The sequence below is a fragment of the Peribacillus alkalitolerans genome (genome assembly GCF_010882125.1).
GTDB classification, from domain to species: Bacteria; Bacillota; Bacilli; order Bacillales; family DSM-1321; genus Bacillus_BN; species Bacillus_BN alkalitolerans.
Map to the genome: position 1 here is coordinate 1 of NZ_JAAGVZ010000019.1, position 57671 is coordinate 57671.

The following is a 57671-nucleotide window of genomic DNA, read 5'->3' on the forward strand; positions in this document are numbered from 1 at the left end:
TTGTCTTTAGTAATTACATAAACTTTCGAACCGCCGTATACCGAACGGTACGTACGGTGGTGTGAGAGGTCGGCACGGTAACGTGCCTCCTACTCGATTTGAAATCATTTTTGAACAAACGGGGCAGTCTAGTTTAACAAGAATTATAAAAATTTAATCGCATAAGGTGAACTGTTAATTTATGTTAAAATTACTTACTGAAAAGTTATTAATATCTTATATAAAACAGAAGGGGTAATACAATGACAAACTTTATGTACATATTCTGCTTAATTGTATGGGGTCTTAATTTTATTGCTGTGAAAATTCAAGGAACACCGGTCAGTTTGGAAATTTCATTAACCTACCGTTTAGTTATGACAGCTTTTCTATTTTTTGTTCTTGTTTGTTTCCTAAAACCAAAGGGGAGACCACAAAGAAAAGATATCCCCTATATCTTTGTGTTTGGTGTTTGTAACTTTGCATTAAGTTATTTATGCCTTTATTACGCCACCATTTTGAGCTCTGCTGCAATTGTAACATTGATTTTTTCTTTAAAAGTGATAATGACTCCTATTGCTCTCCGTGTTTTTTTAAAAGAAAAATTACATTCTCGCATTTTACTTGGGGGAATTCTAGGAGTATTTGGTGTATGTGTCCTTATCTATCCCACCCTTAATAATTCCCAAGGACTTACTGATTTAAAAGGAATTATGATCGCTCTGTTAGGGACGATACTTACAGCCATTGGAGATGCCAGTTCTGCAAGGAATGCTAATCGAAAGGTTGACCCTATCTATGCAAATTCCATTGGTTTTACTGTTGGCAGTGTTTTAATGGGGGCAATTGTACTGTTCCAAGGACAAAAAATGATACTACCAACATCCATTACCTATTTATCTGCTTTGCTATATTTAACTTTGATCGCATCTTTTATGGCATGGCTATTTTATTTAAAACTTGTTGAAAAAATTGGAGGAGCAAAAAGTGGTTATATGGTAGCTCTTTTCCCGGCAATTGGGGGAATTGCTTCTGTATTAATTGGTGAATCAGATCCATCCATTTATTTGCTAGTAGGTTGCCTATCAAGCTGTATAGGAGCTGCAATTGCTTTAGGGTTTGGTATTCGAAGTAAGAATAATAAATTGCCTATAAGTACTAATAAAAATGAAGTTATTCATTAAGGTTGATTAAGCTAACGGGGACGGTGATCAAAAAGGATTATCGTTCTATTTTATTGAATTCAAATAACGTTCTTCTATCGTAGTAAAGGGGCAGGTGGAAAAAGGACTTTGAACTTGAAATGAAGAATTGTAACCATCTAGAGGTGAGTTTATGAAGTTTCATCTTTTAGGTGAGGAAACAAAAGCGTCGAAATCGACTTATTATATCGAAATTATCCAGACTGCTTAGATTATTGGGAGGATAATTGGGTAAAGTCGATAAACAAAATGAAGCAAATGTTAAAAGAAAACAGGCGGAGGGATAAGATTGGAAAAAGGTAAACAAATAAATAACAGTATGTTGAAGTTACTGAAAATCCCTAGTGGAGACGATATCATTGTTGGACGAATGTATCTTGCAGAAGGGGAAGGACCTCATGGAACCGTTGTTCTATTACATGGATTTCCTGGGGGGATGATGAATCTCGATCTAGCTTCTGAACTTCAACAGGAAGGTTGGAATGTACTTGTCATAAATTATCGCGGAGCATGGGGTAGTCAAGGTTCGTTTTCATTTAGCCATTCAATCGAAGACGTACGCTCAGCCCTTCAGTATCTCAAAGAAAGTGATGTGGCAAAGGAAAATCACATTGATCCAAACCGTATTGGATTAATCGGACATAGCTTTGGTGGCTTTTTAGCCCTGAAAGTTGCATCTATGGAACCATCCATTCTTGCAGTTGCTTCTCTTTCAGGAGCCAATTTCGGTTTATTTGCGCAAATGGTGGAACAAGATCCTTCATTTGAGGCGCAAATAAGAGAGGTGCTAAAAGAAGGTGCGTTTTTCTTGAACGGAGCTTCGGTCGAATCAATCATGGAAGAAGTACGTTTCAATCAAAACGAGTGGAATACGTTCTTATTCGCACCTCTACTTCTCGAACGAAAAATCCTCCTTACAGCGGCAGATTTGGATGAAGAACTACCTAAAGTATTTTTTCACGACCCGCTTGTCGAAATTCTTAAACAGGCAGGAGCAAATCATCTTCAATCGAAAGTGTTTGAAACTGACCACCACTATCTCAATCATCGGAAAGAACTTGCTCAAACGCTACACAACTGGCTACTTGAAGTCCTTTAAACGTACAATTGTCAGATGATAAAATGAAAAAAGCAAAGAAGGACCAAAACATTGGTTAATTTATTACACTAACTGATACTTGATTTTTAACTGGCTGCCACCCATTGGCGGCTTTTCTTATTGGACGAACGGTGCAGATTAATTAATAATCTGTACACATTGATAGAGGTTTTTTCCTAGGGAGTAGAGAAGAATTACAATATGTACCAAGCTAAAACTTTATTAATAGAAAAGGATGGTTAAATGGAAAGAGATTATAAAAAAATCCCATATTTTCTAGAGGGACAAGAACCTATAAAACATATTACAAGCAGATTACAGTTTAAGAAGGTAACTAAAGATTTAGAGGAAGAATTTAAAGAAAATATCGGAAAGATTATAATAGGATCTTTAGATTCTATGGATCAAAGATTGCTTGATAAACAAGCAACAATTGAAGAATTAGTAGATGAATATTGGTCAGTGGATGAGAACCACTTCGTATATAAGAAGGATTGGTGGAAGATAGCATACTTGGAAGGTACCGTGGTCGGAATTACTCAACCAGTAGTCTATAAAGGTAGCGAAAGAGATGGATTGGTGGAAGGGACAATCCACTACATTGGAGTATTGCCTGAACATAGAGGTCAAGGATATATAATTGACCTTCTACAAGAAGCGACTGAAACTCTAAAATCTATTGGTGTGTGGCGAATATTTTCTGATACAGATATTAACAACTTACCAATGAGGAATGCTTTTGAAAAGGTCGGATATTCCATTTGGAGAAAAATTTAATTCGTAAAATATTCTAATTATCGCCTCAGAAAACATGATTAATAATACATACTTTGCGAACGAATGTTCTTGAGTTAACGGGGGCATGAGTTAATGAAGGTGATCGCTGCAGCGGTCTTTTTGTTTATTTGACTAAAGGGGCAGTATTGTTAAATAAGGATTATCATTACTCATATGGGATAATTTTCTAAATTATTTATAAAGGAGAGAAGAAAATGGATTTTCTAGGAATCTTTCCTCCACTGTTACTTTTCGGAGGTATTGTTTTTTTGGTTTACTATCTCCCTTTTTTAGCAAAAGATTCAAAGAAGATTACAGATTCAACAGAAGAAATAAAGAATAGCTTAAAAATAATTACAAAGCAAAATGACGAAATCATTAATCTTTTAAAGTATAAAAATAATGAAGACTAATAAAAAAAGAACTTATATCTTTCTGTTTCATACTGATTATTATTAACAGTTACTTTGTATAAAGGATCTGTGGAGGAAATATGCAAGGAAAGAAACTGAGCGGATAATTAAAGGTAGTCTTAATTTTGGTTGATATAATATTTTTTTTCTATCTAATTTCAATCAATATGATGCTGCATCTTGTTTGGGTTGTAAATTTATTCATATCCGATTATCCAGAGGAAGATATCTTTCTTGATTTAAAGTATTTTTTTATCATAGCTATAGTTATAGGGAGTATTGTTTATTTATACATTAGATTCTTATATGGAAATTTGATTTACCTAAAGATAAAAATTGTTATCCTAATGACAGTTTTTTTTACTTCATCGGTTTTTTATGTATCCTGGATTACATTACATTTTATTACTGAAAAGACATTTTCAATTAATTTATTTATACAAATCTCAATTTTTATAATTACTTTAGTGTTTTTCCTTTATTTAAATATGAAAAGAAAAAAAGTATTCGCCTAAATAGGGAAGGAATAATGGAGGATCATATTCTAAACTTTGTGGAAGGGAGGTATGTAAATAAATGAAGAAGAACTATACAGTAATGTTTCTAATGTTTTTTGTCGCATCAATTACGGGTGGTTTAGCATTAAAGAATATTTTTGACTATTCAATGATAGTAGGGTTTGGTTTAGGAACAGTCTTCCTTCTATGTTCTGTATTTTATGTTGGAAGAAACCAAAAGGATTCAAAGGCACAGTAAATATATTGGCTGTGTCTTTTTCTTTGTTAAGATTCTTTTCCAAAGTTTGATTTTGGAAAATTAATTAATCATAGTTCACCGAACAGGTTTCAGATTCACACTGTCATTTAAGCTTTTTTTCTACTACCGGGGAAGGATAGTCCAATAAAAAAATGTTGTAACAGATAATGGAGAGAAATTCGTTTTAAAGCAACAGTTGCATGAAATTCGTTTCAATTTATTACTATAGGGGGGAGGTTAGTAAGGATATTCATTGCTGGAAGAGATTGAAAGGGTGAAAGAAGGGAATTATTTTTTACATAAAAAGGAAAATTTTTAATTCTTTGGAACTTTTTAAAATATTCTCCGTATTAGAAAATATAGGGGTGATATTTTGAAAAAATTTATAGTATGTATTGTTACACTAATAATAATTGTTTTGATTAATTATCTCGCGACATTTGTAGGATTAAAATTTATTGATTCTTCATTTATTACTGGCCTAATTACAACTGTTATTATTCACTTTTTTTCCTCTTCAGGTGGATTTACATCTAACCAAATACGTTTACAAGTACAAGCACAAACAGGTATTAAAATTGATGAAGAAAAATCTACATTTAATCCTTCTTTTGCATTCTACACAGCAATCATATATACAATAGTTTCATTGATAGCTACATTTTTTTACTATAAGGAATATTTTATATAGTTAATGAAGTTTGCGTTTCTTGGATATGAGAATCGCTTATTCTTTTTGAGCTAAAGGGTCAGGTTCAAGGAATGAATAGAAAATATGGAGAAGAGGGTATAAATGTCTATATCAGAAATTAAACACGAGGCAAAGGTTGCTTTAAGTGGTAAATGGGGTCTAGCCATACTACCGGAACTTTACTTGTTTTTGCTAAATTTTATTCCAACAAAGATTTTTGAAATCTATTATACTGGAGGCTTTTCAAAGTGGGTGGATCATGAGGGTGTCCCACTGCCTACAACAATATTTGGTATGGCGTTATCTTTTTTATTAGTTCCAGTAACCGTTTCTACGTCTTGGTTGTATCTAGGTATCAGTAGGTATGAAAAACCAAGAATACTAGAAATCTTTCTAATTTACAAAGAAATAAAGATCGCGATAAAATTTATCTTTACTTCTATAGTCATTACAGTTTTCACCTTACTTTGGTCAATATTACTTATCATTCCAGGAATCATTAGAGCATTGTCATATTCCCAAACGTTCTTCCTATTAAAAGATCATCCAGAATATAGCGTACTTGAAGCGATAAATGAGAGTAAGATTCGTATGAAGGGATTTAAGACTAAATTATTTTTGTTGAACTTGAGTTTCATAGGCTGGGGGATTCTATGTATATTTACACTAGGAATTGGAATTCTATGGCTTGCACCTTATATTTCTACATCTCTAGCGACCTTTTATAATGAATTGATTTACCCTCAATCAAGAAATCACGATGATATGAAAGAACAAACCATTTAACAAGTCAATTAACTAACACAGTAAAGAGTTTATGTTTTAGGATTACTTCGGTAATCCCTTTTATTCTTTAAGTAACGGGCAGTATGTTAGTAGTATGCAATCACCTGGAAATCTTGTTGGAATGAAATGAGGTAATAATAAATGAACGAAGTACTGGTAATCTCAATTGTTGTACTTGTATTTTTAACATACAAATTTGTTCAAGTTTTTAAAAATAAAGAAGTGCCAAAAGGTAACAAGAGAATTGCTTGGTCACTATATGGAATTTCAATTATAGGCCTAATAACAGTGAATTTATTGTTTTCTTGAATTGATCTAATTCAACTATCACATGCGGTGATCCAGAAGGATTATCGCTTTTTATATTGAATTATGATTTAAGTGTCTATGGTAGAAAAAGTGCAGGTTAGTTGAAGAAGAATTATTCAATCTTGTTGCAGAATTGTTTAATATACCCTCTCAAACAGTTCGAATTAATACCGATGTCGTGTGTAGTGTTCTTTTAGCTACAAACCTCTTGGGGCAAACAATAAAATTGAAATAATGAAATTCTTCTTTGTTCGATTATAAATGTGTAGTCTTAAGGAGGTAGAACTTATGGAGAAAACCAGTATTATTTTCTTCGAAAGAAAATTTCCAAGTGCTAACATGATTCTTATTAAGGATCAGCTACCGATTCTTATTGATTCTGGTTTTGGAAGTGATGCGAAAGATACAGATCAATTAATTAAAGATGTAGGCGTTTCACCAGAAGAATTACACCTTATAGTAAACACGCACTATCATAGTGACCATGTAGGAGGCAATTTTCATCTTCAAAAAAGTTATGGGGTTAAGGTTGCAGCCCATAAATGGGAAGCCGATTTAATTAATTCATGCGACCCTGAAACCTGTAGTGCAGAATGGTTAGATCAGCCTGTAGAACCTTATCGAGTCGATACAAAGCTTTCAGATAACGATGAGATTCATACAGGAACTAGAACCTTGAAAGTTATCCACACACCGGGGCATACGTTAGGGCATATTTCCTTATATGAGCCAGAAGATATGATATTAATCTGCGGGGATCTTTTTCACAAAAATGATATCGGATGGTTAAATATCTTCCGAGAGGGTATTTCATCTATTCAACGATCTATAGAAAGTTTGGATCGGTTGTCCATACTTCGGATTCAAAAGGCATATTCTGGACATGGACCTCAAATAGAGGATCCCTTAGCTGCCATTGATGCAGCAAGGCAACGGTTTGAAAAGTGGCTTAGGATGCCAGAAAAAGTTTCATGGCATGCATGCAAGAGGATTTTTTCATTCACATTAATCATTAAAAACGGATTAGCAAAAGAAGAAATCGATAACTACTTATTAAAGTGTGGCTGGTTCCAAGATTTTGCACGCTACTCTTTCCAGCTTCAGCCAGAAGAATTTATTCAAATCCTTCTCAATGAAATGATTCGATCCGGAGCAGCAAGCTGGCACAATAATCATTTAATCGCCACCTTCCCATACCAATCACCACAAAAGAAATGGATGAATAAGAACATAAAGCCGAAAGATTGGAAACCTCAAGATTTTCTCTCATAAATAAAAGGGATATAGACTATATCTAATTCTGCAATATTATACTATAAGTCATTTAAGAAGTATTAGATAGTATAAGTGAAGGATAAAAACGGAAGAGTTATAGTGTTGTAACTATATTTAGTAATCGGTGGCATAAAGGATTAATGCTTTTTTAGTTATGTTATTAATAAACAAACGGGGCAAGTTAGTGAAAGTATTAGAATGAATAGAAATTTAGGATATTTAAGCCTTTCGTCCAATTTAGTTATCCACTTTAATTGGGGAAAGGCTCCTTATTACAGAATTAATAATATGTATCTTGTATGTTAATAGTTATAGGCAGGTTCCGCTATCTTCTTTTTTTTTCAGCGATGTTGATCTACAAGAATTTGATTCCCATCTGGATCTTCAATGACAAAATGTGCTGGTCCATTAGTTGCTTCATCTGCTTCAGAGAGCATTTTTATTCCTTCTGCCTTAAGTTGTTTTTGAATTTCCCGAATATCTGTAAATGATTCGAGATTTCCGGCATTCTCATTCCATCCTGGATTAAAGGTTAGAATGTTCTTTTCAAACATTCCTTGGAATAACCCAATTATACAATTTTCATTCTTCATAATAAGCCAATTTTGAGTTATGTCACCACCAAAAGCTTGAAATCCTAGTTTTTCGTAGAATGACTTGGAAATATTAATGTCTTTTACGTTTAAACTTACAGAAAATGCACCTAGTTTCATTTGTTCTTCTCCTTTTAAATAAAAATTAGGGTAATAAACTTTATTTAATTTAACTATAAATGAGTGTTTAGGAATTAACAACATTTCCCATGATAAGAGGGGGATTAGCTTTTGAAACAGAAGATTTTAGTCATGTTTTCTATCATCATTTTATGTTATATAGTAGTTGCTCCATTTGTATCTGCATTCTCACCGTTTGTTATAGGTGAAAGAAAAGCAGTAGGTTATCAATACACTGTAATAAAAGAACAAAACACATTTACATGGAAAATTGGGTATCAAGATAACATATCTACTATCGCAGAGAATAAGGATAACATCAAAGCGTTGGAGCTTTTTAGGAATGCGGTTGAGGAAATTAACATGAAAATATTAAAAATAATTATAGCTGCATCATATTTATTAATCGTTGGTTTAATAACCATCATACTCTACAAAAAGAATAAACAAGTTCTTAAAGGGAGTAGTGCAATAATTGCTATATTTGCAGGGATTGCATTTTACTATACAATAGAAAATTCAATTGAGTTAAATGCTGCATTTCAAAATGTGAAGTTTTATTATTCTATACTAACTAATTAATTATTTGTATTAAGCAAACGGAGGCGGTGATCCAGTAGGATTATCGTTTTTTTTATTGAAATAGGAATAAGTTAGTAATGAAAAACAAACGAAAAAAATTTTAGAACTCCTATAAAAATAAGTAGACCAACTGGACAGGAAGTACTCATATTAGTAATTGTCATTTTTAACAAACGAGGCAGTTTTCTTAAAGAAGGAATATAAATGCGAAAAGGCATGGATTTACCATGCAAATTGTTGAATATTGACATCCTTTAACCCCAATATTGTCGATACTGTTGAACATATTGAGTCTGTGGGTATTGTTGAATATATTGTGGCTGAAGATTTATGTTTTGATGAGGTATGTTTTCCATTTCTCTGTTGCAATCCTTGTATGGACCTATATATGTTGAGGGTTTAACAGGTTCAATTGCTTGTTTCCATTGATGTTCGTCAATGCAATAGGTATGAGACATGATTTTTGAAGGCGTAAATTTCAAAATGTCCGATCCTAAAATTACTTCTGGAGTTGGTGCGTTAAAAATCGCTAGAAGATGAGTGTTATCCATTAAAGCTACTTCGTAATGCCACCAACCCTGTGGAACATTAGCCACTTGCCCAGGAGTAATCGTGTAATTGAGTATTTGTTTTGTAAATGGATTCAACATCGATACAGTTGCAGAACCAGAAATACAATATACAAGTTCTGCTGCATTTTGGTGATAGTGTGGTTCTACAACATTATTTGTACTTAGGAAAATATCTAGCAGGGAAACATTTTCAAGTGTATTTAACTGTTTTACACCTAATAGGTTAATAAAGTTGTTGTTATCTTTTATGAACAAAGGATTTTTATTTACGTCAAAAGTGTATTGAACTGATGGAGATGTATAATCCATATAAGAAACCATATATTTTTTCACCTCTTATATATTAACTTGAGCATATAGGCATGATATGCACTTGAATTAAGTTCGGTGTAAAGGTTTTTGAAGAGCTTATGTTACAGATCCATATATGCAGTAGTACTTTATTATTTAAAATCACAGCTAAGAAACGAGAAGGAAAGAAATAGTTTAAGTGCGGTTGAATCATTTAGTTGGAGAAGGTGATAATATGGAGATTTTTTGTATGGAGTACACGTTAGTAAACATTTATGTAGATGTTTCCTCTGGGATTCTATATTTTGTCCCAAATTGTGATACTGAACGGGGAATTGTGGAAATGGACACATTTATCGAATTGAAGCCACCGTATTCGAATAAGGAACTTGAGAAAATCGCATTGTCAGCTTTAATAATGTGTCATAAAGAAGAACCATCCATTAATAAAAAGACAGTATTACAGCGTCACCTAAAAATAAATAGTTATAAAAAGTTTACAGAAAACAAAAAATTTATCAGCTATGGGTGGAGTTTAGTAAATGGAGGATTTACGGTTACTCCATTTGAAAGAGAGCGTCAAGGTAACGGCTATAGTGGATTAGATACTATTTCTTTAGGAAATAAACTTCAATCAGGTCAATTAGCAGAGGCATTAACAAAAGCGATACAAATAGCAAGAATTTAACGCTCGTTCGGTTATTGAACTATTGGGGCAGTTAGTTCTAAAAGGAAATCAACTTCACACCTTTATCAGTATGGGTGAATATAACTCTTCCTAATTTAATTATATCATGTAAAAAATGGTAAATATAGACTTTTTATTCTCATTTACTACTGCTAAAATCAATAGAACCTTAATGGTTAGGAGAGATGTAGAATGAGTTCTTTGGTTCTCGGTTTTCAGGAAATGGAAAAAAAGCAGCTTATGCTCGTTGGCGGAAAAGGGTTAAATTTAGGGGAATTATCAAAAATAGAAGGAATGCAAGTACCAGAAGGTTTTTGTGTTACTACAGTGGGATATCAAAAAGTCATCGAACAAAACGAAACTTATCATGCTTTGTTGGATCGATTAACCATGCTAAAAATAGAAGATCGAGATCAAATTGCTGAAATCAGCAGGAAAATTCGACAAATCATTATGGAAGTAGAAATTCCTTCCGATGTTGTGAAAGCAGTTACTCACTATCTCTCCCAGCTTGGTGATGAACATGCTTATGCAGTGCGTTCTAGTGCGACTGCTGAAGATTTACCACATGCCTCTTTTGCTGGCCAACAAGACACCTATTTAAATATCATCGGAAAAGAAGCCATCTTGCAGCATATCAGCAAATGCTGGGCTTCCCTATTTACGAATCGCGCGGTAATCTACCGTATGCAAAACGGATTTGACCACAGCCAAGTGTATCTATCCGTTATCATTCAACGGATGGTTTTCCCAAAGGCATCAGGGATTTTATTTACCGCGGATCCGATTACTTCTAGCCGAAAGCTACTATCCATCGATGCCAGTTTTGGACTTGGAGAAGCACTGGTCTCAGGCTTGGTCTCTGCCGATTGTTATAAAGTACAGGAAGATAAAATCGTCGATAAGATGATAGCAACCAAGAAATTGGCTATCTATGGACTCAAAGAAGGCGGAACAGAGACAAAACGGATCGATCCTAATCATCAAAAGGCACAAACACTTAATGATCAACAGATTTTAGAACTAGCACGCATCGGAAGACAGATCGAAGCTTATTTTGGTTGCCCACAAGATATCGAATGGTGTTTGGTTGATGATACATTTTATATCGTCCAGAGTCGTCCAATCACGACTTTATACCCCATCCCTGAAGCGAATGATCAAGAAAACCACGTCTATGTATCTGTCGGTCATCAACAAATGATGACCGACCCCTTGAAACCATTGGGAATGTCTTTATTCCAGTTAACATCTTTTGGACCCAGGTTTAAAGCTGGTGGAAGGCTGTTTGTTGATGTTACTCATAGGCTGGCTTCACCTGACAACAGAAAAATGTTATTAGAAGCCATGGGACAACACGATCCGCTCATAAAAGAAGCACTCATTACCATTATAGAGCGAGGAGATTTCATAAATTCTTTACCAAATGATAAGCAAGAACAGAGTTCCGATAAAAGCAAAAAAAGTGTGTCGTCTGCGGATTCTCAAGTACAAATCGAAAACGAACCGACAATCGTTTCAGATTTGATTAAGAGGAGTCAAACATCGATAGAAGAGTTAAAACAAAACATCCAAACTAAATCAGGATCAGATTTATTTGATTTTATTCTAGAAGATATCCAGCAATTAAAGAAGATTTTATTTGACCCACAAAGTTCAGCTGTATTTATGGCTGCTATAGATGCTTCATCATGGATCAATGAAAAAATAAACGAGTGGTTAGGTGAAAAAAACGTAGCAGACACGCTATCTCAATCTGTACCAAACAATATTACTTCGGAAATGGGTCTGGAGCTAATGGATGTCGCAGATGTGATTCGTCCTTATCCAGAAGTAATTGATTATTTACAACACGTAAAAGATGATAACTTTTTGGATGAACTGGTTAAATTTGATGGTGGGCAGGAAACCTATGACACTATCTACGCTTATCTTAACAAATACGGAATGAGATGTGTCGGAGAAATCGATATTACTAAAACTCGTTGGAGCGAAAAACCAACTACACTTATCCCCATGATTCTGGGTAACATCAAAAACTTTGAGCCTAATGCTGGCAATCGGAAGTTTGAGCAAGGGCGACAGGAAGCTTTGAAAAAAGAACAAGAGTTAGTAGATCGATTGAAGCAATTACCGGATGGTGAACAAAAAGCCAAAGAAACAAAACGAATGATTGACTTAATCCGGAATTTCATCGGTTATCGTGAATATCCAAAATACGGCATGATTAATCGCTACTTCGTTTATAAACAGGCTTTACTGAAAGAAACCGACCAACTCCTACAAGCCAACGTTATATATGAAAAAGAAGATATATACTATCTCACTTTTGAAGAACTTCACGAAGTCGTACGCACAAATGAACTGGATTACCAGATCATCAGCAAACGAAAAGACGAGTACAAATTTTATAAAAAACTAACTCCCCCACGTGTTATCACATCTGATGGTGAAATCATTGCAGGTGAGTACAAACGAGAAAATCTCCCAGCCGAAGCTATTGTAGGTCTACCTGTTTCTTCCGGAGTTATAGAGGGAAGAGCACGTGTCATCTTAAACATGGAAGATGCTGATTTAGAAGATGGAGATATATTAGTCACCACCTTTACTGACCCCAGCTGGACACCATTGTTTGTATCCATAAAAGGCCTAGTCACCGAAGTTGGTGGACTAATGACCCATGGAGCCGTTATCGCACGTGAATATGGCTTACCAGCAGTTGTAGGAGTGGAAAATGCCACCAAACTGATAAAAGATGGGCAGCGGATCCGCGTGCATGGAACAGAAGGGTACATCGAAATATTGTAATTGCTGAATACGTCAGATTTAATTAGTAGCACCTCTCCAGTGGATACCAGAGCGATGTCTCACAATCTTTCCATTGGGACAAAAGTTGAATCCAACTTTTTCGATGGTGCATACTTAAAAATGATAGTTACTGATCCAATTCCACTCAATACATCAATATGGCCGACTTTCTAAATGTGGAGATCGGCTTTTTTAAAAATCAATGTGTGAAGGTGTTGCATAGCCGTTAATATGAGTATCGAAATATTTTTAAGAAAAACAGTTGACACCACTACTACTCAGTGATACGATATACTTGTAATAAGCAATACTTAATAGCGTGATATCCAAAAGCTATTAAGTAAAAATTTTCTTTAGTACTAAGTTATACTGAATATAAGTCAGACAAAGTAAAGGAGGCTCTGAACATGGAAAATTTAACTGAAATGCTAAAGGGTTCGCTGGAAGGCTGCGTGCTGGAAATCATCAGCCGCCATGAAACCTATGGCTACGAGATTACCCGCCGCCTGAACGAGCTTGGGTTTACCGAAGTCGTGGAAGGGACGGTCTACACCATCCTCGTGCGATTAGAAAAGAAAGAACTTGTGAACATAGAAAAGAAACCGTCAGATATGGGACCGCCCCGCAAGTTTTACACACTTAATGACGCTGGGCGCCAGGAACTTGAATTGTTTTGGAAAAAATGGAATTTTGTATCATCAAAAATCAACGTCTTAAAATCAATCTAGCTTCATAAGATAATCTATCGGATATTTTGGGAGTGTCTTGATTAGCTTTATAAAAAAGGAGGACAAATAACATGTTGGAAATGTTCAAAAAAATGATTGGTGATAAAAAAGAGTATAAGATGATGATGTCACGGGTTGAAGCCTTGCCAGAGGACTACCAGTTTGTATTTAAGAAAATTCAAAACTACATGTGGAATTTCACTGCGGGCAACGGGATGGATATGCTGCACATTCAGTATGAATTAATCGAGTTGTTCGAAGCCGGAGCAGCGGAAGGCAGACAAGTGCTGGAAATCACTGGGGCCGACGTGGCGACCTTTGCCGACGAACTTGTAGCAAACGCTAAAACTTATGTTGCCAAGTATCGTGAAGATTTGAATCAGAGTATCATGAAGCGATTGGAAAAAAATAATTTCAAGGGATAATACCGACTGAATAGCAGGTTACAAATGTGAATTGCCACCTTCGCTATTCAGTTATTTTTTCAACCTGGTAGTAAGTTATACAGATTATCAGTTAGACTAAGTAGTAGAGTATAGGCAATCTAGCTCCGCAAGGCGCTTTTAATAAGGAGGAAAAAAGTATGAGCAATGCAGCGATTTCTGTAAAGGGGTTAAAAAAATCCTTTAAAGACAAGGAAGTCTTAAAGGGGGTGGATTTTGAAGTGCGGCGTGGTGAAATTTTCGCACTGCTGGGCTCAAATGGAGCGGGCAAGACGACGACGGTCAACATCCTCTCGACACTTATGAAGGCCGATGGCGGCGAAATAGGTATTTGCGGCTTTGACGTCAAGCGTCAATCGGATCATGTTCGCCAGAGCATCAGCCTGACAGGGCAGTTCGCAGCTTTAGACGGTATGCTCACCGGGCGGGAAAACCTGATGATGATCGCCAAGTTGCGGGGAGTTTCCAATCCCGCTCAAGTCGCCGACAATCTGCTCGCAAGATTCAGCCTGACCGATGCGGCCAACCGCCGGGCGGACAAATATTCGGGCGGGATGAAGCGCCGGCTTGACATCGCCATGAGCCTGATCGGGACGCCAGCAGTCATTTTTCTCGACGAACCGACGTCAGGGCTAGACCCCGAAGCGCGGATTGAAGTCTGGGATACCGTCAAGGAGCTTGCCGGAGGCGGCACGACCATACTGCTGACGACCCAGTACCTGGAGGAAGCCGAACAACTGGCGGACCGTATCGCCATCCTGCATGGCGGAAAAATCATCACGACCGGTACCCTTACCGAACTCAAAGAGATGTTCCCGCCAGCGAAAGTGGAGTATATCGAGAAGCAGCCGACATTGGAGGAAATATTCCTCGCGATCATCGGCAAAAAGGAGGAGATGTAAATGAAAAGCAAAACTGGGGTACTACTAGGGCGTTTAATGCGCAACATCATGCGTAGCCCGGATACGATTATCACCGTGGCGATTACGCCGATTATGATGATGCTACTTTTTGTCTACGTATTTGGTGGCGCCATAAAGACAGGCACGGACAACTACGTCAATTATTTATTACCGGGAATCTTGCTGATGGCTATTGCATCCGGCGTCGCTTACACTTCTGTGCGGCTGTTTACGGATGTGAAGAGTGGGCTGATGGCGCGTTTCATTACCATGCCCATCAAGCGCTCGTCGGTATTGTGGGCTCACGTATTGACCTCGCTTGTTTCCAATGCGCTTACTCTCGTGGTGGTTATCCTAGTCGCGCTCTTGATGGGCTTCCGTTCCAGCGCTGGTATTCTGGATTGGCTTGCGGTAGCTGGGATACTTGGGTTGTTTACGCTGGCGCTGACATGGCTGGCGGTCATTCCCGGATTGACAGCGGGGTCTATGGAAGGTGCGACAGCCTACTCGTATCCGCTGATTTTCCTGCCGTTTATCAGTTCGGCATTTGTCCCCACTGAAACCATGCCTAAAATTGTCCGTGCGTTCGCAGAGAACCAGCCCGTGACTTCAATCGTGAATGCGATTCGTGCCCTCTTGTATGATGGGTCTGTTGGCAACGGTATCTGGATCGCGCTTGCCTGGTGCGTCGGAATCATGGTCATAGCTTACTTCTTTGCCAATAAAGCATTTAAAAGCCAGTTAGGGTAAGTACACCATTAACTGTTTTGGTAATCAATGTCATTAACTTAAGGAACTATGGATTACATTTCAGTTGGAATGTGATTCATAGTTTTTTCGATTGAAGGAAAAAATTTTTACGGCAGCATGAAAAGAGAGAATTTTTTTTTCTCCTTTAAATCGGATTCTAGGTTGTTTTATTCAATCTTATCCATTAAAAGGCTTCCCTTTTGTTTGTATGAAGCCTTTATTTCGAACTCGTTGCCCATTTGACTGTAATATCCTCACGATGTTTTTATCAATTTGATCCATAAAATATCCAGCTTTTTTTTATAAAAAAGATTAACCTAAATTCTTAATTTATCAAAGCTAAACAACCAAAAATCCTTTTTAAACTTATTTATGAGCCTTCTATTTTTTTATAATATAAGGTATCAGGAGGCGATTTAAGATATGAAAAAGATATTATTATTATTAGCTGACGGATTTGAAGCAGTAGAAGCTAGTGTATTTACAGATGTGCTAGGTTGGAATAAATGGGAGGGAGATGGATCAACTGAGGTGGTAACAGTCGGTCTTCGAAATAAATTAACTTGTACATGGAATTTTACTGTCATACCTGAAAAAACGGTCAATGATATTCAACTAGATGAGTTTGATGCACTAGCTATTCCAGGAGGATTTGAAGAAGCTGGCTTTTACGAGGATGCTTTCAGTACTCCATTTTTAAATGTTATTCAACATTTTTATGCCAATCAGAAGCCTATTGCTAGTATCTGTGTTGCATCATTAGCACTTGGCAAAAGCGGAATTCTTATAGATAAAAAAGCCACCACATACAATCATTCAACGAGTAAACGAAAAGAGCAGTTAAAGAAGTTCGGTGCAGTTGTACAAAGTGATTTAATTGTTCAGGATGGAAATATTATCACATCTTCAAATCCAGGTACAGCTTTTGATGTTGCATTTTTATTACTCGAAAAACTAACATCTAAAGAGAACGCAGAACATGTAAAGGATCTTATGGGATTTTAGGCATTGATCTTCAACAATCGGGCGATTTTCTTGAATAAGAAGGCGTCTTTTTGTATTGTACCGGATTCTGGAACAACACTTAGTTAATCGAGTTATATTAAGGTGCAAAAGAGACGGTGAATGATTTCACTTAAACAAACAAATGGGGGCTTTGGTTGAACAATGTGCCGATTCTCTCTGCGATAAATTATATAAAGACTCGCCATTTCGGCGAGTCTTTATGTTTTTATATACCAAATTATTAGTCATACTGTGTTTCATTTTGAATTATAATTTCAGAAAAACTACTTAAGAGGGATCCCTTTACAAGCAAAAATAGTCTTCATTTTTATAATGCCTTTCTTTCAATTATGTATAATTCACCAAAGTAAGCTTCAAAAGTAAATTTAACTTGCAGAAATATACATAAGTGGAGTTCATTCAAAAGGTATCTTATATTGCGATGGTTGCCCATCATACCAGTAATAGATTCGTGTGGAAAGAAAATAGGCATCTGTTTAGTTCACGCTATATCACCAGTACGTATACATACATTAGCGGACATGAAAGACCAGGAATGAACCTCAAAGACCAATGAAAGAGTGGGATGAAAAAACTAGGAGGATTTAAAACTGCTGGGATCAATCGGCTAACGTTTAATCACAGATATATTCGAAGGAAACCAAGTTCGAGTAAAACAATAAAAATGTGATCAATGGAATATCCTTAAGGATTTAATCTCCGAAAGTCTAATTTTAAAATAAAAAGGGAGGTTATTGGAAATATGACTAAGAAAAAGGTAACAGTGGTCATGCCTGTATATAATAGAGAAAAATACATTGAAAAAGCAATCACCAGCGTTTTTAACCAAACATTAAAAGACTGGAAAATGATGATTATAAATGATGGCTCAACGGACTCAACTGCTGATATTATAGAGAAATTCACATCTGACGCAAGAATTCAACACGTAAGACTTCCAAAAAATCAAGGAACGGGAAATGCCTTACAAACGGCATTAAGTATGATCGATACCCCTTATTTTGTCATTGTGGACTCCGATGATTGGATCGAACCACAAACATTAGAAGTGCTCTTAAATGAAATGGAGAAACAACCAAATGAGACTTCTCTGGTTTATTCAAACACAAATTGGTGGCATGACAAAAATGGAGTGTTAAAACGAGGACATATTGAAAGACACCATTCATTTCAGGATAAATATGATTTTTTAATGTATAGACCAATGGTGTATCCTCGCTTTTTTCGTACAGAAACAGTTCGTAAAGTAGGTGGATTCAAATCTGATGATCCTTATAAAGGACGTTATGCGGAGGACAGGGTTCTTCTGCTCCGGTTGATTGCCATTAGTAATTTCCATTGGGTTGATGAAAATCTTTATAATCTAAGAATCCATGACAATAATATAACTCAAAGTAAAAATCGAATATACTTTGCAGATGTCTTACGTTATGTGTATACGAAAGTGTTAAAAGAATGGGGAGACCAATATCAACCAGTATTTGAAGTCGATCAACATGGTTGGTTATTTATAAAAGAGCTAAAACCTATTGAATCCACAATAACATGTTTAACTCCTGTGCATGCAGTAATTGAAGAAATTCCTAACGACAAAGTAACGGTAGTCATGCCTGTATATAATAGAGAAAAATATATTGAAAAAGCAATCACAAGTGTTTTAAACCAAACGTTCAAAGAATGGAAAATGATGATTGTAAATGACGGCTCAACGGACTCAACAGCTGATATTATAGAGAAATTTACATCCGACAAAAGAGTTCAACATGTAAGACTTCCAAAAAATCAAGGAACGGGAAAAGTCTTACAAACGGCATTAAGTATGATCGATACCCCTTATTTTGTTATTGTAGACTCCGATGATTGGATCGAATCACAAACATTAGAAGTGCTTTTAAAAGAAATGGAGGAACAACCAAAGGAGACTTCATTGATTTATTCAAACACAGTTAATTGGAGAGAAAGAGATGGAGAATTGAAAAAAATATTTGTCCAAAAACACCGTTCATTTCAGGATAAATACGATTACCTTATGTACGGACCAATGGTATATCCTCGTTTTTTCCGTACGGAAGCCGTCCGTCAGGTAGGTGGATTTGAAAACGATGATCCTTATCAGGGGCGATTTGAACAAGATCGATATCTTCTTCTTAAATTGATAGGGATTAGTAATTTTCACTGTGTTGACGAAGATCTATACAATTGTCGATCACATGGTGATAACTCTACACAACCCAAAAATCGAAAATACTATGCAGATGTTAAACGTTACATCTTTAACAAAGTACTGAATGAATGGGGTGATTATTATCCAGTATTTGAAATAGCTAGTGATGGTTGGTTATATATAAAAGAATTAAAAAATAAGCGTTAGTCGTTTCTCACGGATCCATATGATATAAAAAAATCCACATTCCTAAGTCGATTTCCAAACACGGAAGTCGGCTTTTTTGATTCATTTTAAGTAACGGTGTTAAACTTTTGACTTTCACAATTCTTTGAAGTATTTGCAATTAAATATACTTTAACAGTAAGAAAAAAACTTGTTGCTTTTTTAGTTGCAATTACAATATATCCCACATATACTGTTAATAACACTATACTGTTATTAACAGTGTGATGTTAATAACAGTACACGTTTAAAGGTTATTATGTGAAAAGCTATTTTACATTTAATTTAGGAGGTTAGATATTTATGAAACATACAGGAAGGCATACAGGTGCATTTCTTTTACTGTTTTTAACAGAGGGAGATAGCTATGGAGGGAAACTTTTGCAGAAATGTGAGGAAGAGCTTCCGATCAATCCAATTGATAGTTCCATATTATATCGCACTCTAAAACAATTAGAGAAAGAAGGGGCTGTTGAGTCTTATTTGGATACATCTGTTCAAGATAAGCCGATAAAGATGTACAAAATTACTGAAGTTGGAAAAAGAAAATTAGAAGAATTTCAAATAAATATTGAAACAAAACTTAAGAATTTATCATTTTTCTTAAACAAATATAAAGTATGGAAGGAGTCTAATCATGATTAATGGTGCTATCCTTTACACCATAGCTATTATTCTTACCAGTATTTCTTTTATAAAGGATAGAAATAAAACAAAAGATGCTCTATTAAAGTCATGGAAAATGTTTCGTAATATATTACCTGATATTTTATTAGTTATGCTTTTCGTTGGAATTTCATTATCTTTACTAACACCATCCTTTATTTCTTCAATAATTGGAGAAGAATCTGGATTGATGGGTATTGTATATTCTACAATAATTGGATCTGTTGCACTAATTCCAAGCTTTGTTGTATTTCCTCTTGGAGATACGTTAGTCCAAAATGGTGCCGGCCTCCCACAAGTAGCTGCATTAATGTCTACCATGATGTCAGTCGGAATAGTAACTTTACCTATGGAACAAAAATTATTTGGTCGAAGTTTTGCTTATTCTCGCAATGCAGCTGGAATATTAATGTCTCTAATTTTTGCATATATTATTTGGGTGGTGATGATATGAATGAAATAAGAAAATATCGTTTCTTTTTCATATTATTATTTGGGCTCATTATACTTACTTTTATTAATCAAACGCTGGGATGGAAGGCATTTCAATTAACTGGAAACAGTATCTTAAATATGCTATTTCTACTGCCTCCTGTCTTAATATTCGTAAGTTTGCTTGATAAATGGGTGGAGAAAGAAACACTAATTCGATATATGGGAGAAAAATCTGGCATCTATGGCATCTTGTTCTCCCTATTATTAGGTGTAATTGCAGCTGGTCCCCTCTATGTAGCTTTTCCAATTGCAGTACTTTTGTTAAAAAAAGGAGCAGGAATACGTTACATTGTATTTTTTTTAGGAGTTTGGACAACTGCAAAATTACCAGTTGTTGTATATGAATTTTCTTCTTTTGGATTTCAGTTTACACTCATTCATATTTGTTTTGGTCTAATATTTTACTATCTAATGGGGATTATTTTTGAGAAGTTCTATGACCGACGACAATTGATAAAATATGATATAAATTCAGATATATCGATTTAGATGAATAAGTTTTTATGCTGAAAGGTGCTCTAATTAATTAAAACAGCCATTTCCTTAGTGAAATGGCTGTTATGTTAGGAAGCAAGATTTTTCAATGTAAATACAAAAATTCATTTGAAATACAGGAAGTACATAATGTATGAATTTGGATTCTTAGGGATATTGATGGAGATGAAATAAAGAGTTTAGCTTCAGAAAAATGTTTAGAAAAAGAGTACCGTTCTCAAATAGTGATAGATCCAAAATATGATGATGACTTTTATGCAGATATCATTGATTTATGGAATTACTTTTGTGGTCTCTCTAAGGAATCAGGCACTTTATATAATTTATCAACGAATCATCTGGAAAACAGAAATTGAGAATGCTTGTTTTTGAGCTTTTTCATCAAGTTAAAACATTGTATGATAAAGAAAATATGCTTAAATGTTAATAGGCAGTCGGTACGTTTATAAAGGGAGGAAAAGCAAAACGATGGATTTCGAAATGGTTATGCAGGAACTGGAAGCGCTCGGCAAGGAACGAATTAAAAAGACTTACATAAGCAATGGGGCACAAGAGCCGCTATTTGGGGTAGCTACAGGGGCAATGAAGCCGATCGCAAAGAAAATCAAGAAAAATCAGCCTTTAGCAGATCAGCTATACGCCACTGGGAACTATGATGCCATGTATTTTGCCGGCATCATTGCTGACCCAATGACAATGACTGAGGCAGATTTTGAGCGGTGGATAGATGCGGCGTATTTTTATATGCTGTCAGATTATGTGGTTGCAGTAACTTTAGCAGAAACCGAATTTGCGCAAGGTGTTGCAGATCGATGGATCGCAAGCGATGAAGAACTTAGAATGTCGGCAGGTTGGAGCTGTTACTGCTGGCTTTTGGGCAATCGCCCTGACGCTGAATTTAGCGATATCAAGATTGCCAGTATGCTTGATCAGGTGAAAAATAAGATACATAATTCTCCTGATCGAACAAAATCCGCTATGAATAATTTTATGTACACAGTCGGAATTTCATATATACCCCTCCATGAAAAGGTGGTTGAAACCGCTAAGGCTGTAGGACCAGTCGAAATCAGGAGGGACAAGAAAAAAAGCAGCATCCTGCTCGCATCGGAGAATATTCAAAAGGAGATAGATAGAGGGAAGCTTGGTTTCAAGCGGAAATATGTAAGGTGTTAGCAAAATTTGTATTGTACATACTCTAACAGGGATAGAGAGAGCTTTTACATCATTCCAAGTCCGCTTACAAGTAAGGTTTGGTGGTAAATCAACAATCAGGTGCGAATCTTTAATAAAATGCTTTTTCTTGGTTAACTAAGGGGCTTACCTAAATAAGGGTAAATCCCTTTTTTCTTTTGCCACTAAAGGGGCAGTTTAATTGAACAAGGATATTTTCTATTTTTAACGAATAAAGAGTTATAAATAAACTTACAAAGTATAAAAAGTGGTGAGATAAATAGGAAAACAAATGAATTTATTTTTGGATTACAAAACGGAAAAATGTATAATCAACAGGCTTCGGAGGGCCGGTTGTGTTTTCGCAGAAGATGAGGCCCGGTTACTTATCTCAGAGGCACGGTCTCCAGAAGACCTCAAGAAAATGGTGGAAATGCGTGCCTATGGTTTGCCTCTTGAATACGTCGTCGGAGCCACAGAGTTCTGTGGTCTGCGGATAGAAGTGGATCGGGGAGTTTTCGTGCCTCGGCAACGCACCGAGTTTCTTGTTCGCCAAGCAGAAGCACTATCACATTCTAGTGATATCGTTGTTGACCTATGTTGCGGGTCAGGCGCTGTGGGTGCGGCACTGGCAGCAGCTTTGGGACGGATTTTGTTATACTCAGTTGACATTGACCCTGTAGCAGTACGATGTGCTGGCCGCAACGTAAATGACTACGGTGGTCACGTTTTTGAAGGTGACTTGTATAAGGCTTTGCCACCCTCACTTAAAGGCCATGTGAACATCCTAGTTGCGAACGTACCATACGTGCCTACTGAGGCAATCAAGCTGCTTCCCCAGGAGGCACGCCTACATGAACCAAAGGTAGCGCTTGATGGAGGAGAGGATGGACTTGACATTCAGCGTAGAGTAGCAGAAGAAGCCCCTCTCTGGCTAGCACCGGGAGGTCACCTTTTGGTAGAAACGAGTGAAATGCAGGCACCTCAAACCCTTGAAATCTTTACTACTGTTGGACTGACCACAACAGTGGCTAGAGACGATGAATTGGACGCAACTATCGTTATCGGAACCAATTCTGGTTTTAGTAAGTACACAGAAAGTCCATACCACAAATGAAATGATAATTTCTTTGCACTAAGCAATAGCGTGTAAGTATTATTTGAGATTAATAGACCATTTAAACCTTGAGAAAGTTCATCTACTTGCTATTTTTGCTAGCGGTCCTAGAGGGATTTATTTTGCTTCTAAATATCCCGAAAGGGTTAATTCACTCACGTTGCAATCTGCAGTAACGAAATTTTGAGTTGCTTTTCCGAGGTTATAACTTTTACAGTTTAAAATGACCTAGTATACATTCAAAATAACGATCTGTTTGAATGTGTGCCAGCTCATGTTATAATGAGAAACTTAGGTAATTACGACTTTTGCTCATAATTGAACGGATGCCAAGAAAGCCTCCGTCTAGCGATAAAATATGGAGGTGTAAGAGATTGAATAAACGATGGACAATCGGTAAAATTAAAGAATTTGTTGAGAACAATTCGGAAAGTAAGTTGCTAACGACGGAATATCACGGTTTTTCTCAAAAGTTACTATTTAAATGTGCATGTGGTAGCAATTTTGAAAAAACTTTTACGAAATTTAAAAATAATAACCAACGAAAATGTGAAGTGTGCCAACCACCAAAAGAGTCTCGCTAAATATATCGAATAAACGAAGTGCCGATTTCAATTAAAATAGAAGTTGGCGCTATTTTTATTTTATAAGAGAATTTGATGAAGGATTGCCTTAGACATTCCGAAGTAATGGATTTCAAGAAGATGTTAAACAAGAGATGTGAATAAAAAAGGACGGGTTGGAACCCGTCACTATTGATTGTTTTAGTTTAGTTATTTAATGCTCTCTAGTGCTTTCTTAACGTTTGTAAAAGTAGTAATTCCGGACATATCAATTCCGCTATTTACAACGGTTTGTGCTAATTCCGGTCTTAAACCTGTTGTAAGGGTTTGTACCCCTAACAAATCAAACATTTGTCCAATTTGATAAAGATGACGTGCTATCTCTATATCAATTTTTAAAATACCCGAGAAGTCAGCAATCACATAGTTTATCTGCAGTTCAGCAATTTTTGGTACGACTTTTTCCATAATGTAATTTGCTCTGTATGAATCGATAATGCCAATCAAGGGGAGAACTGCAATACCTTCTTTAACCAATACAATAGGTGCTGAAAGTTCAGCTAGTTGTCTTTGTGTCTCTTCCTTATATTTGTCGGATAAGCGTTCAAAAGCAAAAGCAGTTTCATTTAGGCTTACGTCCAATATAGTGTTTATCCTCTTAATAATGGAAGAATGTTCTTGTAATGACAGCCCAAACTCAATGCTAATATTCGTAATTATGTCTGTGAAAACCTCTCTGGTTGGTGGATAACGAACCAAGATCTCTGAAATTTTTCCTTGTGAAGATACCTGTCTAGCTGCGTTCCGTTTACTCCATTCAATGAGTGTTTGTGGCACTCCATCTTTCTCTATTAAAAGAGAATCACCAAGGAAATTTATCAATTCAATATACATTATTATTGCCTGTTCTATTTCCCATTGAGGAATATCTAATTTCATACTTTGCTGAACACCTTCAACAATTTCTACAGCTAGAGATTCAGCATTATCGATTAAGTGATTTGCAACATTCAAACCTAAGGTCATATTTGTCCACCACCCTCCTTAAGCTAATTAACTCTTGTAGTAATAATAATCATTTGCATCATAGATAGTCAAAGATAGCGCTTAATAGGGGCCATTATATTTCTGTAGGTTATATAAATCATGAGATTGATGATATTGTCAATATTTGGTACAATTTACCTATGTGTTCATTGGACGGTGAAAATGATGATAATAACAAAACACTTTTTCTTTACTTTGTCTTTGTTACTCGTACTATTAATCCTTGGTTTAATTTGGTATGAAAGAAAAAAGAATTTACAAACAGCTAAGTGGTTATTTATCTTATATTCTATTACTACTTTATTAATCTGCTTACAATCATCTTATCAACCTACTCCTTATTTTCACTTTGATTTAAGAATGGTTCCGGTTGTAATTGGTAGTCTGTATCTAGGAATTGGACCCATTCTAGCTGTGCTCACTATTTTGATCCGTGGGATGCATGGATTGGATATAGGATTTTATTTGAATTTTATTTTGTACGGTACCCTTGCCGTTTTCTTTTGGCGTTTTCATCCAAGATTTTTGAAACAAAGTCCAAAAAAAAGAATATACAGTTCGGTTATTATTGCAGTAACAATTAGCATTTTGACAGCAGCAATGTTAATACCTGTTATATCGATTAGAGAAATGTTTGATGCGGTTTTTGCCTATTTAGTCGTACCTCCAATAGGTATATGGCTTATTTCATATTTCATTGAATTCGTTATTAGGAACCAAAGTATGCATAAGCAGTTAATAAGAGCAGAAAAATTACAAGCCATTGAGCAAATGGGAGCAGCGATATCGCATGAAATCAGAAATCCACTGACAGCCGCACTAGGATTTGTTCAACTATTGTTGGAGGATCACCATGGGAAAGCTAAAAAAAACGAATATCTTAGAATAGTTAAGGAAGAATTAGAATCAGCAGAAAGTGTCATTCAAGACTATTTATCATTTTCTAAACCTTCATTAGAGCGTCTTGAAAACATTAATATCAAAACAGAAATAAAAAAAATAATTAGTGTCCTGCAACCAATGGCAAATCAATATTCAATAGAGATTTCTCTTAACTCCTCCATAATAGGTACTATTGCTGGAGATAGACAAAAATTTCACCAATGTTTCTTAAATATCATTAAGAATGCTATAGAATCTATGCCGGATGGAGGAAAACTTCTTATAACAACTGAATATCACCATACACACAATACAATTAGAGTCGAAGATACAGGATATGGGATGAGCAAGGATCAAATGCAGAGGTTGGGTGAGCCTTATTACACCACAAAAGGATCTAAAGGAACTGGCCTTGGTATGATGGTAGCCTATGGAATTATCAGGGCAATGAATGGAACTATTCATGTGGAAAGTGAGATTGGGAAAGGAACAGTATTTTTAGTTGAATTTCCCCGTGGTATGGGATGATTTCCAAGAAAAAAATCGAAATATTTTGTGTTTATTATATCTAAAATCATAGTTATATAAATGGTAGAGAATGATGAATATTGTAGAGTATTTTGGCAAAACGTAATAGAAGTAATCTTTTTTGTGGCCTTGGAAGCTCAGTTGGTAGAGCAACCGGTAAATACTTACTGTGTGATTCAGGAGTTCGATTCTCCTCAAGGCCAATAATTTAATTTGTTAATTAAACAGTACATTTAAACAAAAAGCGAAGTAGATCATAAGAAAAACCCTTGCTACCGCAAGGGTTAGAGAATAGAGCATTATTTGATTAAACTTATTTGTTCACTTTTTCACGGCATAATTTTAATACGGCGTTAAGCAAAACGTTAGCCCCTTTAGCGCAGTCTTCATAAGAAGTTAATTCATCTTCACGATGACTGTACCCATTTACACTTGGTACGAAAATCATTGCTGAAGGGATATAAGAAGCGATGAATTGAGCATCATGTCCAGCACCGCTAAACATCCGATTTTCTTTATACCCTAATTCTTTGCATGAATATTCCACAGCATTTACTACTTCTTCATCGAAGTGAACTGTATCTCTATCCCATAAACGTGTTGACTTTATTGAACAGTCACTTAAGATTCCTGGCAAACCCTCCACCATTCGTGAAACTTCTGCAATGACCCCGGGATTCTGATGTCGGGCCTCTAAAGTAAACGTTACCTGTGAAGGAATGACTGTATGAATATTAGGATAAGCATTTATACGGCCGATTGTGTAAACGAGTTCCGAATCCATTCTCTGTAGTTGCTTTTGCATATCTGCAATTATATTAGCGGCGGTGAACATTGGATCTTTGCGCATGCCAATTGGTGTCGTACCTGCATGATTGGATTCACCATACACAGAGATTTCATAGCATACCATTCCTAGTACACCTACTACAACCCCGATATCTAATTTTTTCCGTTCCAGTACAGGCCCTTGTTCAATATGTAATTCAATATAAGCGCTCGCTTCTTGTAAACGATTTGTTTCTGGACCTTCGAAACCGCTTTCATTTAATGCTTTAGCAAATGAAATTCCATTTTTATCAGTTGAAGCCATCATTTTTGTTTTATCAAATTTGCCGGACAGCACACCAGAAGACATAAGGGATGGCTCAAATCGAGCTCCTTCTTCATTAGTAAAATTGACTATCGTAATAGGGTAGTCTAACTCGATGTTTTCGTCTTTTATTGTATTGACAGCCTCTAAAGCAGTTAGGACACCTAGCACACCATCGAAACGCCCGCCTTTGATTACGGAGTCCAAATGAGAACCTATTACGATCGGCGGCAAGTTTTGCTTCCCCGGTAATGTTGCATACATATTCCCCATATCGTCGTAATTTACTGTCAATTCCATTTCTTCACATAACTCTTGGAATTTCTTCCGTGCTGCTATATCCTCGGCAGATAATGAAAGTCTAGTTACTCCGTTGTTTTCCGTTTTGCCATACTCACTAAATAACTCAATTAATTTTTGAAGCCGATTAGCATTACACTGTTTCATAAGAAGACCTCCCTTAATGATTAGGCAATTTCTTCTGTTACCTGAGAATTTTCTCTTTCAATCAAAGCGTTTGTTATTAAACTTACACTCACTCCGATGAAAATATTAATCCCAATTGCTATAAAACCAATGTTGATATCATTAATTGCACTTGGAATATTTGGGAAAATATTTACTAATTTAAATGAAGTTATTGCGTTAAATAATACTATGGAAACCCCTGTTAAAATACCAGCAATAGCACCGTACTTATTCATTAGCTTTGTTTTAAAGAAACCGAAAATCAGTGCTGGCACTAATTGTGTAATTAAACCATATGACATGATGTTTAAAATAGCCAGTGCATTTCCACCTGTAATAGTGAAAACATATGCTACTAAAATAATTAATAAAACAAATATTTTAGAAACTGTCAGCTGCTGACGGTCGCTTGAGTTTGGCTTAATTAACTTATAAAAACCTGTCATTAACCCTACTGCTCCGGACATAACCATAACGGATACCGGTACCAACGCAGTCAGTAGGCCAGCCCCGCCAACTATTCCTACAAACCAAGGATCAAAGGTTTTCATAGTGAGTCGTAACAGCGAAAGATCACCTTCAGGCCCTTGTAATCCCGGCACTTGAATAATTGCTGCAAATCCAATAAAGAAGGCAAATAAAATTAATATCGTATACAGAGGCAAAGTGATTGCATTTTTCTTTAATGCACGTTCACTTTTAGCTGCTAATACTACAGTAAAAGATTGAGGCAAAAGGTAAAAACCAAATGCATTTAAAACGATTGTAGATATAAACCATGGCATACTATAACCTTCAGATGCGAATGTTAAAGCTTCTGGTTTAACTGATTGAACGGCTTCGAATAAAGGCTGGATGCCGCCAAAATAGTGATAAGGGATATATACACCTAAGAATACGATTACAAATAAAATCATGATATCCTTTAATACCGCATTCCAAGCGGATCCATGGATACCTGAGATAGTAACATAAATCGTTACAATAGCTGCACCAATCGTGGAAGCAATTAATGGCGAAATTGCTCCATAAGAAGCTTCTGATACGATAATCCCTAATCCTTTTAATTGGATTACAATATATGGTACAAGTGCGATTAAACCAATGAAAGCTACAACGACACCTAAAGCCTTACTGTTATAATTTTTCATAAAGTATTGAGGCTGGGAAATTACGTTATGCTTTTTTGCGAAACGCCAAATTTTCGGGACGGTCCAATAGGAAAGAACATAAGCCAAGCAAATATAGGCAGGAACATAGTAAGCTGCCGAACCATTAGAATATGCCCATCCACTGCCGCCTAAAAAAGTAAAGGTGGTGTAAACCTCACCTGCAATTAATAAGAATACGAATAGTGTGCCGAATCCTTTATTCCCAACCGCGAACTCATTTACGTTCATTTCTTTTCCGCGAGTTGCACGAATCCCTAAGTATAAAGCAATAGCAGCAGTGAAAAAGATAATTACTAAGGCAATGTTCATACCACTTCACTTCCTTCATTTTCAGGATCTAATTTATAAACTATGAGTAGAGTGACAGATGATAATACCATCCATAATGCAACCCAAAATAGTAAGAATGGCACTCCTAAAATATAGGGCTCAATTCGGTTAGCTAATGGTAGCAGGACACACAGTCCTATGAAAGGAATAATTAGTAATAATTTTGCATACTTTCTCACTTACTTCACTCTCCATTCATTAATTCTTTTGCATAAACTATTTCACCATCTAGAATTGTTAAATCCACTTCTACTTGGGTTATCTCTTCTATTGGACAGTTTAAAAGGGAAGTATTTAAAATGATCAAATCTGCCAATTTCCCTTCTTCAATGCTTCCTTTAGCAGCTTCATCAAAGCTTGCATAGGCCGCGTTATACGTGTACATTCGAAGTGCATCCATTAAAGATACTTTTTGTTCTTGTCCAAAAGCGGTATTTTGTCGAGTTAAACGAGTAACAGCTGTGTAAATGCCCACAAAAGGGTTAATTGTAGTTATAGGCGCATCTGAACCAGCTGCAGTAATTATGCCTTTGCTCAGTAAATCGTTTGCTGCATACATATAATGGATTCGCTCACCATAGTTGCGAATATAACTTTCACCGAATTCATACGGGAATGAAGGATTCAGTATTGGTATGACATTTAGCGCCTTGGCTTTTTCTTGCAAGTCTGGTGGACATACTCCTAAATGCTCTACACGATGACGATGGTCATCGCGTGGATATTCATCTAATAAACGTTCAATGACATTCAAATATTGCTCAATCGCTTTATCTCCTTGGGCATGCACGGTAATCTGATAGCCATTTCGATGGGCTTTGGAGAAGATGGAATAAAGTTCTTCTTCTGTATACTGTAAGTAACCGTAATTATTGCTATCGCTTGTATAAGGTTCCCGAGTGGCAATCGTTGGTCCAGTACTGCTTCCATCCGTGAATAATTTAGCAGGTCCAATTTTGAAATAGTCATTGCCGGTATGTGTCATTACCCCAGCCTTTATCATGTTTCTAGTGAAGTTCTCGCAATCATTCAGACTGCCAATCATTGCATAAGTCCGGACTTTCAATTGCTTCTTATTTGAAGCAATTTGCATGATCCTAAAACTATTTTCATCAAATCCTCCTGCATCGTGGACACTTGTAATTCCGTTTGCAAATAATTGTTCCTGCGCTTTTGTCAGCGCATTATATAATTCTTCATCACTATAAGTCACATACTGATTGAATAGTAAAAAGGCATTCTCGATAAGGCGTCCAGTCAATTTACCGTTGCTGTCTTTTTCAATAGTTCCGCCTTGTGGATCAGGAGTTTCTGCATCCATTTTGGCTAACTTTAAGGCTAATGAATTTACAACACCGATATGACCGCAAGTACGGGTAATGACTATCGGGTGCTCTTGTGTAAGTTTATCGAGTTCCTGTATGGTGGGATAACGTTGTTCCTTTACCATTAACTCATTGAAACCAAATACGCGTATAATTTGTCCATTTTTAGTCTTTTGAACAATTGCAGCTAATTTTTCTAATAGCTCTTCAATCGAGTTAATCGCTGGATTTTTACAGTTGAGGTGCATTAATGAATTGCCGTATAAAAAAAGATGCATATGAGCATCAATAAGACCTGGTAAAACCGATCTTCCGTGCAAATCAATGACTTTTGTTGAGGCTGTAATATGTTTTTTTATTTCTTCTGTCGTTCCAACTGCTGCAATCTTATTCTCTTCTATCAAACATGCTTCAAAGACTTCGTTTTTACTATTCACTGTAATCACTTCGCCATTTAATAAAGCTGTCTGACTCATTAGCTCAACCTCCTTGTCTAAAAATTAAGAATATACAAAAAATATAACATAGCTATTTAACAGCTCGATATGAACATTATGTAAAGAAGTTCCCTTTGCCGTTTTACATTATGTTATATTTTTCTGTATAAAGTATTGTTAAACCTTTTTTCTAGGGGAGGTAAAATATGTCTTATTCTCTGACGGTTCAAGATTTATTTGATAAAAACCATTTCCAAAAAGCAGAAATTCTAGCAGGTCATGACGGGGTTTTGAATACGATTAAGTGGGTTCATATACTAGAATCGAAAGAGATAGGTACTTTCATTAAAGGAAACGAATTAATATTAACTACAGGAATTCAACTAATTCAAGAGAAGACACTTTTTGAATTCGTAGAACAATTGATAAAAAAAGAAGCTGCCGCATTATGTATTGAATTTGGTGAACATATTCAATATGTACCTAATAATGTGATCGAGCTGGCCAATCTGCATAATTTCCCAATTCTTGTGTTCAAAGTAATAGTTCCATTTATTGAAATAACACAAGAAATACATAGTATGTTAATTAATCAACAGTATGAAATGATCAAACGGTTGGAAAATTATTCACAAGAAATCAATAAATTAACATTGAAAATAACTCACTATGAACATATTTTAATGAGGCTTAATAAATATTTAAACATTAACGTTGCATACATAATTAATGGTCAGCAACCTATGTTTATACCAAATGAAAAACCCCACATATATAAGCACTTAAAGGAACAATACGAAATAAAGGGGAGTACAAAGCATTTTGCAAAATGTGAAGTAAACATTTTAGAGGAAAGTTATGGGGAAGTATGTATTTTCACAGAGAACCGTACAATAAATGAGTTTGAATTATTAGTATTAGACAGAACGGTTACTGCCTTGTCACAATATTTGTTACGTAGTCTATATATAGAAGAAAAACAAAATATTCACTCCCGCTTATTATTAGAATCTTGGTTAGATGGAACAGTTGAAGATTCTGTGATTACTTCCTTCCTACAGGAACAGAGTTTTCATAATTTATTAAATTGCTCTTATTTTGTATTAATCGATCACATAAAGAATTCAAAAAAACAATATGATTTAAATTATTATAAATTATACTCCCGAAATATTTTTGAAAATAAAGGATTTGTTTTATTTTTATTTGAAGAAAAACAAAGGCTGATATATGTTATTGCAGATATCTATGGATATGATATAAAACACCGTATTATAGACTGCATAGAGAAAATCAGGAACTTTAGAAAAAATAATAACTATATAAATCTAAATGTCACAACTGCTGTTGGGCAGATTATTAATGACTATAAATTAATACATCAAAGTTACGAAACTGCACAGGATACATTATTAATCCGAAATAACGCTCTACAACTTTCTTATTTTTACGAAGATCTCTATTTACATCAATTAGTTCTTCAAATGCAAAAAAATAAAGCAATTATGGATTTAGCCAAAAACTATTTAAAGCCCCTCTATGAACACGATGCTAAAAATAATGGAAATTTGATTGCAACATTACAAGTTTATCTGCAATGTAATTGTCTAAAAAAGGAGACGGCTGAAAAGCTATTTATTGTCCGTCAAACGTTATATCATCGTTTGTCCAAAATTGAAAATTTAATAGGAAGTGATTATATGCTTCCCCCTAAGCGTCTTGCTGTTGAATTAATGTTGCTCGCTACTCAATATAATTTCCAGTTTACAGATTCAGAGAATCTTTCTTAAAAGACAGATACCAACACTCTTCCATTCATAGGAGTAACTTGTGAGCAGGAACATTAGAACATTGCTTAATTTTGATCCATTAGCTACAGATAGGAGTTTCATGCAGCAGCTCTCCAGTACGTTAAATGCCTATTCGTTGAAACTTTAAAGTATTTCAAACGTATTACATATAAAAAGGGAGTGGTGTTATGTCAAGAAATAATAACAAAGTAAAATCCTTTTTATTGTGTTTATTGTTGATAATGTCAGGATTCTTAATAGCTGCTTGCTCTCAAAAAGAAGAGGAAGATCAGCATAAGACAGCAATAAAAAAAGTTCTTGAGCACCTTTTTACTGGTCCAGATGAGAAGTTTATTGAGCTATTGTGGGATCCTAAATATAGGACTGTTGTGAATAATAAAGAAGTGAACCCAGAGTTAGATAAATATATAGAAGAACTATACGGACCATACATTACAGATTCTTATCTCAATTCCTTCCTATCTACAATGGGTTCTCAATATCCAACTACTGCTTACGATAATGGATATAAATTAAGTCTCAAGAATATTACGATTAATAAAAGCGAGAATAATTCAACTCGTTATACCTTCATAGCAGAGGTCGGTTATCAGAAAAATGGGGATGAAGAAAAAACTACAAATGTAGAAGGTGAAGTCATCTTCTCTTCAAAAGAAAAAGGAAAAATCGAGGGATTTCAACACATGAATGACAATGGCTTGTCGGATATATTAAAAACAAGCAATTGAACAATTTAACAAGCAAACACAAAAAGGACCTAATTTGGTTCTTTTTTTTTATGATTGAAATAACAACAATATTGTTTAACATAGCTAATAATATAAAATAGAAAAAAGGGATTTTGGAATTTTTAACTCAAACGATAGTGGCGTTAGTAGATTAAGAATCCGTTGTAGACTGCAAATATAAGGCAGTCTTTTTTTCTTTTATAAAAAATCCATAATGAATTTTAACCTAAAAAAGTTGTCAATTTGTGAAACAGGATTTAGTAAACATTTTACATTGTGTCTGATGATTATAGTGTTAAAAAACTTCACAATAAAGCCAAGAGAAACAAATTTCTAAAGGAGTGACTCAAATGGGAAATGTCCATATAGGTGAAAGTTTAGTCACGAAAGATGAGAAATATCTTTGGCATTCAATGAAGCCTTATAACCCGCAAGCTACTACTATTATTCAAAAAGCGGAAGGAGCTTGGCTGACAGATATTGAGGGTAATCGTTATTTAGATGCAATGTCTGGATTATGGTGTGTAAATGTTGGTTATGGAAGAGAAGAAATTGCAAAAGCAGCATATGATCAGCTTTTGGAGAACAACTATACACCTTTAACTATTAGTCATCCTTCAGCGATTTTACTTGCCGAAAAAATCAGCGATTTATTAGGCGGAGATTATGTTGTATTTTTCTCAAATAGCGGCTCGGAGGCAAATGAAACAGCATTTAAAATTGCTCGGCAGTATCACCAGCAAAATGGGCAAGGGAACCGTTATAAATTTGTTTCGCGTTACCGCGCTTATCACGGTAACTCTATGGGAGCGCTTGCAGCAACAGGGCAAGCTGAACGGAAATACAAATACGAACCATTAGCACCAGGGTTCATTCATGTTAAAGCGCCGGATCAGTATAGATACAATGAAGATGGATATAAGAGTGCCAGCGATTTACCTTCTGTTAAAGCAGTAGACGAAATCATGACATGGGAACACTCAGAAACCATTGCGGCGATGATTTTGGAGCCGATCATTACAGGTGGAGGGGTAATTATGCCTCCTGATGATTACTTAAAAGGTGTAAAAGAAGTTTGCGAGAAGCATGGCGCATTATTAATTGTAGATGAAGTAATTTGTGGCTTCGGACGTACAGGAAAAGCTTTCGGACATCAACATTATGGAGTGCAGCCTGACATTATTACGATGGCTAAAGGACTTACGAGTGCTTATATGCCACTTTCTGCAACAGCAGTAAAGAGAGAGATTTATGAAGAGTTCACTAAAAACGGCAACTATGACTTTTTCCGCCATGTAAATACATTTGGAGGCTCTCCCGCAGCATGCGCAGTTGCATTAAAAAACCTAGAAATTATGGAACGTGAAAATTTATTTGAACAATCTACAAAAATGGGTGAGATTTTAGTTGCCGAATTAATAGATAAAATTTCACACCACCCTCACGTAGGGGATATTCGCGGAAAAGGATTGCTTATCGGGATCGAGCTAGTAGAAGACCGATATACAAAAGATCCTTTACATGTAGAGAAGGTCAATCAAGTGATTGCCAAGTGCAAAGAACAACGACTAATCATTGGGAAAAACGGTGTAACCGTAGCAGGCTATAACAATGTATTAACACTTTCCCCGCCATTAAATATTACATTGGAGGAAAAAGATTTCATTCTTTCAGGCTTGGTGCAAGCAATTGAATCATTATAAATAAGACATGTTTTTACGATGCATTCAACCAAATGTTTGAATAGAAACATTAGTTATAACTAGGATGTTGAAATAATGTAACCAGAGTAAAACCATAGGCTTCCTATTGTAAATTTGGAAAAGACAGCTTGATAATCGAAAGGAGAACAAGAAGATGACAAACATTACTGACGTAAAAGAACTTACACATTTTATAGATGGAAAATTGATCCCTGGAAATAGTGGCCGTTTCTCAGAAGTGTTCAATCCGGCAACAGGCGAAGTAATCGCCAAAGTACCATTGGCTAACGCAGAGGAAGTGAAAGATGCAATTAAACAAGCAGAAGCCGCCTTTCCAGCATGGCGTGATATCTCAGTTGCTAAACGTGCAGAAATTGTACTGGAATTCAGAAATCTATTAAAGAAAAATAAAGATAAAGTAATTGAATTAATCTGTACGGAAAGCGGAAAAACAGAAGAAGACGCACTGGGTGAAATTACACGTGGATTAGAATCAGTGGACTTAGCTATTAATGCACCTCATTTAATGAAAGGAGAATATTCAGTAAATGTAGGTGGACAAATTAATGCTTATTCCGCTAAATATCCACTTGGTGTAGTGGCAGCAATCTCTCCATTCAACTTTCCAATAATGGTGCCATTAGCACAAACATGCATGGCAGTAGCAGTTGGAAATGCTGTTATTTTAAAAGCTTCTGAGCGCGTACCAATGACTGCTTTATATATTAGTAAATTATGGAAAGAAGCAGGTCTCCCAGATGGGATTTGGACAGTAATCAATGGAGATAAAGAGGCAGTAAATGAATTACTTGAAAATCCTGCTGTACATGCCATTTCGTTTGTCGGATCTACACCTGTTGCACAATATATTTATGAAACAAGCGCTAAATATGGCAAACGTGTTGTAGCATTAGGCGGAGGTAAAAATAATATGGTAGTTATGCCAGATGCCGATCTAGAACAAGTAGCGAATGCTTTCATCAGTGCAGGATATGGAGCCGCCTCACAACGATGTATGGCAATTTCTACTTTAATGCCTGTAGGACAAGAAACAGCTGATCGTTTAGTAGAAATTTTAAAAGAAAAGATTGATAGCTTAAAAGTAGGTGCTTATACAGACGGTGCTGATTATGGCCCAGTTATATCTCCACAAGCAAAAGAGAGCATTTTAAAATCGATTGATCGCAGTGAAGAAGAGGGTGCAACAATCGTTTGTGATGGCCGTAATAAAGACATTACAAAAAATAACAAAGGATTCTTCCTGGCACCAACCTTACTAGACCATGTAAGACCAGGCATGGAAATATATGAAGAAGAAGTTTTCGGCCCCGTTCGTAATGTAGTACGTGTAGATACGTTAGAAGACGCAATTAAATTAATCAATCAACATGAATTAGGAAATGGTGTAACAATCTTCACAAATGATGGGTTGGCAGCTAGGAAGTTCACGACTGAAATTGACGTAGGAATGGTCGGTGTAAATGTACCAATTCCAATTCCAGTAGGTTTTCATAATTTTGCAGGCTTTAAGGGCTCAAGATTTGGAGACGGGCAAATGTTTGGTCCAGATCAAGCACGGTTCTATACGAAGTCAAAAATGGTTTCAGAACGTTGGTTATCACCGAGTGAAAATAGCGGTCTATCATTTGCATTTCCAAGTAATAAATAATACTAAAATTTCTATATGTTAAACAGCCTTGTTGATTATATCAGCAAGGTATTTTTTATGAATTTTTTTAACGTGTGATTAAGGATATATGTTAATAAACCATATTAGAAAATACAAAGTCTGTTCATTTAAATAAGATAATCGGTTTTCTAATTGCTAAGGATAATTAGAAAACGAAAATATTTGGTAGGGAAAATAGTAGAGAACTTATGGATTAAGGTGAATTCTGGAAATTAAAAAAGAGAGATGTCTTAATAATAAGCATCTCTCTTTTTCTTTGAATTTCTTTGTTTTGATTTGTTCTATATTTGGCTAAACGTGATAATAGATTTAATTTGAACCCTATTTTTAACCTTAAACCTTAAAATTAAACTAAGCTATCATTATTGCGTAGTTTTTCAACTAGCGATTTAGCGTAATGAATTACTTTTTCGTTATTCCCTTTTTCCATATGAAAGTCGAATAATTTAATAGAATAATATTCAGTCAGGCGGCCATTTCCAATTTTACTAAAGTAAGGGGTTGCATATGTTTCTAAGTAATCGTAGTACTTTTCTTTCTCTTTTTTTAGGTTATAGATATGTAGCTGAAAGAAGTGTTTATATGTAGTATCTTTTAATTTCTTAGATAGGGATATCCCCTTTTCAGCCAGAAGGAGCAGCTCTTTGTTTGTTTCAAATCCTTTTTTAGTAGAGGCGTTCAAATAACCTTCCAGTGAAACCAAATAATACTTCGAAAGAGGATCACGTGAGTCCATGGATTGTTTATAGTACTCACAAGCTTTTTCATAATGTCCTTGTCGAAGGTGCTGGTATGCAAGATTGTGGAATAGTAATGATCTTTGATGTTTCAATCCAGAGTTCTCAGATATCTTAATTAATCGCTGGTAACCAGTTTCAAAAAATTGGTCCTGTTCTACTTGGATCAACATAAGCATTTCTACCTCAATCATTAGAGGAAAGTTGCGTGTTGAGGTGAAAAATTGAAGGGATTTATCGAAATAAAAATAGGCTAGTACTGGCATTTTAAGAGAATGATAGGCAATAGCTAAATGGTAATAGTATTCGGGATTATTATAATTGGCCAAATCAATCTCTTGTAATAGAGAAATGGCCATTTGATATTGTTCCTTATATAACAAATCAATTCCTTTTATATGAAGCAGCATATTTTTTTCGTATGGAGTAAGATCTGACCAGCAATCCATTTCTTTAATAAGAGAATGAACAAGGCGAAATTCACCTATTAATAAATAATACCGGGTAAGAAGTAGTGTATAGGAACGATATATTTCTGTCATTTGCAAAAGTGCTACGTTCTCCAATTGCTTCTTTAAGTCCTCAGCTTTTGTGTTTTGCTTCATAATAATTGATTCATGCCATTCAATAAAATGCTTATCTAAACTTAAGTAAGCTTCAATTTCTGACTCCATATCAATGCCAAGCCGATTGGATAATAATTCTATCGTTTCCTTTGAAACTTCCGTTAATCCTCGTTCTATCTTGCTGATATGACTTCCCGAACATATCTTATAACCTAACACACTTTGCTTCATATCCTTAAGTTCTCGATAGAATTTAATGATTTTCCCCTCTATCATGATGATAATCCCCTCTCTAAGAAACACGCAATTGAAACCATTCATACCTATTTTACTTTAGAAATCCGCAACTTCCTATTCTACTTTAGAGAAAACCCAACTCATAATGCTTCAAATGAACAAGAATGAGAATAAAGTCGGCAAAGCCTGTCTTATTTTATGTTTTTATAAGAAATTTCGAAAATAAAAATAGGTTCATAGTCTTATCAAAAAGACCAACTGAATTGATTAGTAAGTTCATAGACCAAATATTATAATCATTTTGAATATTTAGGAAGGAGCATTTTATGGAAATTTTTCTTAATATATGAAACGGGGGAAACTATGAAAATTGCAAATCGCAGATTTATTAAAAAAGCAGTAAAAAATGCAACTGTAATGGCATTATCACTTGGGTTAGTTCTACCATCTATGCAATCAAATATTGTATCAGCCAAACAACAAACAAATGCAGAAAAAATTCTAGCATCCTTAACGGATGAACAACGAGAAGCTCTAAGAACATCCGAGGTAAAGGAGAACTACGGACTTCAAGGGTTTGATGAGAAAGAACTAAAAGAGGACAAAGAGATTTCTGTTATCGTTCAGTTTAAATCGAAACCAGGACAAGTGGCCGTCTTAGATGCTGCTTTGGATGGAAAATCATTAACAAGAGATGGAGCACAAAGTAAAGTCGATCAAGAGCATACTTCGTTCAAAAATGATCTCAAACAGATCTTCCCTGCAACCAGTGTGAAACGGTCGCTCCCTTCCACTGGAAAAGGGTTAAAAATGGTAGAAACGCCTTACCAAATTAAGCGTTCTTTCAAAACTGCCTATAATGGCGTATCCATAACTCTACCTGCAAACCAAGTCGAATCACTTCTTCAGTCGGATGTGGTTCAAACGATTCATAAAGATGCAACATTTACGATCGAACCACCTGCGATTGCAAATTCTAAAGGGAAAACAGGTAAATCAGATAAACCCGATCCAATACCGACAGGAGACCCTGTTTCATTCTTAGGTGTGGACAAGCTTCACAAAGAAGGAATCACTGGTGAGGGGATCAAAGTAGCTGTTATCGATACGGGGGTTGACTACAATCATCCTGATCTCAAAGATGCCTACAAAGGCGGATATGACTTTGTAAGTAATGACAGTGATCCGATGGAAGCTACCTATGAGGATTGGAAAAAATCTGGATCACCACAATTTTCTGCTAATGGTTCTGCTTATTACACGGATCATGGAACGCATGTATCTGGAACCATCGCTTCACAAGCAAAAAATAACAGTGAGGTTTCCGTCAAAGGGATTGCTCCAGATGCGGATCTATATGTATACAGAGTACTTGGTCCTTATGGTACTGGGACTTCCGCTAATATTATTGCTGCTATCGATCAAGCTGTCATTTCGGGAATGGATATCATGAATTTATCCCTGGGAGCAAATATCAATGATCCATACTTTCCAGTAAGTACAGCCATTAACTATTCCGTTTTAAGCGGTGTAACTGCAGTGGTAGCAGCTGGAAACGCGGGTTCTGGATTCTATTCCCTAGGTTCTCCTGGTACAGCGGCTATGGCACTTACTGTTGGGGCAAGTGATATTTCGATGCCACTTACGACCATGAAGGGTAACGTAGCCTCTGGGTCATCGATTGAACTACAAACGATGGCGAGAAGCTTTTCTGATGAACTTACCACATTCAAAGGGAAAAGTTTTGAAATGGTTGATGTTGGTTTAGGAGGAGATGCCGACTACACCAACAAAGATGTGACAGGCAAAATCGCGTTGGTTGAACGCGGGACCCATGCACTGGTAGACAAAATTAAGTTTGCAAAAAAACATGGTGCGAGTGCAGTTCTCCTCTATAACAATGTAGAAGGACATATTGGAGCTTATCTTGGTGAGGCACAGGATTATATCCCTACATTCTCTGTGACACAACAAGAAGGACAAGCATTAAAAGCACAAGTGACAGCTGGAAACAACAAATTTACCTTTACTGATGTAACCGTAACCGAAACAGAGGGAGATAAGCTAGCAGATTTCAGCTCTCGTGGTCCGGCATTAAAAACATTTGATATAAAGCCAGAAGTAGTTGCACCGGGTGTGAGTATTCTCTCTACTGAACCCGCGTATATCACCAATCCAGCAACACCTACTGATTACACAGGTGCCTATGCTCGGAAAAATGGTACATCTATGGCAACGCCACATGTAGCAGGTATATCAGCCTTAATGTTACAAGAAAATCCGAATTTGCAACCAGGAGATATTAAAACCCTCTTAATGAATACGGCTGAACTGCTGAATGGAGATTACCTTGTGTTTGAGCAGGGAGCAGGACGTGTCGATCCTTATGAAGCGGTTCATCCCGGAATGAAAGTTCAAGTTCAAGACGAAACCCTCATTCCGTATGGGGAAGAAATGGTTGCTATAGAAGAAACAACGGGTGGAATGAGCTTTGGTGAACTTTATACAGGTACAGACCATTCCATCAATAAAAAAGTTACTTTGCAAAACTTTGAAAAAGAAAACAAAAAGTTTAACGCAAACGTTCATTTTCAATTGATAAAAGGAGGCACAGATCCAAAGGTCAATGGAGTAAAAGTAGCCATTAATCCGGTGATTCAAATAAAGAAAAATGAAACCAAAAATGTAAACGTATCGCTCACTCTACCGAAAACAGCAAAAGAAGGTATCTATACGGGTTATATTATCCTGACAAACCAAAATGATAAAAACGAGCAATATCGTATTCCATTTAGCGTTAAAACAATAGAGGAAGGTTTTCATGGGTTTGCCATCAATAAAGCTTCAACAATGCTAGAATATAGAATTTCGCAAACGGAACCGATGGGAATGGCCTCTGGTAATGCAGCGCCTACACTAGTTTTTAATATGAAAACACCCATGGAAAAAATGGAACTCGTGTGGCAGGATGGGAAAACCGGTCAAGATCTTGGGTATGTTACATCAATGAATCTATCTAATAAGAACACAAATACGCATATTGTCGCCATCGGTGCCCTTCTTGGAAGTTATTATCCATTTACTGGTGATCCTGATCATCCGATTTCTGCTATTGCAGAAAACCTAAAACCAGGATATTACAAGCTAAAAATGATCTCGACTTCTGTGACAGGCAAAACTTTTACCAACTACGTTGATCATTATGTAGATATTGAACAACCAGAAGTTACTACTTCGTTGGATCAGGAATCACCATTTATCGAATACAAGGCGGGACAAGAAACGTATCCATTTTCGATGCAAATCTCTGATCCACAGGTGAAGGAAATGCAAGATGCTGGGATGGAAGTAGATTTATCGGATACTACTTTTCAATATAGTTTAAACAATTCAATTGCAATGTTTGCTGATATGGATAAAGATGGTAAGTTTTCTGAAGACATTGTGATGCATCCAGAAATACCTGCTTTAAGTTTCACAGTAAAAGGAAGAGATGTTGCAGTGAACAGTCCAGTGATGAAACAATATTATTTTGTTAAAGAGGGTACACCAAACGCATATATCACCAGCCCAACCAAAGAAGTAACGATGGGTGATACCGTAAAGGCAACTCTTAAATTAGATAATATTTCATCCCTATCATCTGCTACTTGGACTTTCGCTAATCTAGATAAAAACTTTGAGATTGTCGAAGCCAAACCAAATGCTGAGTTAAGTCAATATGGAGAAGCAAAGGTGACTCTTACCAACTCAGGTACACCAACCGTACAATTGGATATGCCATCAACCACTCCTATCAATGACAAAGTAGCTGCGGTCGATCTTACCTTAAAAGTGAAAGACTTTGTCTTTACTACTTCTGCCAAATTAGATCCGACTGTCTCGGTTACCACGCCAGAAGGAACAGTTAATTTTATCAAAGCAGGATATACTTGGGGTTTATTATCTACCTTCTCTGAAATAGAAGGTCCGCTTAATGCAGAAGGATTTTTGAATCCAGGCACTACTAATAAGTATAAAAATGTGGACTGGCCAAACTCGGGTGCATCCATCAAATTAACACAATCGAATGGCAACGTATTTGATATTACTCCAAATTTAGTTAAGGATGTCAATCGCTTTGCCATCTCCAAGTTACCACTGACCGGCGATTTATGGTCATATGAATTTGCTTTACCAGGTCACTTTATGGTCAAAATTCCGATGATGTCCGGTTTTGATTACGAAGGTACTATCTATGGTCAACAAAAAAAACTTGCAACTAGCTACTTTATTAAAACAGCAGTTGCTGGTGATGTGAATCAAGACCAAGTGATAGATATCAATGATGCACTTGAGATTCAAAAAGCATGGGGAACCAATACTCGTGCAGCAGATATCAATTGGGATGGAACGGTCGATGCAACAGATATCAAGTTTGTCCAAACGAATTATCTCAAAGTGAATCCATATGCAAGCGATGCACCACAACCAGAGAATCAAGTGAATGGAAAAACGCTTGAGGACATTCTAAAGGAGTTAGGAGTAGTTTCGTAAAATGGTTCCAGTCTCAATTAATGTTTCGAAAATGATTAAAGGCCGATAGATACTCTTACAGATATGCCTGCTATTCTTTAATCCTTGGTAACTATTAACAAATAAAGATTTTAAAAAAGCGACTTTTCCAACAGCAAGGGAAAGTCGCTTTTTTTTATTCATCCGATACGCAAGGGTTTTCATGTATGGAGCATAACGGGATCGAACAGATGACCTCTAAGCTGCCAGTGAACTTAAGCGACTTAATTATCTATATATGGCTCGTTATTGCTAAGGTTCATGTATATTAATTTAAGAAAAAATCTTATTTATAATTAAAAGTGAACTTTTTATGGTAATGCACTTGGTTATCAAGTAATTTTATTAACAGCAAATTATCTAGTACTTTTAGTCGAAGGATATTCGCTGTTTTTTATTGAATATAATAATATGTTTTAATTTTAGTAACGAGGCAAGATAGTGTAAGTTGAAATGTAATAAGTAGGATTCAATTATGACTTAATAATTGAGTTTAGGAGGATGCTAAACATGACAATTACACAGATTAATGAATTTCTACATTTGAATGACAAACTTGTGAGTCTACAGCAACAACATGCATTAAAACGCTACATTGAGCGATCGAATGAACGGGAGCAAATTATTCATAAGTTGGAAACTAAAAATCCTCTTGAAGTAGGTACACCTGAGAAAGTCTATTTACGAAAATCGATTATTAATCCTCGTGATGGACTAGCGATAGAACGTCTTATAGGAGAAAATGATCTTTTTCCTATTTCTTATCTTGAAGCAGGTCTTAATGTAGCCAAATCTGTTTGTAGGATTGAGGTACGCGATAGTATTGGTAGAGTACTTGGACATGGTACAGGATTTCTAGTCTCGCCGTCCTTATTACTTACCAATAATCATGTTTTGGAAAATGAAGATATGGCATTATTCAGTAACGCACAATTTAATTATGAGTTAGATCTTAATTTAAGGGAACGTCAGATCAAGAGTTTTCGTTTCACACCTGAACGTTTATTTATCACGGATCAAAATCTTGATTTTACATTAGTTGCTTTAGAGGAAACTACTGCTGACGGGACGAAATTAGGTGATTATGGTTACTTGCCTCTTTTGTCTCAAAGAGGGAAAGCCTTAGTTGGTGAATATGTATCGGTTATTCAACATCCATCGGGTGCACCTAAAGCTGTAGCCATTAGAGAAAACAAAATCATGGATATATTTGATGACTTTATTCACTACTCAACTGATACTATGCCAGGTTCATCTGGGTCACCTGTGTTTAATGACGAATGGATCGTCATTGCTCTTCATCATGCAGGAGTTCCAGATCCAAATAACAATGGACAATATATATCCAATGAAGGTATTCGAATAAGTAGTATATTACAATTTGTAATGGGTAAAAGTTCAAGCTTAAGCGATGATAAGAAAATGTTAATTGAGGATTTGTTGAAGGATTGGAAAACTATGGAACATAAACCTGAGGGGATGTTAGTTGATGAGTTAAGCAATGAATGGTATGAAGATTCCACTGGTTATGATGCTAGATTTCTTGGAAACAATCATGAAGTCCATCATCCGGAATTTCGATTAGATCTTGAACAGGACATAGCCCCTCTAAAGAATGGTGAAAAGATATTAAATTATACACACTTTTCAATTGTTATGAGTAAATCTCGTCGTTTAGCATATTATACTGCGGTAAATATTGATGGAAAACAGCTGGCTAATATCGGACGTGAAGACAAATGGTATTTTGATCCACGTATTGAAAAGAAATATCAATGTGGTCCAGAGATATATGCAGACAATGATTTTGATAGAGGGCACCTTGTACGCAGAAGAGACCCTGTATGGGGGGACATGGCCAAAGAGGCAAATGAGGATACATTCCATTTTACTAATTGTTCTCCTCAACATAAAAATTTAAATCAAAAAACTTGGTTGGATCTAGAGGATTATATATTAAATAATGCCCAGAACCATAAGCTTAAAGCAACAGTGTTTACTGGACCAGTGTTTCGAAGTAACGACAATCTATATTGTGAAGTTCAAATACCGGCAGAATTCTGGAAAGTAGCTGTGATTGTTAAAGAAGATGGGAACCTATCTGCAACTGCCTACTTGCAATCTCAAAAAAATCTTATAGAAGATTTGGAATTTACTTATGGTAAATATAAAACATATCAAGTACCAGTTTCAAAAATTGAAGCATTAACAGGACTTGATTTTGGAAATTTACGAAATCACGATCCAATTGAACGATTAGAATCCACAAAAGGTTATATAATTGAGACTCTTGAAGATATAAAACTCTAAATATATTAAATGAAAGTTAACTTCTTTTAAGATTATTAATGAGATAAATATGGCTAAAATCTTTTCATCGAAAAAAAGGTTGATTTAAGAGGTTGTTCATACCGACTTCTTAGAATCAGCCTTTTTCTATCGTATACTTGCACGACTTGAAAAAGAAGCATATATTGTTCGTAAGCAAGATTGGAAGACAAAAACAATCAGCTTAACTGAGAAGGGAGAAGCGATTTTAGAAGAAGCGATGACGTCTCAACTCGCCCTGTTAATTTATGTATCTGAACCGAATAAAAAAGCATTAACCACTTTTTTTATTAAAGGAATGGAAAGTCAAATTTAAAAAAAGCCGGAATTGGTAAATGGCAAAACCCATCAACCAATTACCGGCTGTATTCATTTTAGAGTACTAATTTCACCAAAAGGGTAGGTGAAAGATGATTCTATTGTCTTTATTCAATCAATGATTTACCTAGGTTTTACGTTGCTATACAGTTTACCAGCAGCTGTTTTACGAGATTCATTTCCGTAATCGTCTCTCATAACCACTTCGATTACAGCACCGTTAATCTTGTCTTTTGGAGCCGTCCAGGTACCAACATAGTGACCTTTTCCTTGCTCTGTTAATGGTATTTTAACAGAAGTGACGGCTGCAGTTGCGGTTGCATTGGCTGAAAGGACGCTGAACGAGAAGAAACCACTAATTCCTGGCTCACTGTCTAGTTCGACGATCAATTTATCACCCGTTCTTATCACCACATTTTGAGCTGGTTTTAAGTTTTCGATTGCAGGTGGATTAAACTTGGCGAAAACAGTGACTTCCTGGCTAGTTTCGTTTCCTGCACGGTCTTTTGCGGCAACTGTAAATTTATTTTCTCCATTATTGAGCAGGACATCTAGGGAGTAGGAGCCATCTTCTGTGACAGTTGCTTTTTGACCATTAATTGTAACTTCGGATAGATGTAGGTCGGTCACTTTTCCTTCGATTGTAACTGCTTGTTGATTCGTCTTAAAACCATCAGCAGGTTTGGTAATGGTTAGTTCTGGTTTTTCTTGGTCAAGGGTGATCTTCACTGGATCGGACGGTTTCGTACTACCTCGATCAGATGAAGAGGTAGCTGTCAGTACGTTTTCACCATTTTGCAGGTTAACATCTACAAAGAAAGTGCCATCTTCTCTAGCTGTTGTGGCAGCCACTTCTTCGCCTTTATTGAAAAGATGAACTTGGGTAGCAGGTGAAGCTTGCCCTTCTACTGTGATAGTAGATTGATTGGTGATGGCTTCATCTTTAGGTGTTGTAATCACTGGAGCCGTTGCTTCATATTTTACCTGTGCCCGAATCATAATGTTCTCGTAAGGGGCTGGTCCAAACTCTCCATTATACATTATCCAACTGTGTCTCGCAGGTGTACTACTTGTATCAGATGAAATTGCTGGTGTATTCGGGCGTACGTTTTTTTGGATATAGACCATATAGAATCTGTCTTTTACCACGATTCCTTTGTCTGACAGATCGACAACCGTCCATTCCCCATTTTGCACAGCAGTTGCATCAAATGGACCCGCCACTATTTTACCAGGAGAACCATTCACTCCAGGTCCACTATTATCATAAATGGCAACCTGAAATTCTGTTCCGCCTGGTTTTATACCTGTGGTAGATGGATCCGCGAAACGGAAGAGGCCGGCAGTGACTAAAGCGCTAGTTTTGCCTTCAGGTAGAAACATTTTTACAGCATAACCACTATTAATAGTATCCCATGTGCGATAGTTTTCTGCTGTCCCATCATCATAGCTTATCTCACTAGGATAGCCGACAAATGGTTGTAACGAGACATTTTGTTCGATATTTCCGTTTGCAGGGACAGTAATCCTGATATCTTGGTTCAGATAGAAAGGCGCGGACACATGCAAGGTATAGTCCCCTTCATAGGCAGTGATAGAGAAGCGTCCGTTTTCATCTGTTTGTACAGGTTGAACAATCGCGTCTTCGATCAGAGAGAGTGTTGCGTTAGCTATCGGCTGACCTGTTTGCTTGTTCGTGATCGTTCCGTTAATCGTTCCTTGCGGAAGTGGTTTTAAGGTAAAATTGGCTTCTACGGTACCATCTTTAGGAATCTTCACTCGTTGATCTGCAGAGGAATATCCATATGCTTCAGCACGTAAGGTGAACTCACCAGCAGGATAAGTCATACTATAGCTGCCATCCTCTGGGCTGGTGGCCACAGAACGTCCAGTTTCAAGGAAGCTCACTGTAGCTCCAAGTGGCAGGGACATAGGTTTGTCTGCTGTTGGCGTTACCGTTACCGTGGCGGTTGGTGCCATCACGTCTTGGATTTCTGTTGGTTTGATTGCTTCCGAGTTTTCCAATTGCACATCTTCTAGATCTATATTTGCTGTGGTAAGTGCTGTATTACTTAAAGCGACATCATCGATATACCACCCTGTTGTCGTGAATTTATCGTCTGTGGTGACGTTAAAGGCGATATAGATTTGTTGACCAGCATATGCGGATAGATCGATTTGGTGTTGGGTCCATGTCGAAGAGTTACCAGTAAAGCTGGACAGCTGCTGCCAGTTTTGTTTGTCTGTCGACACAAACACTTTACCAAAGTCTTTGCTTACATTGTCTTCAAGTTGATACCAGTCTTTAAACTGAAGATAGCTGTTACCTTCAGGCAAGATGATTGGAGGCATCATCAAGTTCATATTGGCATTACGATCAACATGACCATTTAGCTTGGTTCCGTACACTTTTTCACCAGAAGCGGCCTTTAATGGCCCAGCGGTAGGTACTCCCCATTCCCAAGAGTTTTGGGTACCATAATAAATCCAACCATTCGGTGCAGATTCAAAATCTTGAAAATATCCGGTGCTGATTCCAGTTTTGACAGGTACGCTGTAATGATCAGATGTAACCACGTGTGCACCATAATCTGTGATGCGCCAACGATAGGTAAGGGTTGAGTTCTGTACTGCTTCAGCCGGAATTACAGCTTGGTACGTTCCGCCTTTATAGTTACCTGTGGTACGGCTTGCCATGACTGTTTGCCAATCGGCAGTTTCGCTTGCACGGTATTGTAGCTCTACACTTGTTACGCTGACATTGTCTTGTGCTTGAACAGTTAGAGGTAATACCATATTCGTATAGGTTTCTTTTGGAGCGGTATGCTCATAAGTTGGATTTTCAGTATCTTGACCTTCATGATCCACTTTTCCTTGAACTCGGCCTATTCCGGTTAAAATGGAGGAGACAGCGTCAAAGGCGTTAACTAGACCATGACCATAACCATTGTTTGGCGAAGTTGGATATCTAGAGTCAGTTAATGGGATTGCCGTTTCAATTAATATTTGTTCAATAACTTCAACGGAAAGAGATTTATTCGCCTGCTTCATCAAAGCAACGACTCCAGCAAGGGCTGGTGAAGCCATCGAAGTTCCGCTCATGGATCCATAGTTGCCACCTGGTGTAGAAGAGCGAATGCCCACACCTGGAGCAGAGATATTTGGCTTCATTACTCCATATGCCGAAGGACCACGTGAGGAGAAATCAGCAATCTGATTTTTACTATCTGTTGCGCCAGTAGCAAACGATTCCGGATAATTGCCTGGTATGCCGACGGTTCCATCAGCAGGACCGGAATTTCCAGCAGAGAATGCAGGGAAAATTTCAGCTGCACGCCAGGTTTGCACCATTTGTCGGTACCAATCATTGATTCCAGGGCCGGCACCCCAAGAGTTGTTCACTACGTCGGGTGCTTTTTCTGGATGCGGATTGCCCTGGGCATCCTTTGGAGCTAGAATCCATTCTCCAGCTGCCAGTAGATCGATATCGGTTGCACCAGACGTGGTAAAGGCTTTTACAGCAATCCATTTTGCACCTGGAGCGACACCGATTTGGTTCGTGCCATTTGGCTCAGAACCCACCATTGTACCTACGGTGTGAGTTCCGTGACCATGATCATCATAAGGTGCAGCTTTCCCATCAATAGCGTCAAACCAGCTGTAAGTGTGATCAGGTTGATCTGGATTGGCTGGGTCGTAACCCCGATACTTTGTTTTTAAGGCTGGGTGATTCCACTGGACTCCTGAATCAATACTAGCAACTACAATTCCTGTACCATCAATGCCCATCTTCCAAACTGGTGGTGCCTCGATATTTTTCATATTCCATTCGATTGAATCGAGAGGATCAGCTATTGATTGAGTGGATTTGTTACTGTTTTCACTTGGGATCAACTGTACCTTTCCGCTAGGTAGAATTTCTTCGACTTCAGGGAAGGTAGCAAGTTTTTCCATCACTTGTTTGGTTCCTGTTACCGCCATGCCGTTTACGATATAGAAAGATTCAAACTCTTTAACATTTCCTTTCTTTTTTTCTTGTTCTAGATAAGTTTTGACCGAGTATTGAGTTTCATTGGCTTTAGCTCGGAGAGTGGAGACGATAGCTGAGCGTTTCATCAATTCGGTTTTGGCTGCTGTTTGTTTTTGAGCTTTAGCTTTTTTAGCTGTTTCGATTGCAACTTGCTTTGTATCCACTTGATCTTTAAATTCTAATAAAAATGTAACGGTTTTATTCTTATTAAACTGATCGTCCAGTTTTTTGTCTATCTTTGTTTCCACACTCTTAGATTCTCCATCAGAACTTTCCTGAAGAGAAATACTTTCTTTGGAGTTGGGTTCAGCCAAAGCGAAATTTGGTGAAAAAGTAGAGATCAACAATAATGCACATAAAATAAAAATAAATGTGACGTGGCCTTGTTTTTTCCTTTTTATCAATTTGAATCCTCCTTAAATCTGCTTGCATTAAGATTTGCGTAAGGGAGCAGTATTTTTAATGGTTGTAGATGGCCACCAACTGTTGTAGATGGCCATCAACTTTCTTTATTTTTATAAATCTTTTATAAATTAAATCTATCAATCTATGATTTACTAAGGTTTTACGTTGACATACACTTTACCAGCGGCTGTTTTACGAGATTCGTTTCCATATGCGTCTCTCATTACCACTTCGATTAAAGCACCTTTAATCTTGTCTTTTGGAGCCGTCCAGGTACCAACATAGTGACCGTTTCCTTGCTCTGTTAATGGTATTTCAACAGAAGTGGCGGCTGCTGTTGTTGTTTTAGTTGTTGTGGCTGCGGCTGCATAGGTTGAAGGTAAGCGAACAATGAAGGAGCCGCTAATTCCATGTTCACTATCTAGTTCAACAGTTAACTTATCACCCTTATTTATCACCACATCTTGAGCTGGTTTTAAATTTGTGATCGCAGGTGGATTAAACTTTGCGTAAATAGTGACTCCTTTGCTAGTTTCATTTCCAGCACGGTCCTTTGCAGTGACCGTAAATTTATTTACTCCACTATTGAGTAGCAGGCGTAGGGAGTATGTGCCATCTTCTGTGACATTCGCTTTTTGACCATTTATCGTGACTTCGGATAGACTTAGGTCGGTCGCTTTTCCTTCAATCGTAACTGCCTTCTGATTTATTTTGAAACCATCAGCAGGTTTGGTGATGGTTAGTTCTGGTTTTGCCTGGTCAAGGGTGATCTTTACTGGCTCGGACGGATCCGTACTACCTTGATTAGATGAAGAGATAGCTGTCAGCACGTTTTCACCATTTTGTAGGTTAACATCTACAGAGAAAGTGCCATCTTCTCTAGCTGTTGTGGTAGCCACTTCTTTCCCTTTATTGAAAAGATGAACTTTGGTAGCAGGTGAAGCTTGCCCTTCTACTGTGATAGTAGATTGATTGGTGTTGGCTGCATCTTTTGGTGTTGTAATCACTGGAGTCATCGCTTCATATTGTACCTGTGCCCGAATCATAATGTTTCCATTAGGATAAGTGAGCGGGACCCAAGTACCTGCTAGATTTTCCCAGCTATGACCCGTATTTGTCCTGCTTTTATCAATAGCAAGTCCTGGAATATTCGGCATGACGCCTTCTTGAAGATAGACAAAATAGAAGTCGCCGTTTACTATGAGACTTTCATTTGACAAATCGACAACCGTCCATTGCCCATTCGTTAGTGCAGTCGATTTAAATGGACCCGCTATTTGTTTGCCAGGAGCACCATTTGGTCCACTAGTATCATAGATGGCAAACTTAAATTCTTTTCCACTTCCACCTGGAGTCGGCCATCCTTTATCATAGAAGAAGAATTGACCTGCAGTGACTAAGGCGCTTTTTTTGCCCTCAGGTAGAGAAATTTTTACAGCCGCAGCACGACCTACTGAATTAACATTCCAAGCTACAGCAGCTTCCGCTGTCCCATCATCATAGCCTATCTCACTTGAATAGCCTACAAATGGTTGTAACGCAACATTTTGTTCACTCTGCCCGTTTGCTGGGATAGAGATGGTGATATCTTGGGCGAAAAAGAAAGGCGCGTACACATGTAATGTATAGGTTCCTTCATAGGCAGTGATAGAGAAATGTCCGTTTTCATCTGTTTGTACAGGTTGAATGACCGCGTCTTCGATCAGAGAGAGTGTTGCGTTAGCTAGCGGCTGACCTGTTTGCTTATTTGTGACCGTTCCGTTAACCGTTCCTTTCTGGGCAGGTTTTAAGGTAAAGTTGGCATCTAACGCACCATTTTTAGGAATCTTCACTCGTTGATCGGAAGAGACATATCCATATGACTCTGCACGTAAGGTGAACTCACCAGCAGGATGTCTCATGGTAAAGCTGCCATCAACTGGGTTGGTGATAGCAGAACGTCCTGATTCGAGCACGCTCACTGTAGCCTCAAGTGGCAGGGTCATGGGTTGGACTGCTGCCGGTGTGATCGCGGCGGTAGGTGCCATCACGTTTTGTATTTTTATTGTTTTGATGGTATCCGAGTTTTCCAGTTGTCTTGCATCTTCTAGTTCTGCATTGACTGTAGTAAGTGCTGTATTGCTTAAGGCGACATCATCGATATACCAGCCTGCTCTTTGGCCCAATTCGTCTGTGGTGAGGTTAAAGGCGATATAGATTTGTTGACCAGCATATGCGGTTAGATCGATTTGGCGTTGAGTCCATTCAAGAGAGTTACCAGTGATACTGGACAACTGCTCCCAGTTTTGTTTGTCTGTTGACACAAGCACATAACCATTATCGTAACCGCTTTCAATTTGATACCAGTCTTTAAACTGCAGATAAGTATTACCTTCAGGCACGATGATTCGAGGCATCATCAAACTCATATTGGCTTTAGGGTCATATTGACCACTTAACTTGGTTCCGTACACTTTTTCACCGGAAGCGGCCGTTGCTGGTCCTTTGTCGTAGGCAGGTACTCCCCATTCCCAATTGTTTTTCGTACCATAAGAAGTCCAGCCGTTCGGTATAGATTCAAAATCTTGATAATAACCAGTGCTAATACCCTCTTTGACTGGTACTTTGTAATCGTCAGAAGTAACCGCATTTTGTCCATAGTCCGTGATGTGCCAACGATAGGTAAGGGTTGGAACCTGTATGGCATCAGCCGGAATCACGGCTTGGTACGTTCCGCTCTTATAGTTACCTGCGGTACGAGTTGCTTCTGCTGTTTGCCATTCGGCAGTTTCGCTTGCACGGTATTGTAGCTCTACTCTTCTAACACTGACATTGTCTTGTACTTGAACAGTAAGAGGTAATGTCATATTTGCAAAGTTTTCAGTTGGAGCGGTATGCTGATAAGTTGGATTCTCAGTATCCTGACCTTCATGACCCACTTGTCCCTGAACGCTGCCAAGTCCGCTGGTTATGGATGATACAGCCATATAGGCGTTTACTAGTCCATGACCATACCCATTGTTTGGTGAAGTTGGATAGGTGGAATCAGTTAATGGTGTTGCTGAATCTTTTAAAATTTTTTCAATTTCATCAACAGTAAGAGATGGATTCGCCTGCTTCATCAAGGCAACGACTCCAGAAACGTGTGGAGCACCAAACATAGTCATCCTTACTTCCGAATAGCTTCCACCTGGACTGGAAGTGCGAATTTTCTCACCTGGAGCGGAAATGTCTGGCTTCATTACCCCATATGACGAAGGACCGCGTCCGGAGTTAAACTCACGCAGATTATTACGATCTGTAACCCCAACAGCAAACGATTCCGGATAGTTGGCTGGGTTCCAGATTAACCCCTCTTTATAGCTTGAATTTCCAGCAGCGAACACAGGGAAAATCTCAGCTGCACGCCAGTTTTGCACCATTGGACGGAACCATTCATCGACTCCTTCTTGAACTTTACCCCATGAGTTGTTCACTACATCAGGTGCTTTTTCTGGATGTGGGTTGCCCTCAGCATCTTTTGGAGCTAGAATCCATTCTCCGGCTTCCAGTAGATCGACTTGGGTTCCGGTACCACCATAGTTTGTAAAGGCTCTCACAGAGATCCATTTTGCACCTGGAGCAACCCCAATTTGATTTGAACCATTAGGTTCAGAACCTACCATGATTCCTGTGACTCCGGTACCTTGTTTAGTTCTATCAACTGGAGTCGAACTCCCATCAATAGCATCAAACCAGTTGAAGGTATGGTCAGGTTGATCTGGATTGGCTGGGTTGTAACCCCGATACTTTTCTTTTAAAGCAGGGTGATCCCACTGGACTCCTGTATCGATACTAGCGACTACAGTTCCTGTACCATCAAAGCCCATCTTCCAGACATTTGGTGCGTCAATTCTTGCAAGATTCCATCCGACTGAAGTGGTGTCTGTCTGAGTGTCCGCTTGGGTATCAGTTTGAGTTTCTGCTCCAGTGACTGCTTGAGTGTTCGTTTGAGTTTCTGCTTGAGCATCAGCTGTTGATGGAGTGGATGTATTACTGCTTTCATTCGGGATCATCTGTACCGTTTCGTTAGGCAGAATTTTTTCGACTTCAGGGAAGGTTGCAAGTTTATCCATCACTTGTTTAGTTCCTGTTACCGCCATACCGTTGACGATATAGAAGGATTGGAATTCTTTGACATTTCCTTTATTTTTCTCTTGATTCAAATAGGTCTTGATTGAGTATTGAGTTTCATTGGCCTTAGCTCGAAGAGTGGAGACGACAGCCGAACGTTTCATTAATTCGGTTTTGGCAGCAGTTTGTTTTTGAGCTTTAGCTTTTTTAGATGTTTCAATGGCAACTTTGTTTGTATCCACTTGATCTTTTAATTTTAATAAAAATGTAACGGTTTTTTCCTTATTAAACTGATCGTTCAGTTCTTTATCTACCTTTGTATTCACATTTTTAGATGCTGCATCAGAACTTTCATCAAGAGTAATACTTGCTTTGGAGTTGGAATTAGCCAAAGCGAATTGAGGTAAAAAAGTAGAGAGCAACAATAATGCACATAAAATAAAACTAAATGAGACGTGGCCATAGCCATGTCTTTTCCTTTTTATCAATTTGATTCCCCCTGACATTTGATGACATTAAGACTGGCGTTAATATTTGGAACTCTAAACTCGAATTTTTATTGATTATTAACATTAATTGTTGTTCGTGCTGTCGTAACTTTAAATCCGAACTCACCAACACCATAAAGTGCTATGGTATAAATTCCATTTGGCTGCCCTTGTTTTGGAGATTCATTTACCTGCTTCAACCATCCACGTATTCCTTTTCATCTGGAGCTTATGTAAACCTATGGTTTTTTTAGAATTCTCCTCAATAATTCCCATATGCTCAGTGGATGCATTTCCATAAAGGCTTCTCTGCGTAAAGCAATTGTTTTCTTAGATCTTTTTTTCATCCCATGAAACCCCTATAGTTTTTTTCTTAACTTGATAATCCCCCCCTGGTTGAGCATTTTACTAGATTAATTAATCCTTAAAAAAGTAATTTATAAATATCTAAGAAGTGGGATTTTGCCCAAATCTTAGATACAAATAAATAATAATTGAAATAATAAAACTTATGTATTGGGGGAAAATAGGCCTTTTATTACCGACAATTTTTTCGAAAATAATACAAATAATTACAAAAATAGACATTTTATTATTAAATAGTAAAAAATCAAACAAAAAATAAGGCTATTAAGATTACATAGGAATATATACCTGTCAGCTTGTTGACAAAGAGGTGTTTTTCTCAACGAAGTTTACATTAAGAAATAAAATACCAAAGGAAACATTAACTTTTCTTGTTTAATTAAGGCTGTTTTCGTAAAGTTTGTTGCTTTTTTGTGCAATTAAATATTACATGTCTGAGTTGATTGTAGCGGAGGGCACTTGACTCCTGCGGGAAATAGAGGGAAGTGGGAGACCCCACAGGCGGAATGCCGAGGAGGCTCCCACCCTCCCCGCGGAAAGCAAGTGCCTGGAGCGGAAATCAACGGGCAAACTTTAGAGTCTAAAACAACAATATATACGAAAAGAGCCTTAATTAAAGATCGCCATGCACTTATCCTAGCTTTGCCAGGTGCATGGCGATCTTTTTCATATTCTGGCAAGCTGCGGTGAGATGCACCTGGTGCAAAATAAAGGCCGTCGACAGTTTCTCGACAGCCTGGCAGGAATATATTCCTGTATGGTTGGAATAATATGGATATTAACAAGGAGTTAAGTATTATTTTGGAATATTCCATATATATTAATCAGATTAAATTTTTGCAGTTAAGTAGTAATCTGATACTGGAATTAAATAAAAGAGGTTGTGAAAATATACAAAAAATAAGCTAACCAAATCCCTGAAAATTGGGGGAAAGTTGTTTCATAGATAAATAATTTCGATAAATCATCCAAAATTCTTTTTATATATGCTTTTTCTAAAATGGTTCTCGCATGTACAGCTTGATGCCCTTGTTTTTGGTGAAAAGCAAATCCATCAAGAAGCCATATCGCTTACCTCCAAATAAAGATTTTCTTAACAAAGAATTAAAAGTTAATTAAAGTTCAGAGTACAACATAAAAAGGCATGAGTCCGGTTCAATTCCGAACTCATGCCGAGGAAGCGGCATAATATCCCGCGTCTAACTTTTTGGGTTGAGATCATGATTGTAGCTCTTCTAGGAGGAAGTATTAATTGCTTGTAATAAAGATCTTCTATTTATTTCTTGTTCAATTAATCGAATAAAGTCATCACTCAGCAATAGCTCTTTTGCTTTGAAATAAGATTCAATTAATAATTCATCAGATAAGAGTCTCATAATTTCCTGCCCTAAATTGGGCCAAGCCCCTCCTAAAAAATGATACTATAAGATAATATCATTCTAGTATAGCAACTTGCCTACTTTGTTACTATTCAACAAAATCTTAATAGCGTGAACTAGTACCTATTCTTGTTGCACCTGCATCTACCATTGCTTGTATATCCTCAATGTCACGAACCCCGCCAGAACCCTTAACTCCAATCGTTGGTCCAACCGCTCCAAATTGTCTACTAAATTTATAAAGGTATTTTAGTATAACTTTATAATCTTGAATTTCAAAAGTAAGGGGATAAATCTACTTACGTCACAGGTGTCGACTTTGTCGACAGCCTGAAACAAGAATACATAAAAGCATTCTTGTTTTTTTATTGGTTAAGTATCGAATAATAATTTGGCCATTTCTAATGCCTTTTCTTGGAAGTTCATTCTAGAATAATAATTAAATAGTTCTTTTTTAGAGCGTTGAATAAAAAAAGCAACCCCACATTTAACAAAAGTAGGTAAAGCTTTATTAGCTAAGTATTGATGATATTCTTTTTCTTTAGATTTCAATAAATAAAGGATTAATTTAAATAGATGAATATATAATAATTGATTGATCCTAATAGCAATAATCAATCCATCCTCAGCAAGTCTTATTAAATTATCACTGTCAATAAGCTCACCATCAAACGAAGAACGAATAAAACCTTCTAAAGAAAGTAAGTAGGCAGGAGATTCTTGAATTTTAAGAGACATTGATTCTTTATAACATAAAATTGCTTGATCATAATTTTTTCTTCGATAATATTCAAAAGCTAAATTATGTAATACTTTTGCTTTTCGTTCAGGGGCATGACATAAATCACAACTTTTAATTAAATTCTTAAACCTGTTTATTATTTCATCACTATCATTATCTTTAACTTGAATAATCATAAGCATTTCTGCATCAATTACTCTTAGATAGTTGTTTAAAGCTTTAAAAAATTGACGAGATTTTTCGGAAAAATAATATGCTAAAACTGGTGATTGTAATGTATGATAAGCTATCGCCATGTGATAGTAATATTCTTGATTATTGTAAATTTCATTTTGTATTCTTTTTAGTGTTTGAATTGCATTGATGTAATCCTGTTTTGCTAAATAATAGATTCCCAAAACATGTTTTAAAAGATTGGATTCATAATCTGTTAATTCATGTTCTATTTTTCTTATTTTCTTAATGATCTTAAATGCTTTACAGGTATTTTTATGAATTAGAAAATATCTGGACCTAAGTAACTGATA

At 36.8% G+C, this 57671-nt stretch carries 43 protein-coding genes and 4 pseudogenes (1 of these 47 running past the window's edge); 33 read left to right on the top strand and 14 right to left on the bottom strand.

The features are described from left to right. The first annotated feature begins 242 nt into the window (after positions 1-242). From G3O09_RS17710 to G3O09_RS17745, 8 genes are all read left to right on the top strand, one after another. Positions 243-1163: a DMT family transporter gene (locus tag G3O09_RS17710; RefSeq protein ID WP_163102783.1), complete on the top strand. Its 921-nt coding sequence runs from the start codon at positions 243-245 to the stop codon at positions 1161-1163. 307 nt (positions 1164-1470) lie between these two features. Beyond that, positions 1471-2280 carry an alpha/beta hydrolase family protein gene (locus tag G3O09_RS17715; protein WP_163102784.1) on the top strand — a complete coding sequence of 270 codons (810 nt, stop codon included), beginning with the start codon at positions 1471-1473 and terminating at the stop codon, positions 2278-2280. Positions 2281-2523: 243 nt separating this feature from the next. After that, on the top strand, positions 2524-3057 hold the full coding sequence (locus tag G3O09_RS17720; RefSeq protein WP_163102785.1) for a GNAT family N-acetyltransferase: 534 nt from the start codon (positions 2524-2526) through the stop codon (positions 3055-3057). Between the two features lie 215 nt (positions 3058-3272). Next, positions 3273-3470 (top strand): hypothetical protein, encoded by a 198-nt coding sequence (locus G3O09_RS17725; protein ID WP_163102786.1) that lies wholly within the window; start codon positions 3273-3275, stop codon positions 3468-3470. A 576-nt stretch (positions 3471-4046) separates the two neighbouring features. Then, the gene (locus G3O09_RS17730) at positions 4047-4226 is read left to right on the top strand and encodes a hypothetical protein (protein WP_163102787.1); all 180 of its coding nucleotides are present in this window, start codon (positions 4047-4049) and stop codon (positions 4224-4226) included. A 373-nt stretch (positions 4227-4599) separates the two neighbouring features. Next, positions 4600-4917 carry a hypothetical protein gene (locus tag G3O09_RS17735; RefSeq protein WP_163102788.1) on the top strand — a complete coding sequence of 106 codons (318 nt, stop codon included), beginning with the start codon at positions 4600-4602 and terminating at the stop codon, positions 4915-4917. A gap of 102 nt (positions 4918-5019) precedes the next feature. Further along, positions 5020-5703: a DUF975 family protein gene (locus G3O09_RS17740; RefSeq protein WP_163102789.1), complete on the top strand. Its 684-nt coding sequence runs from the start codon at positions 5020-5022 to the stop codon at positions 5701-5703. Between the two features lie 597 nt (positions 5704-6300). Beyond that, positions 6301-7284 carry an MBL fold metallo-hydrolase gene (locus tag G3O09_RS17745; RefSeq protein ID WP_163102790.1) on the top strand — a complete coding sequence of 328 codons (984 nt, stop codon included), beginning with the start codon at positions 6301-6303 and terminating at the stop codon, positions 7282-7284. Positions 7285-7628: 344 nt separating this feature from the next. Here G3O09_RS17745 and G3O09_RS17750 read toward each other — a convergent pair whose 3' ends face one another. Further along, positions 7629-8000, bottom strand: a complete 372-nt coding sequence (locus G3O09_RS17750) for a VOC family protein (RefSeq protein ID WP_163102791.1) — start codon at positions 7998-8000, stop codon at positions 7629-7631. A 111-nt stretch (positions 8001-8111) separates the two neighbouring features. On the opposite strand from G3O09_RS17750, the gene G3O09_RS17755 reads away from it, so the two are divergent. Then, positions 8112-8582 carry a hypothetical protein gene (locus G3O09_RS17755; RefSeq protein ID WP_163102792.1) on the top strand — a complete coding sequence of 157 codons (471 nt, stop codon included), beginning with the start codon at positions 8112-8114 and terminating at the stop codon, positions 8580-8582. A gap of 254 nt (positions 8583-8836) precedes the next feature. On the opposite strand, the gene G3O09_RS17760 is transcribed toward G3O09_RS17755, so the two are convergent. Next, positions 8837-9475 (bottom strand): cupin domain-containing protein, encoded by a 639-nt coding sequence (locus G3O09_RS17760; RefSeq protein WP_163102793.1) that lies wholly within the window; start codon positions 9473-9475, stop codon positions 8837-8839. A 220-nt stretch (positions 9476-9695) separates the two neighbouring features. Between G3O09_RS17760 and G3O09_RS17765 the strand changes: the two genes are divergently transcribed. From G3O09_RS17765 to G3O09_RS17830, 15 genes and pseudogenes are all read left to right on the top strand, one after another. Then, positions 9696-10133, top strand: a complete 438-nt coding sequence (locus G3O09_RS17765) for a hypothetical protein (RefSeq protein WP_163102794.1) — start codon at positions 9696-9698, stop codon at positions 10131-10133. 192 nt (positions 10134-10325) lie between these two features. Next, complete coding sequence (gene ppsA, locus G3O09_RS17770; RefSeq protein WP_163102795.1) at positions 10326-12941, top strand: phosphoenolpyruvate synthase; 2616 nt, start codon at positions 10326-10328, stop codon at positions 12939-12941. 407 nt (positions 12942-13348) lie between these two features. Continuing rightward, positions 13349-13669 (top strand): PadR family transcriptional regulator, encoded by a 321-nt coding sequence (locus G3O09_RS17775; protein WP_163102796.1) that lies wholly within the window; start codon positions 13349-13351, stop codon positions 13667-13669. A gap of 71 nt (positions 13670-13740) precedes the next feature. Continuing rightward, positions 13741-14094, top strand: a complete 354-nt coding sequence (locus tag G3O09_RS17780; protein ID WP_163102797.1) for a DUF1048 domain-containing protein — start codon at positions 13741-13743, stop codon at positions 14092-14094. 158 nt (positions 14095-14252) lie between these two features. Further along, entirely contained in the window at positions 14253-15014 is a 762-nt protein-coding gene (locus G3O09_RS17785; RefSeq protein WP_163102798.1) for an ABC transporter ATP-binding protein, read from the top strand. Then, entirely contained in the window at positions 15015-15764 is a 750-nt protein-coding gene (locus G3O09_RS17790) for an ABC transporter permease (protein ID WP_163102799.1), read from the top strand. It abuts the gene before it with no gap. 423 nt (positions 15765-16187) lie between these two features. Next, a complete protein-coding gene (locus G3O09_RS17795) occupies positions 16188-16769 on the top strand; it encodes a DJ-1/PfpI family protein (RefSeq protein WP_163102800.1) in 582 nt (193 codons plus the stop codon). Positions 16770-17532: 763 nt separating this feature from the next. Then, positions 17533-19161: a glycosyltransferase family 2 protein gene (locus tag G3O09_RS17800; RefSeq protein WP_163102801.1), complete on the top strand. Its 1629-nt coding sequence runs from the start codon at positions 17533-17535 to the stop codon at positions 19159-19161. A gap of 321 nt (positions 19162-19482) precedes the next feature. Then, positions 19483-19824: a PadR family transcriptional regulator gene (locus G3O09_RS17805; RefSeq protein WP_163102802.1), complete on the top strand. Its 342-nt coding sequence runs from the start codon at positions 19483-19485 to the stop codon at positions 19822-19824. Next, a complete protein-coding gene (locus G3O09_RS17810; RefSeq protein ID WP_163102803.1) occupies positions 19817-20299 on the top strand; it encodes a hypothetical protein in 483 nt (160 codons plus the stop codon). Before G3O09_RS17805 ends, G3O09_RS17810 begins: the two co-directional genes overlap by 8 nt. Next, positions 20296-20829, top strand: coding sequence for a permease (locus G3O09_RS17815; protein ID WP_163102804.1), 534 nt, complete (start codon positions 20296-20298; stop codon positions 20827-20829). The genes G3O09_RS17810 and G3O09_RS17815 overlap by 4 nt, the downstream gene beginning before the upstream one ends. 474 nt (positions 20830-21303) lie before the next feature. Then, on the top strand, positions 21304-22011 hold the full coding sequence (locus G3O09_RS17820; RefSeq protein WP_163102823.1) for a DNA alkylation repair protein: 708 nt from the start codon (positions 21304-21306) through the stop codon (positions 22009-22011). A 289-nt stretch (positions 22012-22300) separates the two neighbouring features. Next, on the top strand, positions 22301-23125 hold the full coding sequence (locus G3O09_RS17825; protein WP_163102805.1) for a putative protein N(5)-glutamine methyltransferase: 825 nt from the start codon (positions 22301-22303) through the stop codon (positions 23123-23125). 22 nt (positions 23126-23147) lie between these two features. After that, positions 23148-23306, top strand: a pseudogene (locus tag G3O09_RS22570) (alpha/beta fold hydrolase); the annotation flags it as partial. Between the two features lie 193 nt (positions 23307-23499). Beyond that, positions 23500-23709 (top strand): hypothetical protein, encoded by a 210-nt coding sequence (locus tag G3O09_RS17830; RefSeq protein WP_163102806.1) that lies wholly within the window; start codon positions 23500-23502, stop codon positions 23707-23709. Positions 23710-23898: 189 nt separating this feature from the next. Here G3O09_RS17830 and G3O09_RS17835 read toward each other — a convergent pair whose 3' ends face one another. Further along, positions 23899-24714, bottom strand: a complete 816-nt coding sequence (locus G3O09_RS17835) for an STAS domain-containing protein (RefSeq protein WP_163102807.1) — start codon at positions 24712-24714, stop codon at positions 23899-23901. Between the two features lie 186 nt (positions 24715-24900). Here G3O09_RS17835 and G3O09_RS17840 point away from each other — a divergent pair, with 186 nt between their 5' ends. Beyond that, complete coding sequence (locus G3O09_RS17840) at positions 24901-26145, top strand: sensor histidine kinase (RefSeq protein WP_163102824.1); 1245 nt, start codon at positions 24901-24903, stop codon at positions 26143-26145. 125 nt (positions 26146-26270) lie between these two features. Next, positions 26271-26348, top strand: a pseudogene (locus G3O09_RS17845). Positions 26349-26458: 110 nt separating this feature from the next. On the opposite strand, the gene G3O09_RS17850 reads toward G3O09_RS17845, so the two are convergent. From G3O09_RS17850 to G3O09_RS17865, 4 genes are read right to left on the bottom strand one after another with little or no spacing between them, the layout of a single operon-like run. Further along, positions 26459-27685: a Zn-dependent hydrolase gene (locus G3O09_RS17850; RefSeq protein ID WP_163102808.1), complete on the bottom strand. Its 1227-nt coding sequence runs from the start codon at positions 27683-27685 to the stop codon at positions 26459-26461. Positions 27686-27705: 20 nt separating this feature from the next. Then, the gene (locus G3O09_RS17855; RefSeq protein ID WP_163102809.1) at positions 27706-29187 is read right to left on the bottom strand and encodes a sodium:solute symporter family protein; all 1482 of its coding nucleotides are present in this window, start codon (positions 29185-29187) and stop codon (positions 27706-27708) included. Next, positions 29184-29387 carry a DUF3311 domain-containing protein gene (locus tag G3O09_RS17860; protein ID WP_163102810.1) on the bottom strand — a complete coding sequence of 68 codons (204 nt, stop codon included), beginning with the start codon at positions 29385-29387 and terminating at the stop codon, positions 29184-29186. The genes G3O09_RS17855 and G3O09_RS17860 overlap by 4 nt, the downstream gene beginning before the upstream one ends. Before the next feature lie 5 nt (positions 29388-29392). Next, entirely contained in the window at positions 29393-31009 is a 1617-nt protein-coding gene (locus G3O09_RS17865; protein ID WP_163102811.1) for an amidohydrolase, read from the bottom strand. Between the two features lie 167 nt (positions 31010-31176). Between G3O09_RS17865 and G3O09_RS17870 the strand changes: the two genes are divergently transcribed. The 4 genes from G3O09_RS17870 to G3O09_RS17885 all read left to right on the top strand — a co-directional run bounded on the left by G3O09_RS17870 (position 31177) and on the right by G3O09_RS17885 (position 36881). Further along, positions 31177-32760 carry a PucR family transcriptional regulator gene (locus G3O09_RS17870; RefSeq protein WP_163102812.1) on the top strand — a complete coding sequence of 528 codons (1584 nt, stop codon included), beginning with the start codon at positions 31177-31179 and terminating at the stop codon, positions 32758-32760. 188 nt (positions 32761-32948) lie between these two features. Next, entirely contained in the window at positions 32949-33509 is a 561-nt protein-coding gene (locus G3O09_RS17875) for a hypothetical protein (protein ID WP_163102813.1), read from the top strand. Between the two features lie 350 nt (positions 33510-33859). Beyond that, the gene (locus G3O09_RS17880; protein ID WP_163102814.1) at positions 33860-35212 is read left to right on the top strand and encodes an aspartate aminotransferase family protein; all 1353 of its coding nucleotides are present in this window, start codon (positions 33860-33862) and stop codon (positions 35210-35212) included. Between the two features lie 154 nt (positions 35213-35366). Then, positions 35367-36881, top strand: a complete 1515-nt coding sequence (locus tag G3O09_RS17885; RefSeq protein ID WP_163102815.1) for a CoA-acylating methylmalonate-semialdehyde dehydrogenase — start codon at positions 35367-35369, stop codon at positions 36879-36881. A 367-nt stretch (positions 36882-37248) separates the two neighbouring features. Here G3O09_RS17885 and G3O09_RS17890 read toward each other — a convergent pair whose 3' ends face one another. After that, positions 37249-38481, bottom strand: a complete 1233-nt coding sequence (locus G3O09_RS17890; RefSeq protein ID WP_163102816.1) for a helix-turn-helix domain-containing protein — start codon at positions 38479-38481, stop codon at positions 37249-37251. A 324-nt stretch (positions 38482-38805) separates the two neighbouring features. On the opposite strand from G3O09_RS17890, the gene G3O09_RS22810 reads away from it, so the two are divergent. The 3 genes and pseudogenes from G3O09_RS22810 to G3O09_RS17905 form a co-directional block, all read left to right on the top strand. Next, positions 38806-42978: a S8 family serine peptidase gene (locus tag G3O09_RS22810; protein WP_163102817.1), complete on the top strand. Its 4173-nt coding sequence runs from the start codon at positions 38806-38808 to the stop codon at positions 42976-42978. A 528-nt stretch (positions 42979-43506) separates the two neighbouring features. Then, a complete protein-coding gene (locus G3O09_RS17900; protein ID WP_163102818.1) occupies positions 43507-45306 on the top strand; it encodes a DNA/RNA non-specific endonuclease in 1800 nt (599 codons plus the stop codon). 130 nt (positions 45307-45436) lie between these two features. Then, a pseudogene (locus G3O09_RS17905) lies at positions 45437-45562 on the top strand (transcriptional regulator); the annotation flags it as partial. 203 nt (positions 45563-45765) lie between these two features. On the opposite strand, the gene G3O09_RS17910 reads toward G3O09_RS17905, so the two are convergent. The 6 genes and pseudogenes from G3O09_RS17910 to G3O09_RS17930 form a co-directional block, all read right to left on the bottom strand. Then, a complete protein-coding gene (locus tag G3O09_RS17910; RefSeq protein ID WP_205439680.1) occupies positions 45766-50073 on the bottom strand; it encodes a S8 family serine peptidase in 4308 nt (1435 codons plus the stop codon). 156 nt (positions 50074-50229) lie between these two features. Continuing rightward, entirely contained in the window at positions 50230-54675 is a 4446-nt protein-coding gene (locus G3O09_RS17915; RefSeq protein ID WP_205439679.1) for a S8 family serine peptidase, read from the bottom strand. A 50-nt stretch (positions 54676-54725) separates the two neighbouring features. After that, positions 54726-54857 (bottom strand): hypothetical protein, encoded by a 132-nt coding sequence (locus G3O09_RS22815; protein WP_275898329.1) that lies wholly within the window; start codon positions 54855-54857, stop codon positions 54726-54728. Positions 54858-56258: 1401 nt separating this feature from the next. After that, positions 56259-56399 (bottom strand): sporulation histidine kinase inhibitor Sda, encoded by a 141-nt coding sequence (sda, locus tag G3O09_RS17920; protein WP_163102820.1) that lies wholly within the window; start codon positions 56397-56399, stop codon positions 56259-56261. Between the two features lie 106 nt (positions 56400-56505). Continuing rightward, positions 56506-56616, bottom strand: a pseudogene (locus tag G3O09_RS22590) (deoxyribose-phosphate aldolase); the annotation flags it as partial. Between the two features lie 158 nt (positions 56617-56774). Continuing rightward, positions 56775-57671, bottom strand: partial view of a helix-turn-helix domain-containing protein gene (locus G3O09_RS17930; protein ID WP_163102821.1) — the 3' portion only. Its footprint extends 321 nt past the window's final position; only the last 897 of its 1218 coding nucleotides appear in the window; its start codon lies off the right edge, out of view; its stop codon occupies positions 56775-56777.

Bases quoted from the DNA above. Each gene is read 5' to 3' on its own strand.
- G3O09_RS17710 (WP_163102783.1), top strand. From the start codon at position 243: ATGACAAACTTTATGTACATATTCTGCTTAATTGTATGGGGTCTTAAT.
- G3O09_RS17720 (WP_163102785.1), top strand. From the start codon at position 2,524: ATGGAAAGAGATTATAAAAAAATCCCATATTTTCTAGAGGGACAAGAA.
- G3O09_RS17725 (WP_163102786.1), top strand. From the start codon at position 3,273: ATGGATTTTCTAGGAATCTTTCCTCCACTGTTACTTTTCGGAGGTATT.
- G3O09_RS17730 (WP_163102787.1), top strand. From the start codon at position 4,047: ATGAAGAAGAACTATACAGTAATGTTTCTAATGTTTTTTGTCGCATCA.
- G3O09_RS17740 (WP_163102789.1), top strand. From the start codon at position 5,020: ATGTCTATATCAGAAATTAAACACGAGGCAAAGGTTGCTTTAAGTGGT.
- G3O09_RS17745 (WP_163102790.1), top strand. From the start codon at position 6,301: ATGGAGAAAACCAGTATTATTTTCTTCGAAAGAAAATTTCCAAGTGCT.
- G3O09_RS17750 (WP_163102791.1), bottom strand. From the start codon at position 8,000: ATGAAACTAGGTGCATTTTCTGTAAGTTTAAACGTAAAAGACATTAAT.
- G3O09_RS17760 (WP_163102793.1), bottom strand. From the start codon at position 9,475: ATGGTTTCTTATATGGATTATACATCTCCATCAGTTCAATACACTTTT.
- G3O09_RS17765 (WP_163102794.1), top strand. From the start codon at position 9,696: ATGGAGTACACGTTAGTAAACATTTATGTAGATGTTTCCTCTGGGATT.
- ppsA (WP_163102795.1), top strand. From the start codon at position 10,326: ATGAGTTCTTTGGTTCTCGGTTTTCAGGAAATGGAAAAAAAGCAGCTT.
- G3O09_RS17775 (WP_163102796.1), top strand. From the start codon at position 13,349: ATGGAAAATTTAACTGAAATGCTAAAGGGTTCGCTGGAAGGCTGCGTG.
- G3O09_RS17780 (WP_163102797.1), top strand. From the start codon at position 13,741: ATGTTGGAAATGTTCAAAAAAATGATTGGTGATAAAAAAGAGTATAAG.
- G3O09_RS17785 (WP_163102798.1), top strand. From the start codon at position 14,253: ATGAGCAATGCAGCGATTTCTGTAAAGGGGTTAAAAAAATCCTTTAAA.
- G3O09_RS17790 (WP_163102799.1), top strand. From the start codon at position 15,015: ATGAAAAGCAAAACTGGGGTACTACTAGGGCGTTTAATGCGCAACATC.
- G3O09_RS17795 (WP_163102800.1), top strand. From the start codon at position 16,188: ATGAAAAAGATATTATTATTATTAGCTGACGGATTTGAAGCAGTAGAA.
- G3O09_RS17800 (WP_163102801.1), top strand. From the start codon at position 17,533: ATGACTAAGAAAAAGGTAACAGTGGTCATGCCTGTATATAATAGAGAA.
- G3O09_RS17805 (WP_163102802.1), top strand. From the start codon at position 19,483: ATGAAACATACAGGAAGGCATACAGGTGCATTTCTTTTACTGTTTTTA.
- G3O09_RS17810 (WP_163102803.1), top strand. From the start codon at position 19,817: ATGATTAATGGTGCTATCCTTTACACCATAGCTATTATTCTTACCAGT.
- G3O09_RS17815 (WP_163102804.1), top strand. From the start codon at position 20,296: ATGAATGAAATAAGAAAATATCGTTTCTTTTTCATATTATTATTTGGG.
- G3O09_RS17820 (WP_163102823.1), top strand. From the start codon at position 21,304: ATGGATTTCGAAATGGTTATGCAGGAACTGGAAGCGCTCGGCAAGGAA.
- G3O09_RS17825 (WP_163102805.1), top strand. From the start codon at position 22,301: ATGAATTTATTTTTGGATTACAAAACGGAAAAATGTATAATCAACAGG.
- G3O09_RS17835 (WP_163102807.1), bottom strand. From the start codon at position 24,714: ATGACCTTAGGTTTGAATGTTGCAAATCACTTAATCGATAATGCTGAA.
- G3O09_RS17840 (WP_163102824.1), top strand. From the start codon at position 24,901: ATGATAATAACAAAACACTTTTTCTTTACTTTGTCTTTGTTACTCGTA.
- G3O09_RS17850 (WP_163102808.1), bottom strand. From the start codon at position 27,685: ATGAAACAGTGTAATGCTAATCGGCTTCAAAAATTAATTGAGTTATTT.
- G3O09_RS17855 (WP_163102809.1), bottom strand. From the start codon at position 29,187: ATGAACATTGCCTTAGTAATTATCTTTTTCACTGCTGCTATTGCTTTA.
- G3O09_RS17865 (WP_163102811.1), bottom strand. From the start codon at position 31,009: ATGAGTCAGACAGCTTTATTAAATGGCGAAGTGATTACAGTGAATAGT.
- G3O09_RS17870 (WP_163102812.1), top strand. From the start codon at position 31,177: ATGTCTTATTCTCTGACGGTTCAAGATTTATTTGATAAAAACCATTTC.
- G3O09_RS17875 (WP_163102813.1), top strand. From the start codon at position 32,949: ATGTCAAGAAATAATAACAAAGTAAAATCCTTTTTATTGTGTTTATTG.
- G3O09_RS17880 (WP_163102814.1), top strand. From the start codon at position 33,860: ATGGGAAATGTCCATATAGGTGAAAGTTTAGTCACGAAAGATGAGAAA.
- G3O09_RS17885 (WP_163102815.1), top strand. From the start codon at position 35,367: ATGACAAACATTACTGACGTAAAAGAACTTACACATTTTATAGATGGA.
- G3O09_RS17890 (WP_163102816.1), bottom strand. From the start codon at position 38,481: ATGATAGAGGGGAAAATCATTAAATTCTATCGAGAACTTAAGGATATG.
- G3O09_RS22810 (WP_163102817.1), top strand. From the start codon at position 38,806: ATGAAAATTGCAAATCGCAGATTTATTAAAAAAGCAGTAAAAAATGCA.
- G3O09_RS17900 (WP_163102818.1), top strand. From the start codon at position 43,507: ATGACAATTACACAGATTAATGAATTTCTACATTTGAATGACAAACTT.
- G3O09_RS17915 (WP_205439679.1), bottom strand. From the start codon at position 54,675: ATGTCAGGGGGAATCAAATTGATAAAAAGGAAAAGACATGGCTATGGC.
- sda (WP_163102820.1), bottom strand. From the start codon at position 56,399: ATGAGACTCTTATCTGATGAATTATTAATTGAATCTTATTTCAAAGCA.